Origin of the sequence: Brevundimonas sp., from assembly GCF_032055285.1 — a bacterium.
Classification (GTDB): domain Bacteria; phylum Pseudomonadota; class Alphaproteobacteria; order Caulobacterales; family Caulobacteraceae; genus Brevundimonas.
Window position 1 is genome coordinate 1 of sequence record NZ_DAMBRE010000011.1, and the last position, 55,460, is coordinate 55,460.

At 66.2% G+C, this 55,460-nt stretch carries 57 protein-coding genes and 1 tRNA gene; 35 read left to right on the plus strand and 23 right to left on the minus strand.

Annotation, left to right across the window (positions count from 1 at the left end):
• From RTY13_RS16380 to htpX, 3 genes are all read right to left on the minus strand, one after another.
• Window positions 1-1,123: methyl-accepting chemotaxis protein (locus RTY13_RS16380; RefSeq protein ID WP_312785079.1), on the minus strand; the 1,123-nt coding region annotated here is incomplete at its 3' end.
• Between the two features lie 149 nt (window positions 1,124-1,272).
• A complete protein-coding gene (trmB, locus tag RTY13_RS16385) occupies window positions 1,273-2,007 on the minus strand; it encodes a tRNA (guanosine(46)-N7)-methyltransferase TrmB (RefSeq protein ID WP_312785081.1) in 735 nt (244 codons plus the stop codon).
• 42 nt (window positions 2,008-2,049) lie between these two features.
• Window positions 2,050-3,012, minus strand: a complete 963-nt coding sequence (gene htpX, locus RTY13_RS16390; RefSeq protein WP_312785083.1) for a zinc metalloprotease HtpX — start codon at window positions 3,010-3,012, stop codon at window positions 2,050-2,052.
• A gap of 85 nt (window positions 3,013-3,097) precedes the next feature.
• Between htpX and RTY13_RS16395 the strand changes: the two genes are divergently transcribed.
• On the plus strand, window positions 3,098-3,346 hold the full coding sequence (locus tag RTY13_RS16395) for a DUF1674 domain-containing protein (protein WP_312785085.1): 249 nt from the start codon (window positions 3,098-3,100) through the stop codon (window positions 3,344-3,346).
• Between the two features lie 93 nt (window positions 3,347-3,439).
• Window positions 3,440-4,225, plus strand: coding sequence for a hypothetical protein (locus RTY13_RS16400; RefSeq protein ID WP_312785087.1), 786 nt, complete (start codon window positions 3,440-3,442; stop codon window positions 4,223-4,225).
• A gap of 69 nt (window positions 4,226-4,294) precedes the next feature.
• On the opposite strand, the gene pyrF is transcribed toward RTY13_RS16400, so the two are convergent.
• The gene (gene pyrF / locus RTY13_RS16405) at window positions 4,295-5,017 is read right to left on the minus strand and encodes an orotidine-5'-phosphate decarboxylase (RefSeq protein WP_312785089.1); all 723 of its coding nucleotides are present in this window, start codon (window positions 5,015-5,017) and stop codon (window positions 4,295-4,297) included.
• 99 nt (window positions 5,018-5,116) lie between these two features.
• On the opposite strand from pyrF, the gene RTY13_RS16410 reads away from it, so the two are divergent.
• Complete coding sequence (locus tag RTY13_RS16410; protein WP_312785091.1) at window positions 5,117-5,815, plus strand: MarC family protein; 699 nt, start codon at window positions 5,117-5,119, stop codon at window positions 5,813-5,815.
• Between the two features lie 122 nt (window positions 5,816-5,937).
• Here the strand turns inward: RTY13_RS16410 and RTY13_RS16415 are convergent, their stop codons facing one another.
• From RTY13_RS16415 to RTY13_RS16435, 5 genes are all read right to left on the minus strand, one after another.
• Entirely contained in the window at window positions 5,938-6,744 is an 807-nt protein-coding gene (locus RTY13_RS16415) for an SDR family oxidoreductase (protein ID WP_312785093.1), read from the minus strand.
• Between the two features lie 10 nt (window positions 6,745-6,754).
• On the minus strand, window positions 6,755-7,225 hold the full coding sequence (locus RTY13_RS16420; protein WP_312785095.1) for an Rrf2 family transcriptional regulator: 471 nt from the start codon (window positions 7,223-7,225) through the stop codon (window positions 6,755-6,757).
• Between the two features lie 91 nt (window positions 7,226-7,316).
• Window positions 7,317-8,390, minus strand: a complete 1,074-nt coding sequence (locus RTY13_RS16425; protein ID WP_312785097.1) for a phosphotransferase family protein — start codon at window positions 8,388-8,390, stop codon at window positions 7,317-7,319.
• A 40-nt stretch (window positions 8,391-8,430) separates the two neighbouring features.
• Window positions 8,431-9,924, minus strand: a complete 1,494-nt coding sequence (gene glpK / locus RTY13_RS16430; protein ID WP_312785098.1) for a glycerol kinase GlpK — start codon at window positions 9,922-9,924, stop codon at window positions 8,431-8,433.
• Window positions 9,921-10,229, minus strand: a complete 309-nt coding sequence (locus RTY13_RS16435; RefSeq protein WP_312785100.1) for a hypothetical protein — start codon at window positions 10,227-10,229, stop codon at window positions 9,921-9,923. Before RTY13_RS16435 ends, glpK begins: the two co-directional genes overlap by 4 nt.
• Before the next feature lie 63 nt (window positions 10,230-10,292).
• Between RTY13_RS16435 and RTY13_RS16440 the strand changes: the two genes are divergently transcribed.
• The 3 genes from RTY13_RS16440 (at window position 10,293) to RTY13_RS16450 (ending at window position 13,546) form a co-directional block, all read left to right on the plus strand.
• Window positions 10,293-11,267: a threonine/serine dehydratase gene (locus RTY13_RS16440; protein WP_312785102.1), complete on the plus strand. Its 975-nt coding sequence runs from the start codon at window positions 10,293-10,295 to the stop codon at window positions 11,265-11,267.
• Window positions 11,268-11,325: 58 nt separating this feature from the next.
• Window positions 11,326-11,781: a MaoC family dehydratase gene (locus RTY13_RS16445; protein ID WP_312785104.1), complete on the plus strand. Its 456-nt coding sequence runs from the start codon at window positions 11,326-11,328 to the stop codon at window positions 11,779-11,781.
• A gap of 91 nt (window positions 11,782-11,872) precedes the next feature.
• Window positions 11,873-13,546 (plus strand): sensor histidine kinase, encoded by a 1,674-nt coding sequence (locus tag RTY13_RS16450; RefSeq protein ID WP_312785106.1) that lies wholly within the window; start codon window positions 11,873-11,875, stop codon window positions 13,544-13,546.
• On the opposite strand, the gene RTY13_RS16455 is transcribed toward RTY13_RS16450, so the two are convergent.
• Both RTY13_RS16455 and RTY13_RS16460 read right to left on the minus strand, forming a co-directional pair.
• On the minus strand, window positions 13,543-14,475 hold the full coding sequence (locus tag RTY13_RS16455) for a Gfo/Idh/MocA family oxidoreductase (protein ID WP_312785108.1): 933 nt from the start codon (window positions 14,473-14,475) through the stop codon (window positions 13,543-13,545). The genes RTY13_RS16450 and RTY13_RS16455 overlap by 4 nt on opposite strands.
• Before the next feature lie 5 nt (window positions 14,476-14,480).
• Window positions 14,481-15,641 carry a DegT/DnrJ/EryC1/StrS aminotransferase family protein gene (locus RTY13_RS16460; RefSeq protein WP_312785110.1) on the minus strand — a complete coding sequence of 387 codons (1,161 nt, stop codon included), beginning with the start codon at window positions 15,639-15,641 and terminating at the stop codon, window positions 14,481-14,483.
• A 199-nt stretch (window positions 15,642-15,840) separates the two neighbouring features.
• Between RTY13_RS16460 and RTY13_RS16465 the strand changes: the two genes are divergently transcribed.
• The 3 genes from RTY13_RS16465 to RTY13_RS16475 all read left to right on the plus strand — a co-directional run bounded on the left by RTY13_RS16465 (window position 15,841) and on the right by RTY13_RS16475 (window position 18,443).
• Window positions 15,841-16,959: an AGE family epimerase/isomerase gene (locus RTY13_RS16465; RefSeq protein WP_312785112.1), complete on the plus strand. Its 1,119-nt coding sequence runs from the start codon at window positions 15,841-15,843 to the stop codon at window positions 16,957-16,959.
• 8 nt (window positions 16,960-16,967) lie between these two features.
• Window positions 16,968-17,477: an HAD family hydrolase gene (locus RTY13_RS16470; protein WP_312785113.1), complete on the plus strand. Its 510-nt coding sequence runs from the start codon at window positions 16,968-16,970 to the stop codon at window positions 17,475-17,477.
• A 69-nt stretch (window positions 17,478-17,546) separates the two neighbouring features.
• Window positions 17,547-18,443, plus strand: coding sequence for an alpha/beta hydrolase (locus RTY13_RS16475; RefSeq protein ID WP_312785114.1), 897 nt, complete (start codon window positions 17,547-17,549; stop codon window positions 18,441-18,443).
• Between the two features lie 168 nt (window positions 18,444-18,611).
• On the opposite strand, the gene RTY13_RS16480 is transcribed toward RTY13_RS16475, so the two are convergent.
• From RTY13_RS16480 to RTY13_RS16490, 3 genes are all read right to left on the minus strand, one after another.
• Window positions 18,612-18,836 carry an alkylphosphonate utilization protein gene (locus RTY13_RS16480; protein ID WP_039245979.1) on the minus strand — a complete coding sequence of 75 codons (225 nt, stop codon included), beginning with the start codon at window positions 18,834-18,836 and terminating at the stop codon, window positions 18,612-18,614.
• A gap of 67 nt (window positions 18,837-18,903) precedes the next feature.
• On the minus strand, window positions 18,904-19,506 hold the full coding sequence (locus RTY13_RS16485) for a DUF4168 domain-containing protein (protein ID WP_312785116.1): 603 nt from the start codon (window positions 19,504-19,506) through the stop codon (window positions 18,904-18,906).
• 151 nt (window positions 19,507-19,657) lie between these two features.
• Window positions 19,658-21,700 (minus strand): NAD(+) synthase, encoded by a 2,043-nt coding sequence (locus RTY13_RS16490; RefSeq protein ID WP_312785118.1) that lies wholly within the window; start codon window positions 21,698-21,700, stop codon window positions 19,658-19,660.
• A gap of 187 nt (window positions 21,701-21,887) precedes the next feature.
• On the opposite strand from RTY13_RS16490, the gene ftsY reads away from it, so the two are divergent.
• The 3 genes from ftsY to RTY13_RS16505 all read left to right on the plus strand — a co-directional run bounded on the left by ftsY (window position 21,888) and on the right by RTY13_RS16505 (window position 24,453).
• Window positions 21,888-22,823 carry a signal recognition particle-docking protein FtsY gene (gene ftsY / locus RTY13_RS16495; protein WP_312785120.1) on the plus strand — a complete coding sequence of 312 codons (936 nt, stop codon included), beginning with the start codon at window positions 21,888-21,890 and terminating at the stop codon, window positions 22,821-22,823.
• 4 nt (window positions 22,824-22,827) lie between these two features.
• On the plus strand, window positions 22,828-23,472 hold the full coding sequence (locus RTY13_RS16500; RefSeq protein WP_312785122.1) for a septation protein IspZ: 645 nt from the start codon (window positions 22,828-22,830) through the stop codon (window positions 23,470-23,472).
• 333 nt (window positions 23,473-23,805) lie between these two features.
• Complete coding sequence (locus RTY13_RS16505) at window positions 23,806-24,453, plus strand: MarR family transcriptional regulator (protein ID WP_312785124.1); 648 nt, start codon at window positions 23,806-23,808, stop codon at window positions 24,451-24,453.
• Here the strand turns inward: RTY13_RS16505 and RTY13_RS16510 are convergent.
• From RTY13_RS16510 to RTY13_RS16530, 5 genes are all read right to left on the minus strand, one after another.
• Entirely contained in the window at window positions 24,450-24,689 is a 240-nt protein-coding gene (locus RTY13_RS16510; protein ID WP_312785126.1) for a hypothetical protein, read from the minus strand. The two genes, RTY13_RS16505 and RTY13_RS16510, sit on opposite strands and share 4 nt — an antisense overlap.
• A 71-nt stretch (window positions 24,690-24,760) precedes the next feature.
• Window positions 24,761-25,321 carry a DsbE family thiol:disulfide interchange protein gene (locus RTY13_RS16515; RefSeq protein ID WP_312785128.1) on the minus strand — a complete coding sequence of 187 codons (561 nt, stop codon included), beginning with the start codon at window positions 25,319-25,321 and terminating at the stop codon, window positions 24,761-24,763.
• Window positions 25,318-25,470: a heme exporter protein CcmD gene (gene ccmD / locus RTY13_RS16520; protein WP_312785130.1), complete on the minus strand. Its 153-nt coding sequence runs from the start codon at window positions 25,468-25,470 to the stop codon at window positions 25,318-25,320. Before ccmD ends, RTY13_RS16515 begins: the two co-directional genes overlap by 4 nt.
• Window positions 25,471-25,480: 10 nt before the next feature.
• Complete coding sequence (locus RTY13_RS16525) at window positions 25,481-26,200, minus strand: heme ABC transporter permease (RefSeq protein WP_312785132.1); 720 nt, start codon at window positions 26,198-26,200, stop codon at window positions 25,481-25,483.
• Window positions 26,201-26,266: 66 nt separating this feature from the next.
• Window positions 26,267-27,292 carry an adenosine kinase gene (locus RTY13_RS16530; RefSeq protein ID WP_312785134.1) on the minus strand — a complete coding sequence of 342 codons (1,026 nt, stop codon included), beginning with the start codon at window positions 27,290-27,292 and terminating at the stop codon, window positions 26,267-26,269.
• A 96-nt stretch (window positions 27,293-27,388) separates the two neighbouring features.
• On the opposite strand from RTY13_RS16530, the gene RTY13_RS16535 reads away from it, so the two are divergent.
• On the plus strand, window positions 27,389-28,279 hold the full coding sequence (locus RTY13_RS16535) for a transporter (protein ID WP_312785135.1): 891 nt from the start codon (window positions 27,389-27,391) through the stop codon (window positions 28,277-28,279).
• 169 nt (window positions 28,280-28,448) lie between these two features.
• On the opposite strand, the gene nth is transcribed toward RTY13_RS16535, so the two are convergent.
• On the minus strand, window positions 28,449-29,216 hold the full coding sequence (gene nth, locus RTY13_RS16540) for an endonuclease III (protein WP_312785136.1): 768 nt from the start codon (window positions 29,214-29,216) through the stop codon (window positions 28,449-28,451).
• Between the two features lie 103 nt (window positions 29,217-29,319).
• Here nth and RTY13_RS16545 point away from each other — a divergent pair, with 103 nt between their 5' ends.
• The 7 genes from RTY13_RS16545 (at window position 29,320) to RTY13_RS16575 (ending at window position 35,719) form a co-directional block, all read left to right on the plus strand.
• A complete protein-coding gene (locus RTY13_RS16545; RefSeq protein ID WP_312785137.1) occupies window positions 29,320-30,717 on the plus strand; it encodes an amidohydrolase family protein in 1,398 nt (465 codons plus the stop codon).
• 107 nt (window positions 30,718-30,824) lie between these two features.
• Window positions 30,825-31,937, plus strand: a complete 1,113-nt coding sequence (locus tag RTY13_RS16550; protein ID WP_312785138.1) for an HlyD family secretion protein — start codon at window positions 30,825-30,827, stop codon at window positions 31,935-31,937.
• On the plus strand, window positions 31,934-33,526 hold the full coding sequence (locus RTY13_RS16555; RefSeq protein ID WP_312785140.1) for a DHA2 family efflux MFS transporter permease subunit: 1,593 nt from the start codon (window positions 31,934-31,936) through the stop codon (window positions 33,524-33,526). Before RTY13_RS16550 ends, RTY13_RS16555 begins: the two co-directional genes overlap by 4 nt.
• Window positions 33,526-34,125: a TetR/AcrR family transcriptional regulator gene (locus tag RTY13_RS16560; protein ID WP_312785141.1), complete on the plus strand. Its 600-nt coding sequence runs from the start codon at window positions 33,526-33,528 to the stop codon at window positions 34,123-34,125. The genes RTY13_RS16555 and RTY13_RS16560 overlap by 1 nt, the downstream gene beginning before the upstream one ends.
• A 77-nt stretch (window positions 34,126-34,202) precedes the next feature.
• Window positions 34,203-34,964, plus strand: a complete 762-nt coding sequence (locus RTY13_RS16565) for a creatininase family protein (RefSeq protein ID WP_312785142.1) — start codon at window positions 34,203-34,205, stop codon at window positions 34,962-34,964.
• Window positions 34,965-35,020: 56 nt separating this feature from the next.
• Window positions 35,021-35,482, plus strand: coding sequence for a phasin family protein (locus tag RTY13_RS16570; RefSeq protein WP_312785143.1), 462 nt, complete (start codon window positions 35,021-35,023; stop codon window positions 35,480-35,482).
• 78 nt (window positions 35,483-35,560) lie between these two features.
• Complete coding sequence (locus RTY13_RS16575) at window positions 35,561-35,719, plus strand: hypothetical protein (protein WP_207824187.1); 159 nt, start codon at window positions 35,561-35,563, stop codon at window positions 35,717-35,719.
• A 7-nt stretch (window positions 35,720-35,726) separates the two neighbouring features.
• Here RTY13_RS16575 and RTY13_RS16580 read toward each other — a convergent pair whose 3' ends face one another.
• The 3 genes from RTY13_RS16580 to tsaD form a co-directional block, all read right to left on the minus strand.
• Window positions 35,727-36,107 (minus strand): Rieske (2Fe-2S) protein, encoded by a 381-nt coding sequence (locus RTY13_RS16580; protein ID WP_312785145.1) that lies wholly within the window; start codon window positions 36,105-36,107, stop codon window positions 35,727-35,729.
• A 142-nt stretch (window positions 36,108-36,249) separates the two neighbouring features.
• Window positions 36,250-37,248: an NAD(P)H-dependent glycerol-3-phosphate dehydrogenase gene (locus RTY13_RS16585; RefSeq protein WP_312785146.1), complete on the minus strand. Its 999-nt coding sequence runs from the start codon at window positions 37,246-37,248 to the stop codon at window positions 36,250-36,252.
• A gap of 41 nt (window positions 37,249-37,289) precedes the next feature.
• A complete protein-coding gene (tsaD, locus tag RTY13_RS16590; protein ID WP_312785191.1) occupies window positions 37,290-38,489 on the minus strand; it encodes a tRNA (adenosine(37)-N6)-threonylcarbamoyltransferase complex transferase subunit TsaD in 1,200 nt (399 codons plus the stop codon).
• 53 nt (window positions 38,490-38,542) lie between these two features.
• On the opposite strand from tsaD, the gene hemC reads away from it, so the two are divergent.
• The 15 genes from hemC (at window position 38,543) to RTY13_RS16665 (ending at window position 55,288) form a co-directional block, all read left to right on the plus strand.
• Window positions 38,543-39,496, plus strand: a complete 954-nt coding sequence (gene hemC, locus RTY13_RS16595; RefSeq protein WP_312785147.1) for a hydroxymethylbilane synthase — start codon at window positions 38,543-38,545, stop codon at window positions 39,494-39,496.
• Between the two features lie 3 nt (window positions 39,497-39,499).
• Window positions 39,500-40,207 carry a uroporphyrinogen-III synthase gene (locus RTY13_RS16600; protein ID WP_312785148.1) on the plus strand — a complete coding sequence of 236 codons (708 nt, stop codon included), beginning with the start codon at window positions 39,500-39,502 and terminating at the stop codon, window positions 40,205-40,207.
• Window positions 40,208-40,255: 48 nt separating this feature from the next.
• Window positions 40,256-40,331: transfer RNA gene (locus RTY13_RS16605), tRNA-Thr, on the plus strand.
• Between the two features lie 566 nt (window positions 40,332-40,897).
• The gene (locus tag RTY13_RS16610) at window positions 40,898-42,445 is read left to right on the plus strand and encodes a type I restriction-modification system subunit M (protein WP_312785150.1); all 1,548 of its coding nucleotides are present in this window, start codon (window positions 40,898-40,900) and stop codon (window positions 42,443-42,445) included.
• Complete coding sequence (locus tag RTY13_RS16615; RefSeq protein ID WP_312785152.1) at window positions 42,442-43,671, plus strand: restriction endonuclease subunit S; 1,230 nt, start codon at window positions 42,442-42,444, stop codon at window positions 43,669-43,671. The genes RTY13_RS16610 and RTY13_RS16615 overlap by 4 nt, the downstream gene beginning before the upstream one ends.
• On the plus strand, window positions 43,672-44,832 hold the full coding sequence (locus RTY13_RS16620) for an anticodon nuclease (protein WP_312785154.1): 1,161 nt from the start codon (window positions 43,672-43,674) through the stop codon (window positions 44,830-44,832).
• Window positions 44,825-47,926 (plus strand): type I restriction endonuclease subunit R, encoded by a 3,102-nt coding sequence (locus tag RTY13_RS16625; protein ID WP_312785156.1) that lies wholly within the window; start codon window positions 44,825-44,827, stop codon window positions 47,924-47,926. The genes RTY13_RS16620 and RTY13_RS16625 overlap by 8 nt, the downstream gene beginning before the upstream one ends.
• A 172-nt stretch (window positions 47,927-48,098) precedes the next feature.
• Window positions 48,099-48,956, plus strand: coding sequence for a restriction endonuclease (locus tag RTY13_RS16630; RefSeq protein WP_312785158.1), 858 nt, complete (start codon window positions 48,099-48,101; stop codon window positions 48,954-48,956).
• Window positions 48,957-49,031: 75 nt separating this feature from the next.
• Window positions 49,032-49,562 (plus strand): hypothetical protein, encoded by a 531-nt coding sequence (locus RTY13_RS16635; RefSeq protein WP_312785160.1) that lies wholly within the window; start codon window positions 49,032-49,034, stop codon window positions 49,560-49,562.
• A gap of 297 nt (window positions 49,563-49,859) precedes the next feature.
• Complete coding sequence (locus RTY13_RS16640) at window positions 49,860-50,255, plus strand: hypothetical protein (RefSeq protein WP_312785162.1); 396 nt, start codon at window positions 49,860-49,862, stop codon at window positions 50,253-50,255.
• Between the two features lie 93 nt (window positions 50,256-50,348).
• A complete protein-coding gene (locus RTY13_RS16645; protein ID WP_312785164.1) occupies window positions 50,349-50,738 on the plus strand; it encodes a hypothetical protein in 390 nt (129 codons plus the stop codon).
• Window positions 50,735-51,016: a hypothetical protein gene (locus RTY13_RS16650; protein ID WP_312785166.1), complete on the plus strand. Its 282-nt coding sequence runs from the start codon at window positions 50,735-50,737 to the stop codon at window positions 51,014-51,016. Before RTY13_RS16645 ends, RTY13_RS16650 begins: the two co-directional genes overlap by 4 nt.
• Before the next feature lie 175 nt (window positions 51,017-51,191).
• Window positions 51,192-51,977: a site-specific integrase gene (locus tag RTY13_RS16655; RefSeq protein ID WP_312785168.1), complete on the plus strand. Its 786-nt coding sequence runs from the start codon at window positions 51,192-51,194 to the stop codon at window positions 51,975-51,977.
• A 132-nt stretch (window positions 51,978-52,109) separates the two neighbouring features.
• Window positions 52,110-54,263, plus strand: coding sequence for a DUF262 domain-containing HNH endonuclease family protein (locus RTY13_RS16660; protein WP_312785170.1), 2,154 nt, complete (start codon window positions 52,110-52,112; stop codon window positions 54,261-54,263).
• Window positions 54,264-54,274: 11 nt separating this feature from the next.
• Entirely contained in the window at window positions 54,275-55,288 is a 1,014-nt protein-coding gene (locus tag RTY13_RS16665) for a hypothetical protein (protein ID WP_312785172.1), read from the plus strand.
• Window positions 55,289-55,460: the final 172 nt, after the last annotated feature.

Below are 55,460 nucleotides of genomic sequence, written 5' to 3' on the forward strand. Positions count from 1 at the left end.
CGGCCTGCTGCTCGGTGCGGCGCGACAGGTCGTCCGAGGCCTGCGAAATCTCGCTCGAACCCGAACGGATGGCGGCGACGTTGTCGACAACCACGGCCACGGCCTGCTCCAGCTGGGCGATGGCGGTGTTGAAGTCGGTCTTGAGCTGCTCGGAGCGCTGCGCCACCTGGGCCGTCATCCGGTGGGTCAGGTCGCCGTTGGCCATGGCCTGCAGGCCCTGGCCCAGAGCCGTGACGGCGACGCGATCCTCCTCGGCGACGCGGGCCTTTTCGGCCTCGACGCGGACCCGTTCCTCCTCGGCCTCCTGTCGAGCGACGGCGGCCTCGGCTTCCAGACGCTCGTTGGCGATGGCCGCGTCACGGAAGACTTCCAGAGCCCCGGCCATGCGGCCGATCTCGTCGTGACGGGCCAGACCCGGAATTGCGGTCGCCTTGTCGCCATCGGCCAGACGTTTCATGCGGTCGGCCAGGGCCACGACCGGACCCGCGACCGAACGGCCCAGCATCCAGCCGGCCACGCCCATGGCCAGGGCCACCGCCAATGCCATGCCGCCCAGGGTCAGGGCCGCACGCGCCACGGCGGCGACGATCTGGTCCGTATAGACGCCCGAACCGACCACCCAGCCCCAGGGCTTGAAGACCTTGACGTAGGAAATCTTGGACGCCGGCTCGTCCTGACCCGGCTTGGCCCAGCGATAGTTGAGGAAGCCCGCGCCGTCGCGGCGCGCGATCTCGGTCATCTCACGGAACATGAAGATGCCGTCGGCGTCGGTCTTGGCGCTCAGGTCCTGACCTTCAAGCTCCGGCGTGAACGGGTGCATGACCATGCGCGGCTGCATGTCGTTGACCCAGAAGTAGTCGTCCTGTCCGTAGCGCAGGGCGCGCAGGGTCGACAGGGCCGCCGCCTGGGCCTGGGGCCGCGTCATGACGCCCAGCTGTTCCTGGGCCTGATAGTGGGACACGACGCTGTGCGCGACCTCGACCGTCTTCTGGGTCCGGTCGGCGATTTCAGCGCGCATCACGCTGTCGAGCTTCATCAAGGAGAGGCCCGTCACCAAAAGCAGGCCGGCCACCGCCAGCACCGACAACAGGTTCACCCTGCCGCCGATCGTCAAACTACGCATTCGTCATATCCCCTGACTGTCAGGGTCAACATGAAGAACGCCGGTAAACGCCCCGGAAAATCCGCTCTGCGTAGAAACCCCTGCGTAACCGCCCTTACGACCTAGGTCGTAGTCGGGCTCAAACCCCGATCAGGCCGCGCGCTCCGAACCTAGGCCTGACGCTGGAATTCCAGGAAGATCGGCGTGGTGTCGCCCAGCTTCTTTTCCTCATAGCGGGTGACGACGTGATCGGCGGGAACGGCGAACCAGTCGGCGCCCTCAGCCTCGATCCGCGTCAGGCCCGGCGTGCGCGCCAGCCGCTCCAGCGCCCATTCGGCATAGTCCAGCCAGTCGGTGACGAAGCGCACCTTGCCGCCGGGTTTCAACAGGCGGGCGACCTCGACCGCCGTCTCGTCCTGCAACAGACGGCGCTTGTTATGGCGCGCCTTGTGCCAGGGGTCGGGGAAAAGGATCATCACCCGGTCCAGCGAGGCGTCCGGCAGGGCCGACATCACGGCGCGGGCGTCGTCGGCGTGCAGACGCACGTTCTTCAGACCGCCCTCCTCCACATGACGCAGGGCCGAGGCCACGCCGTTGAGGAAGGGCTCGCAGCCGATCATCAGGGCGTCGGGGTGGCGCGCCGCCTGTTCGGCCAGATGCTCGCCGCCGCCGAAGCCGATCTCCAGCCAGGCTTCTTTCGCTTCGGGCATCAGGGCGACCGGGTCGATCGGGCCCTTGCTCGGGTCCGGCACGGCGATCTGCGGCATCAGGGTGTCGAACAGGGCCGCCTGACGCGCCTTGATCGGCCGCGACTTGATGCGCCCGAACGAGCGCAGCGGGCCGTGGGCCTGGGCCCACTCGGGACGGTCTTGATCAAAGGCGGGGGCGTCGGGCTTGTCGGTCATGGCGCGCGCTCTACCCCCTTAAGGCCGCGCACGCAAAACAGATCAGCCCCAGGGACCGCGCGGCGCGCTCGACGTCGAGGGGGTGGTCGGCACGCTGGTCGAGGGGCGCTCCGCAGCCAAGGGCGCCGCCGCCGGACGTCGGCCCATGCCCATCTTCGTCCCCAGCTCCATCAGGGCGCGCACGCGGTTGCCGGTCGCCGGGTGGGTCGAGAACAGGTTGTCGGCGCCCTTTCCGTTCAATGGATTGATGATGAACATATGGGCCGTGGCCGGGTTGCGCTCGGCCGGGACGTTCACCGCGCCCCGGGCATAGGCCTCGATCTTCTGCAGGGCCGAGGCCAGGGCCTGGGGGTCGTCGGCGATCTCGGCGCCGACGCGGTCGGCTTCGTATTCGCGGGCGCGGCTGATGGCCATCTGCACCAGACCCGCCGCCATCGGGGCCAACAGCATCAGGGCGAGGGTCCCGATCAGGCCGCCGGGCCGCTCGCGATCATCACCGCCGCCGAAGAAGAGGGCGAAGTTGGCCAGCATGGCGATGGCGCCCGCCACCGTGGCCGTCACCGTCATGGTCAGGGTGTCGCGGTTCTTCACATGGGCCAGTTCGTGGGCCATCACCCCGCGCACCTCCTCGCGCGTCAGCATGTCCAGCAGGCCGCTGGTGGCGGCCACGGCGGCGTTCTGCGGATTGCGGCCGGTGGCGAAGGCGTTGGGCTGGTCGTTGGGTATGATGGTGATGGTCGGCAGGGGCAGGCCCGCATCCGTCGCCATCTGCTTGACGTCGGCGACATAGGCCCGGACCACGGCGTTGGGATGACGCTCGTCCACCACCTGGGCCCGATACATCTTCAGCACGATCTTGTCGGCGTTCCAGTAGCTGAACAGGTTCATCCCCGCCGCTGCGACCAGGGCGATGACCATGCCGGGGCCTTTGCCGATCAGATAGCCCAGCCCCATGAACAGGGCGGTCATCACGGCCAGCAGGGCGAAGGTCTTGAGATGGTTCATCGGGTCCGGGCGTCGTCAGGGGTGGCGTCGAAAGCCTGAACCTCTATTTGAGGCCCTGTATCCCCGCCCTCAAGGCAGACCCCCTGTGACCGAACAGCCCACCCCGCCCGCCGCCGACGACGTTGAAGCAGCTCCCGCCCTCAACGCGGACGTGCCCCACGCCACGCCGGAACGGCCTTTGAGCGCGGTTGCGCGTCGCGCCCTGCTGGAAGCGGCCGAACGTCGCAAGGCCGCCGAAGCCCAGGTTCTGGACGCCGAACACGGCGGTCCGCGCGGTCCCGAGCCCACCCGCTACGGCGACTGGGAGAAGAAGGGTCTGGCGATCGACTTCTGATCGCGGGCATCCTCTCGCTCGCGCGAGGGGAGAATATTGAACGCTTCCGCCCAAACCGCATTAACCTTTGCGGCTGAAACAAGGAGCGTGGCCATGAAGGCTGTTCTGTACATCGCCGTCGGCGCGGCCCTGCTCGTCGCCGGGACCGCCGAGGCCCAGCAACGGCAGGTTCGCTATAACGCCGCGTCAGGCTACGCGCCCCAGGTCTACGGCCAGCGCGGCCCCATCGTCGAAAGCCGGGTCCAGACCTATTACAGCGACACTGGCTGGCAGGGCGGCTATGCCCCCGTCGAGGCCTATGGCTATGGTTACGGCTACGGCGGCGCGGGTTACCGTCCCCCGGTCGTCGTCGCCCCGCAACAGCAGCCGATCCGTCACGGCGGCTATGGCTATGGCTATGGCGGCGCAACCCGCTCCATGCCCTTCGGCTATACCGTCGACGGCTATGGCCGCTACCCGTGGGCGCGCGGCTATGGATACGGCCAGTATCAACAGGGCTATTACCATGGCGGCTATGATCAGGGCTGCCGCTGCGGCCCGCCGCCGCAGCCGGTCTACGTCAGCCAGCCCCCGGTCTATGTCTCGCAACCGCCCGTCTATGTGGAATCGCCGCCGGTCTATGTGCAGCCGGCCCCGGTCTATGTCGAACCGGCCCGCGTCCAGGTCGCCCCGCCACCGGTCTATGTGGCCCCGCCCCAAGTCGAGGTCGCCCGGCCTCAGGTCTATGTCGAGCCGCCCCGCGTCGAGGCCGCGCCCCCGGTCGTGAACTTCGAACAGGGCTACTACGCCGTGCCGCCGCCTCCGCCGCCTCCTCCGTACCGGTCGCCGACCGAGCGGCCCTACACGCCCTACGCCCAGGAGCCGGGTGAGCGGGGCTGATCACGACAAAGGGCGGCCCCCGCAAGGAGACCGCCCTTTTTGTTTCACGTGGATCAATAGGTTGCGCGATCAGATCAGGGCGATCTCCGCTGTGATCGCTTGCGCCGCCGCGCGCGGATCGACGCCGGCGGTGATCGGGCGTCCGACCACCAGATGGGTTGCGCCGGCTTCCAGGGCGCTGGCCGGGGTCGCCGCCCGCGCCTGATCGTCCAGGGCCGCGCCCGTCGGCCGCACGCCCGGCGTCACGATCAGGAAGTCCTCACGTCCCGCCGCAAGCGCAATTTCACGCACGCGCGCCGCCTCATGCGGGCTGGAGACCACGCCGTGGATTCCCGCCTCCAGCGCCTGACGCACCCGCAGTTCAACCAGATCGGCCGCCGACAGGCTGTGATCGTCCGCCTTCAGGTCCTCCTCGGTCAGGCTGGTCAGGACCGTGACGCCCAGGATCTTCAGGTCCGAGCCCGCCGCGCCGCGCGCCGCCGCCGCCATGACCTGAGGCCGGGCGTGGACGGTCAGCAGGTCGCAACCCGCATGGGCCAGCACCGCCGTCGCCTTCTCCACCGTCGCGCCGATGTCGTGCAGCTTCCAGTCGAGGAAGACCTGGGCGCCCGCCGCCTTCAACTCGCGCGCCAGGCCCATGCCGTCCGAGGCGAACAGTTGCAGCCCGACCTTGTAGAAGCCGACCGCGTCGCCGATCCGCTCGACCAGGGCCCGGGCCTCGTCGGTCGTCGGCACGTCCAGGGCGCAGATGACGCGCGGGTCGAAGGGGCGATTAGGGCGGTCTGCGGACATTTCCGGCTCTCGGCGGGTTGCAGGCGCGCGCGGATGCCCCGATAGGTGGGACCAAGGGTCGCGGGGTCGCGCGGCGGGATTTAAGGGCGGGGGCAAGCAATGAACGCGGTCGATCTGGGGGTCAACCTGTTCGTGGCGCTGTTCGCGCTGCTGGACCCTATCGGCAATGTGCCGATCTTCGCCGCCGCCACCGCCGGGGCCTCGCTGCGCCAGCGCATCACCGTCTCGGCCATGATCTGCGCCTTCGCGGCGGTCTTCCTCGGCTTCTTCTTCTTCACGGGCCTGGGCCTGCTGCAGTTCTTCGGCATCTCCCTGGCCGCCTTCCGCATCGCCGGCGGCATCCTGCTGCTGCTGCTCGGCCTCGACATGGCGCGCGAGGACTTCCTCAAGATCTTCGCCGACGCCGACGCCGTGACCGACGCCAAGGACGTGCGCGGCTACGCCAAGCGCCGCTTCAAGCGCCTGATCGTGCCCTTCGCCATTCCGCTGATGATCGGTCCGGGCGCCATCTCGGCCATCATCATCAACGCCGGCGAGGCCCAGAAGCTGGGCGCGACAGGCACCGCCGCCTCCCTCACCGCCATGGTGGCCGCCTGCGTCGTCACCTTCGTCTGCTTCGCCTGCACCGGCCCGATCAGCCGCATCCTCGGCGACGTCGGCATGGCCATCGTGGTGCGGGTCCTGGGCCTGATCCTGTGCGCCCTGGCCATCCAGTTCATCCTCGCCGGACTGGGCGAGGCCATCCCCGGCATGTTCAGCAGCCTGGTCACCGCCCCCTACCCCGCCGGCGGCCACTGATCTCAACCGTCATCCCGGCCGTAGCGAAGCGAAGAGCCGGGACCGCCCAAGACTCAATGGTCAGCGTTTCTGGCGGTCTCGGATAGCGGCTTCGCCGCTTCCGGGATGACGGCGGTTGATTGCTAAAGTCTGTCCAGCCGTTTGGCGTGGCCGCCGACCATCTTCAGCGCCAGGGCGTCGGGCAGCATCCCGCCCAGGGCCGCCAGCACATTGTTGGCGAACCCCGGCGTCACACGCGGGCGGTTGGCCTCGACCGCCTCCCAGCCGATGCGGGCCACGCGGTCGGCCTCCATCCACATCCACTTGGGATAGGCGCTCGACACCTGCTCGCGCGAGCCGTTGACGTCGTGGAACTCGGTATAGGTGTAGCCGGGGCACAGGGCGGTGACGTGAACCCCCGTCCCCTGCATCTCCAGCCACAGGCCCTGAGACGCCTTGATCAGGAAGCTCTTGATCGGGCCGTACAGGGTGTCGCCCCCGGTCGCCGGCATCTGTCCGGCCAGCGAAGCCACGTTCAGCACCCGGCCCCAGCCGCGTTCGACCATGCCGGGCAGCAGCAGCCGCGACAGTTCGACCGGCGCGGTCAGCATGACGCGGATCATGGCGGCGTGGTCGTCAGGTTCGGTGGCCAGAAAGCCCGTGGTGCGGCTGAAGCCGGCGTTGTTGATCAGGCCGTCGACGCGCAGCCCCCGCGTCTTCATCGCCTCGACCAGGGCCGCAGGCGCGCCCGGCTCGGCCAGATCCGCGACAACGACGCTGGCCGTCACGCCGTGCTTCGCCGCCAGATCATCCGCCAGAGCCTGCAACGGTCCTTCGCGCCGCGCGGTCAGGATCAGGTCATGACCCCGCCCGGCGCACTCGCGCGCCAAGGCCGCGCCGATGCCGGCGCTGGCCCCCGTAATCAGGATGGTTCTGCGCGTCTCCCCCAAGCGACGCGCGTCAGGCGGCGACGGGGCAGGAGCCGTGCGGCGCGAAATCGCGCAAGGAAGCCGGGTCAGCCTCCAGCAGGTCGGCGATGGTGATCTTGGACAGGGCCGCGCCCGCGGCCTGATCCGCGGCGGTCAGGGCCTTGGCCACCTGACGCGGAATGTGCTCGCCGACCGGGCAGCCCTTGGCCCCGGCGGGGGTCGAGCCCAGATGGGCGCAGCCGTTCACCGCCTTCAGCACCTCGTCCAGACGGATGGTCTCGGGCTGGCGCAGCAGCCAGGATCCGCCCGAGGCGCCGGGGCGCGTGGCGATCAGTCCCGCCTTGGCCAGCAGGGCCGTCACCCGGCGGATGACCACCGGATTGGTCGGCACCGAGGCGGCCAAAACGGCGCTGGGCGCGGCGTCGGCGGCCGAATAGGCGCCCTTGTGGGCCAGGTAGGCCAGGGCGTGGGCGGCGACGGGGAATTTTTGGCTGTCAGACATCTTGATCAATGCTCCAGACCGGAAGGTAGGGCTTCCGGCGCCGTTTCACAAATCCAACCGCAACAAAAACTGTTTTAATTATCGCCAAGCTTCACGCCCCGGCCTTGCAGGCGAAGCTCCAGGCCGCGTCCGACAGGGGCTCGACCTGGGCCGCCATGGTCCTGGCGTGGGCGCTGGCGGCGGTGCCGTCGCGCACTCGACCGGCGATGCCCTGACAGATGGCCGCCAGCCGGAACAGGTTGTAGGCGAACAGCCAGTCCAGGTTCTGGAGCGCCGCCGTCCCGGTCTTCTCGGCATAGCGTTCGACCGTCTCTTCGACCGAGGGAATGCCCAGGGCCTTCAGGTCCGCGCCCGCCAGACCATTCCTCAAGCTGGCCGGAATGACCCAGGCGATCAGCAGATAGGAGAAGTCGGCCATGGGATCGCCGAGGGTCGACAGTTCCCAGTCCAGCACCGCCCTGACCTTGGCTGCATCAGGGTCGAGGATCATGTTGTCGAGGCGGAAGTCGCCGTGGACGATCCGCGTCGGGCCTTCCGGCGGCAGGCTGTCGGGCAGGAAGGCGATCAGCCGATCCATGGCCGGTACGGGGTCAATTTCCGAGGCCCGATACTGCTTGGTCCAGCGCCCGACCTGGCGCGCGAAGTAGTTGCCCGGCCTGCCGTAGCCTCCCAGACCGATGGCGGCGGGGTCGAAGGCGTGCAGGGCCGCCAGCGTATCCGTCTGCGCCTCATAGATGGCCCGGCGCTCGGCCGGGGCCAGCCCCGGCAGCTTCAGGTCCCAGAAGACCCGCCCCTCGACCTTGTCCATGACATAGAAGACCGAGCCGATAACGGCTTCGTCCGTGCACAGAGCATGGGGCCGCGCGACCGGAAAGCCTTGCTGGTGCAGGGCCGAGATGACGGTGAACTCGCGGTCCACGGCGTGGGCGCTGGCCAGCAAGGTCCCCGGCGGCTTTCTGCGCAGGACATAGGTCCGGCCCGGCGTGGTCAGCTCATAGGTCGGGTTCGACTGCCCGCCCTTGAACTGGCGAAGGGTCAGAGGCCCGGCGTAACCCTCGACATTGGCGCTCAGCCAGGCGTCCAGCGCCGCCTCGTCCAGACGATAGCGCTCGTCCACCTCGCGCGTGCCGGAAAAGGCGGATTGCGCGTCCAGCTGATCGGTCATGGTCCTCTCCCCTCGCCCGCGCTCTTTGGCGTGCGTGCGATCACTCGGCGGCGATGATGGCGGCCTTCACCGCCCCGCGCCAGCCCTTCAGCAGCCGCGTCCGCTCCGCCTCGCCCATGCGCGGGCGCCAGACGGCGGGGGCCTCGGCGGGCGCGGTCCAAAGCTCCGGGGTCAACCCGACGCCGAAGGCCGCCAGCCGCGCCGCCCCCATGGCCGTCATCTCCTGGAAGGCCGGACGCTCGACCTCGACCTCGCAGATGTCGGCGACGAACTGCATGGCGAAGGCGTTGGCGGTGACCCCGCCGTCGACCTTGAGCCGCGTCAGCGACGGCGCGCCGTCCTTGACCAAGGCGTCCAGCAGGTCGCAGGTCTGATAGGCCAGGCTCTCCAGCGCCGCCCGCACGAAGTGGGCCGGGCCGCTGTCGCGGGTCAGGCCGATGACCGTCCCCCTCGCCTCGGGCTGCCACCAGGGCGCGCCCAGACCGGTGAAGCCGGGCACCAGATAGACCCCGCCGTTGTCCTTCAGCGTCTGTGCCATGGCCTCGGACTGACGCGAATCCGAGATGACCTTCAACCCGTCGCGCAGCCACTGGATCGCCGACCCCGCCGAGAAGATGGAGCCTTCCAGCCCATAGGCGACCTGACCGTCCGCCGCATAGCCCAGCGTCCCCAGCAGCCGCGAGGTCGAGGCCACCGGCTGATCCCCGACATTGGCGACCAGAAAGGCCCCGGTGCCGTAGGTGATCTTGGCGTCTCCCGCCGCCAGCGCCCCATGGCCGACCAGGGCCGCCTGCTGGTCCCCCGCCGCGCCATGAATGGGCAGAGCCCGCCCGAACAGGCTGGCGTCGCAATCGCCCAGATGATCGGCGCAGCCCCGGATTTCCGGCAGGGCCTGCATCGGCACCTTGAAAAGGTTGCAAAGATCATCGCGCCACTGCAGCGTCCGCAAGTCCATCAGACTGGAGCGGCTGGCGTTGGTGGCGTCGGTGACGTGACTTTGCCCGCCCGTCAGCTTCCAGATCATCCAGGCGTCGATGGTGCCCAGCTTAACCTCGCCCCTCTCGGCCCGCTCCCGCGCCCCCGGCACGGCGTCCAGCAGCCAGGCGTATTTCGAGGCCGAGAAATAGGGGTCGAGGATCAGGCCCGTCGCCGCCTGCACCTCGGCCTCATGGCCCTCCGCCGCCAGCCGCGCGGTCACATCCGCCGTGCGCCGGTCCTGCCAGACGATGGCGCGGTGCAGGGGCTCGCCGGTCGCCGCGTCCCAGATGACCGAGGTCTCCCGCTGGTTGGTGATGCCCACGGCGGCGAAGCGTTCCACGCCGCCCGCCTTCCTCACCACCTCGCGACAGGTCTGCAGGGTCGCGCGCCAGATCTCGGCCGCGTCATGCTCGACCCAGCCCGACTGCGGAAAGTGCTGCGCCAACTCGATCTGGCTCACGGCGACCGAATGGAAGGCGCCCTCGGGCGTAACCTCAAAGGCGATGGCCCGCGTCGAGGTCGTGCCCTGGTCGATGGCGAGGATGAGACGGGTCATGGCGCGCGGCTTCTCCAGGTTTCGACCAAGGCGAGTGCTGAGTTCAGAAGGCTGTCAAACTCGGCCACACCTCCACGCCAGGTCTGCTCGAATTCCTGATTGTCGTTGGTGTCTACCGAACGGGCGGTCACGACAACCGCGTCGGCGGCGGGCGGATCAATCACAATCTGAAAGCAGTCAAAAGTCGCGCGGCCGCCGATATAGAAAAATCTGGCCGGCGCCTCCGCCCACTCCTTGACCACGGTCCAGCCATTCTCGGCGGCCCGGCGGTCCAGTTGCGCGTCTATGATCGAATAGGGGTCCATGACGGCGATCCTGCGGGGTGCAGGCCGTATCGACAAGCGAGCAGATGGGGGTATTGGCATCCTATGCACACGCCCAGCTTCCAAGGCGTCCTCGACGCCGCCCGCCAGATCGCCCCCGCCGCCGTGCGCACGCCGCTGATCGAGCATCCGGCCCTGAACGCGGCCATCGGCGGCCGCGTCCTGATGAAGGCCGAGACGCTTCAGGTGGCTGGCGCCTTCAAGTTTCGCGGGGCCTACAACCGCATCAGCCGTCTGACGGACGACGAACGCAAACGGGGCGTCGTGGCCTATTCCTCGGGCAACCACGCGCAGGGCGTGGCGGCGGCGGCGCAGGCGGTCGGGACCCGCGCCCTGATCGTCATGCCGTCGGACAGCCCCACGGTGAAGGTCGAGGGCGTGCGCGCCTTCGGCGGCGAGGTGCGCTTCTACGACCGCTGGAGCGAGAGCCGCGAGGCCATCGGCGCCGAGATCGCGGCCGAGCGCGGCTCCATCCTGGTCCCCCCCTTCGACGATCCCTTCATCATCGAGGGCCAGGGCACGGTCGGCCTGGAGATGCTGGAACAGGCGGGCGTACCGATGAACCAGTTGCTGTGCGGCGCCTCGGGCGGCGGCCTGATCGCCGGGCTCAACCTGGTCATGGCCGAACAGAGCCCCGCCACCCGCGTCATCGTGGTCGAGCCCGAGGCCTTCGACGACACCCGCCGATCGCTGGCAGCGGGCGAACGCACCCCTCACCCACAGGGCGCTCCCTCCATCTGCGACGCCCTGATGGCGCCCATGCCCGGCGAACTGACCTGGCCGATCAACCAGCGCCTGGCGGGCGCCGCCGTCGTCACCGACGCCGAGGTCGCCGAGGCCATGCGCTTCGCCTTCCGCTGGCTGAAGCTGGTGATCGAGCCGGGCGGCGCCGTGTCCCTGGCGGCCCTGCTATCCGGCAAGGTTGCGGCCCAGGGCCTGACCACCGGCCTGGTCCTGTCGGGCGGCAACGTCGACCCCGGCCTGTTCGCCGAGATCATCGAGGGGCGGTTCGAGGGCTGACCCGCCCCTTGCGCCCGCCCGCGACGCAGGCAAGGCTGCGTCAAACGGAGGGGCCCCGATGACGAAGCCGAGCGAACTGCCATCCCTGATCGGACAGGAGGTCGGCCTCAGCCGCTGGATAGAGGTCGATCAGGCCCGCATCGACGCCTTCGCCAGGATCACCGAGGACGAGCAGTTCATCCACGTCGACCCGGAACGGGCGAAAGCGACCCCCTTCGGCGGAACCATCGCCCACGGTTTCCTGACCCTCAGTCTGGCCTCGGCCATGAGCTATGACGCCGTCGCCCCGCTGGACGGCGTGGTCATGGCGGTCAACTACGGCTTCGATAAACTGCGCTTTCTCGCACCGGTTCCGGCCGGATCGAGGGTGCGCGGCCGCTTCAGACTGCTGTCCGCCGAAGACAAGGGAGGCGGCCGCTGGCTGCTTAAGCACGAACTCACCGTCGAGATCGAGGGCGGCGACAAACCCGCCCTGATCGCCGAATGGCTGGGGATGCAGATGGTGAAGGCCTGAGTCTCACCCGTTTCCGGCGCTGGACAAGGACGGGATAACGGCGCTCCAGTAACCATAGTCCGCGCACGGTCAGATCGAGGGAGGCTGGACAGTGCACCTTCACGGCGTTTCCGTCTTCGACGGCCTGTCCTTTCTGGTGGCGGTCTTGGCCGCATGGACGGCGCTGGACCTGTTCCGGCAGGTACGCAGCCGTCAGGGTGCGACACGGCTGGTCTGGCTGGCGATCGCGGCGACCGCCATGGGCGGCGGCATATGGTCGATGCACTTCATCGCCATGCTCGGCTCTGAATCCGGTCTCGCGGTTCGCTATGACCCGACGCTCACCATCGCCTCCTTCCTGTTGGCGGTCATCGGCTCCAGCCTCGCCTTTCTGATCGCCGCCGGCCGGCCTGGTCGTCGCCGCATGGTCCTGGCCGGCGTGGTCATGGGCGCCAGCATCTGCGCCATGCACTATGTCGGCATGGCGGCGCTGAGAACCGCGGCGACCCTGGCCTACGCCCCCGGCCTGGTCGCCCTGTCCGCGGCCATCGCCCTGCTCGCCTCGATCGCCGCCCTGTTCGCCGTCGAGCAGGACCGCTCGCGCCTGTGGCGGCTGGCGGCGGCCCTGATCCTGGGCCTGGCCGTGGTCGGGATGCACCACGTCGCCATGTCGGCCCTGACCGTGTCCCCCGTTCAGGCGACGGCGCAGCTCCAGCCCCTCGGCGCGTCCCCCCTGATTCTGGCTGTCGGGGTCGCGGCCGTGACCATCGTCATCCTCTTCCTGGCCCTGACCGCCTCCATGATCGGCCAGCGCGACAAGCTCATCTCCATCATCGACGCGGGCGGGGTCGGCTATTGGGAGTTGACCCTTCCGGCGCAGACCCTCTGGCTGTCGGGTCGCGCGCGCAAATACCTCGGCCTGGCGCGTGGCGAGCCTTTCGAGACCGCCGACCTTCCCCGCATACTCAAACCCGAGGACATGATCAAAAGAGCCGAGGCCCTGCGGCGCGCCCTGGCTGGCGAGGGCGATTACGCAGCCGAGTATCAGATGCGCGACAGCGGCCGCTGGCTTCAGGTGCGTGGCCGACTGATCCGCTCGCGGTCGGGCAAGCCGATCAAGCTGGCGGGCGTCATCACCGACGTCACCGACCGGCATCAGGCCTTCGCCGCCCTGGCCACCAGCGAGCATCGCCAGCGCCTGCTGATCAATGAGCTGAACCACCGGGTGAAGAACACCCTGGCCACCATCCAGTCCATCGCCGCCCTGACGGCGCGTCGCTCCAGCAGCGTCGAGGACTTCATGCGCCTGTTCGAGGCGCGGCTGATCGCCCTGTCGGACACCCACAACCTCTTGACCGCCAACGGCTGGGAGCGCGCCCGCCTGCGCGATCTGATCCTGCTGGAGTTCCGTCCCTATGCCGAGGACCGGCTGCGGATGCAGGGACCGGAGGTGACGCTGGAGGCCGAACAGGCCCTGTCCATGGGCCTGATCTTGCACGAACTGGTCACCAACGCCGCCAAATACGGCGCCCTCAGTTGCCCTGAAGGCGCGCCCGGTTGGGTCGATGTCGCCTGGAGCGAGGCTGACGCCGACGGCCTGATCACCCTGGACTGGATCGAGCAAGGCGGCCCAAGCGTCGCCCCGCCCACGCGCTCAGGCTTCGGCTCGCGTCTCATCGACGTCAGTATTCGCAACACCCTCGCCGGATCGGCGGCCATGGACTATGCCGATGGCCGCCTGCATTGCCGCCTGAGGTTCCGACCGGGCGGCTCGCCTAAGACCTAGCGCTCGCCCAGGCAGCGCAGGGCGACTTCCAGATTGCGCAGGCCGTCCTCGCCCGAGACCGCCGCCGTCTCGCCGGTGCGGATGGCGTGGACGAAGGCCTCGTGTTCCTTCTTCAGCGGTTCCGCCGGCCAGGAGTTGAGCATCCGCGTCGAATAGGAACCGTCCGGCTGCTGGCCGAAATACTCGGTCACCTGACGAGTGATCAGGTCGGCGACGATGAAGCGGTTCTTGGTGGCCACCTGCAGGGTGCGGGTCTTGTAGGGCGTGACCCAGTTGGTGGTGATGTGGGCGATCACGTCATTGGCCATGCGGAACTGCAACAGGGCCGAGTCCTCGCGCGAGGCGTGGGTGTGACCCAGCAGCGACTGGACCTCGACGACTTCGGAACCCGTCAGATGGCGAATGATGTCGATGTCGTGCACCGCCAGGTCGATGACCACCCCGACCTCGCCCATGCGCGGCGGGAAGGGGCCGACGCGGGTGATCTGGATGGAGATGATCTCGTCGCCGTCGATGGCGCGCTTGACCGTGTCCACCGCCGGGTTGAAGCGCTCGACATGGCCGACCATCAGGACGCGGTTATTGGCCTTGGCCGCGTCGATCATGGCCTGGGCGTCAGCCACGGTGGCGGCGATGGGCTTCTCGACCAGGACATGGACGCCCGCGTTCAGAAGGGCTGTGCCCAGTTCGGCGTGGAAGCGGTTCGGCGTGGCGATGACGGCGGCGTCCAGACCGGCGGCGACAAAGGCCTGAGCCGTCGTCACGGCGGTCGCGCCATAGGCTTCGGCCACGCCCTCGGCGGTCACGGCGTCGGGATCGAAGACGGTCGTCAGTTCGACATCGCGCAGTTCGGACAGGACGCGGGCGTGGTTGCGGCCCATGACGCCGGCGCCGGCGACGCCGATCTTGAGGGGGGTCTGCTGGGTCATGAGGATCAGGCCTTGAAGCTGGCGACGGCGGCGATGATGCGATCCTGCGTCGCCTCGTCCAGGTCCGAATGCATCGGCAGGCTGATGACCCGTTCCATCAGACGCTCGGTCACCGGCAGGCCCTGCGGTCCGCGCGGATACATGTCGTAGGCCGGCTGCAGGTGCAGCGGGATCGGGTAATAGACCGCCGTGGGGATGCCCTCGGCCTTGAGGTGCGCGGCCAGGCCGTCGCGGTCCTCGTGCTCGATCGTATATTGCGCCCAGTTCGAGATATTGCCCGCCGGCACGTCCGGCACGGCGGCGACGTGGGGGCGCAGGCCTTCGTTGTAGCGGGCGGCGATGCGGTTTCGCCACTCGATCTCCTGACCGAAGACCTTCAACTTCTCGATCAGGACGGCGGCCTGGATGGTGTCCAGACGGCTGTTCAGGCCGATGCGCATGTTCAGGTATTTGGGGTCGTGGTCGAAGGTCTTGTCCTTCAGATCGACCGCCACCGCCTTGCCGTGGACGCGGATGGAATCGATCAGCTGGGCCAGTTCGTCGTCATTCGTCAGCACCGCCCCGCCGTCGCCGTAGCAGCCCAGCGGCTTGGCCGGGAAGAAGCTGGTGGTGGTGATGTCGGCCCACTTCAGCGGGTGTTCGCCGTTGATGGTGCAGCCGAACCCTTGCGCCGAGTCCGAGATCAGCTTCAGGCCGTATTTGTCGCAGATCGCCTTGATGGCCGGATAGTCGGCGGGCTGGCCGAACAGGTCGACGGCGATGACCACGCGCGGCGTCAGCCGGCCTTCCTTCAGCGTCGCCTCGACGGCGGCCTCCAGATGGGCGGGGCTCATGTTGTAGGTCTTCTCGTCCACGTCGATGAAGACCGGCTCGGCGTCGAACCACGGCACCACTTCAGCGGTGGCGGCGAAGGTGAAGCTGGGCACGAAGACGGCGTTGCCGCGACCGATGCCCCAGGCCATCAGCGGCAGTGCCAGGGCGTCGGTGCCGTTGGCGCAGCCCAGGGCGTGCTTGGCCTGACCAAAGGCGGCAAGGTCGGCCTCGAACTGGCGCGCCTGCGGGCCCATGACCCAGGCGCCGCCGACGACGGCGTCGGCGACGGCGGCCTCGATCTTGCCGCCGAGGCGAAGGCGCTGGGCCTGAAGGTCGATGAAGGGAATGGTCATGTGGGGTCGCTCTCTCGGTGGGGGCCGCGCAGGCGGAACTCGGTTCGGCGCGCGGGCGCGAAGGCGGATCAACTATCTTGAGCGCCTCCTACCAAAGCCCGGGGCCTCTCGACAAACCCATGAGGGTCACTTCGCGTTGCCGGTTGCAACGAAAGCCCGGCTTGGCAAAGCCCGCAAGCCTGCCTAAGCCCGACGGATCATGACGCTTTCGACGACGCAGAATCGGGTCCGCGACTGGCTGTTCGGCCAGGCTCTGCCGTTGTGGGCCGAGGCCGGGATCGACGCCGGGGGCCGCTTCTTCGAAAAGCTGGACTTCGACGGCCGCCCGATCACCGGCGTTCCGCGCCGCACGCGGGTCCAGGCGCGTCAGGTCTATGTCTTCGCCGAAGCCGCCGCCCTCGGCTGGCCAGAAAAGGAAAATGGCGGCGAGGCGGTCGCCCGGCGTGGACTGGACGCCCTGATCGCCGCCTGTCGCCGGGACGACGGCCTGTGGGTCCGCGCCCTCGACGACGCAGGCGCCGTCATCGACCCCACGCCCGATCTCTACGACCTGGCCTTCGTCCTGTTCGCCCTGGCCGCCGCCCATCGGGTCTTGAAGGACGAGCGCGCCCGACCGCTGGCGCTGGAAACCCTCGCCGCCATTGAGGCCCGGATGGCCGACCCGGCCCACGGCGGCTGGCAGGAGGCCCTGCCCCCGGTCCTGCCGCGCCGCCAGAACCCGCACATGCACATGCTGGAGGCCCTGCTGGCCTGGCAGACGATCGCTCCCGACCCGGCCTTCGAGGCGGCGGTGCGGAGCGTGCTCGACCTGTTCAACCGGCGCTTCTTCGACCGCGAACACCTGATGCTGGGCGAGTTCTTCACCGCCGACTGGTCCATCGCGCCCGGCGGCGCGGGACAGGTCGTCGAGCCGGGCCATCACATGGAGTGGATCTGGCTGCTGGATCAGGCCCGCCGTCTCGGCTTCGACGGCCACGAGCGACCGGCCCAGGCCCTCTTCGCCTCGGCCCTGACCAACGGCTTTAACCCCCAGGGACTGATGGTCCGCGAGATCGACCGCATCGGCGTGGTTCGCGACGGCGGCTGTCGCCTGTGGGGCCAGACCGAGGCCATCCGCACCCTGCTGCTGCGCGGCCGCACCGACCAGGCCCTGACCCTGACCGAGACCCTGTTCGCCACCCACCTGGCCGCCCCGACGCCCGGCCTGTGGATCGACAGCTACGACGCCGAAGGTCGTCCTCAGGACGTCTCGGTTCCTGCCTCGACCCTCTACCACCTGATGACCGCCTTCTCGGCCCTGCTGACGGAGCCCGCATGAGCCGCCCCATGAAGCGACCTGGCGCCTTTCTCGACCGCGACGGCGTCCTGATCGTCGATTGCGGCTATCCGCACCGCCCGGACCAGCTGGTCCTCATCCCCGGCGCCGCCGAGGCGGTGAAGCGGCTGAACGACGCCGGCTATGTCGTCGTCATCGTCACCAACCAGTCGGGCGTGGCGCGCGGCCTGTTCAGCGAAGAGACCATGCACGGCTTCAACGCCCTGCTGGTCGAGCGTCTGGCCGAGAGCGGCGCCCGCATCGACGCCGTCTACGCCGCCCCGCACCACGCCGAGGCCGTGGACGCGCGCTATCGCCATCCCGACCATCCCGACCGCAAGCCCAATCCGGGCATGCTGCTGAAAGCCATCGCCGAGCACGACCTCGACCCGGCCCGTTCGCTGATGATCGGCGACCAGCCATCCGACATGGAGGCGGCGCGACGCGCGGGCGTGGCCGGGCATCGCTTTGTTGAAGGCGGCGACCTCGATCAATTCGTCGTGGGGCTGCTGACAGCCTGATCGCAATTCTTCACTTGGTGAATTAACCTTGCCGCCAAGGTTAATAAGAAACTGCCGGAGAAGACGCCCATGCCCGCCCAGACCTCGCCCTTCGCCGATCGATACGTCGAACGCCGCTGGACCTCGCCTGACGGCCTGAGCCTGTTCGCCCGCGACTACGCCCCGGCGGCGGGCGAGGCGAAGCTGCCGGTCATCGCCATCCATGGCCTGACCCGCAACAGCGCCGATTTCGGCGCCATCGCCGGATTGATCGCCCAGACCGGCCGCCGGGTGTTGGCCGTCGACGTGCGCGGACGCGGCCTGTCGGATCGCGCGCCCGACCCCATGACCTACACGCCCGACGTGTATGCGGGGGACGTCATCGACCTGATGGAGCAAGCGGGCGTCGGCCGGGCGGTCTTCCTCGGCACCTCCATGGGCGGGCTGATCACCATGGCCCTGACAGCGATCAGGCCCCGGGCCGTCGCCGCCGCCGTTCTCAACGACATCGGCCCCGAGGTCGCGGCCGAGGGCCTGGCCCGCATCGCGGCCTATACCGGCCGAAAGGTCGAGATCATCACCTGGGCGGACGCCGCCGCCTACGCCCGCGACATCAACGCCGTCGCCTTCCCCCACTACGGCGACGCCGACTGGGAGGCCTTCGCCCGCCGCATCTTCCGTCAGGACGCCGACGGCCGGCCCGCGCTGAACTACGACCCCGACATCTCGGTCCCGATCAAGGCGGCGGGGGCTTCGGCCCTGGTCCCCGACCTGTGGCCGGCCTTCACGGCCCTGACCGATGGTCGCCCGACCCTGCTGGTGCGCGGCGGAACCTCGGACCTGCTCAGCGCGGACATCGCCGTTCGAATGCGCGAGGCGGCGCCCGGCATGGCCTATGTCGAGGTTCCGGGGATCGGCCACGCCCCCATGCTGGACGAGCCCGAAGCCCGCGCCGGCATCCTGACCTTCCTGGCGGGCGTCGGCTGACAAGCCGCGTCATCCCGGCCGAAGCACAGCGCAGAGCCGGAACCGCCGCACACGTCGCCGTTTGAATGTCGCGCCTGTCGCGGTCCCGGATAGCGGCTCACGCCGCTTCCGGGATGACGGTCTGTGGGCAAGCGGGCCTCAAGTAGCGCGAAGCGCGGTAGGCCCAGACTATGCCTTCTTGACGAACTCGGTCCGCAGCACCAGGCCGCGCACCTTCTCGACATTGGCCTCGATCTCGTCGGGGTCGCCGGTCAGGCGGATGTTCTTGACCAGGGTCCCGCGCTTCAGCGTCACCCCGCCCGAGCCCTTGACCTTCAGGTCCTTGATCAGGGTCACGCTGTCGCCGTCGGCCAGCAGATTGCCGTTGGAGTCCTTGGTCACGTCGTCGGTCATGGTCGATCCTGCCTGATGTAGAGAAAGGGGGCCGTCGCATCCGCGACAGCCCCCGCCTCCTCAGGGCCTATTCGGCCACACGCGCCTGGGCAAGGGCGATCCGCGCCTGAAGATGCGCATCCTGGCCCGTGGCGGCGGAAATGGCGTTGAAGCGCTCGATCTCCAGACCGGCGTCCGTGATGGCCGAGGCCATCTGCGCCTGCTGCTCGGCGTTCGGCTGGGCGCCGTTCAGGGCGCGGGCGATGCCCGAGATTTCGCCCATGGCGGCGGCGAACTGACCGGCCTCGGCGTCGGTGACGCTCGCCCCGACCGAGCCGGGCGCGGACGGCGTCGTCCCCGCCACGGCGGCGCGGGCCTGCAGCACGGGATCGCCCGAGACAGCGGCCGAAATGGCGTTGAAGCGTTCGACGGCCAGGCCCGAGTTCTGCACGGCGGCGGCCATCTGGGCCTGCTGGTCTTCGGTCGGGGTTCCGTTCTGGACGGTCGCGGCCACGCTCTGGACCGTCTTCATGGCGGCGGCGAACTGGGCCAGTTCGGCATCGGTGGGTTCACCCGCCGGCGCCTGTGCGGCGGCGGGCGGGGGGGGCGCGGCGTCCTGCGCCAGGGCAGGCGCGGCGGTCAGAAACAGGGCCAGAATGGCGGTCGGGGCGGCGGCCGTTGCAAAACGCATGGCTTATCCTTCTGCAGTCCCGAACGCTCAGCCCAAGGCTGACCCGGACAGGTCCGGGCTCTCCCGCACGACCGGGTTGTGTCAGGCTCACAGAGGGCGGGGAGGCCCGAACGCTAACCCGCGTCATGCGGGCGCGTAAACCCCAGGCCCGTCAATCGGGCGTATGGGCGTCCAGTTCATCCAGCCACACCCGCGCCGAGGAATCCGACGGCGCCCGCCAGTCGCCGCGCGGCGACAGCGACCCGCCCGTGACCACCTTCGGCCCGTTCGGCACGGCCGAGCGCTTGAACTGGCTGGTCTGGAAGAAGCGGATCAGGAACTTCCGCAACCAGCCCTTGATGGTCGGCAGGTCATAGGCGACCCGCTCGGCCTCCGGCAGACCCGCTGGCCAATGGCCGGTCGATGCGTCCCCCCAGGCCTGATGCGCCAGGAAGGCGACCTTGGACGGCTTCAGGCCGAACCGGCTGATGTAGAACAAGAAGAAGTCGTTCAGGGCATAGGGGCCGACAATGCTCTGCGTCGACTGGATCGCCCCGTCAGCGCCCGCCGGCACCAGCTCGGGCGATATCTCGGTGGCGAGAATCGCGTGAAGCGTCGGAACCGCCGCCTCGCCCACCAGACCGCGCTCGGCCACCCAGCGGATCAGGTGCTGGATCAGGGTCTTCGCCACCCCGCCGTTGACATTGTAGTGGCTCATGTGGTCGCCGACGCCGTAGGTGCACCAGCCCAGGGCCAGTTCCGACAGGTCGCCGGTGCCCAGCACAAAGCCGTGGTTCTGATTGGCCAGCCGGAACAGGTAGTCGGTGCGCAGCCCCGCCTGGACGTTCTCGAAGGTGATGTCGTGGACCGGCTGGCCATTCGAGAATGGGTGGCCGATGTCGCGCAGCATCTGTTCAGCGGCGGGGCGGATATTGATCTCGGCCCCGGTGACGCCCAGCGCATCCATCAGCGCCCAGGCGTTGGATTTCGTCCCTTCCGACGTCGCGAACCCCGGCATGGTGAAGGCCAGAATGCCGGCGCGCGGCAGCGCCAGCCGATCAAAGGCGCGGCAGGCCACCAGCAGGGCCTGGGTCGAATCCAGCCCGCCCGAGACGCCGATCACCAGGGTCTTCGCCCCCGTCGCCGTCATGCGCCGCATCAGGCCCTGGACCTGGATGTTGAAGGCCTCGAAGCAGTCCTGATCCAGTCGCGCGGCGTCGTCCGGCACGAAGGGGAAGCGGTCCAGCGGGCGGATCAGGGCGCCCGTCGCCCCCTCCCCCGCCTCGAACGGAACCACCGTCGCGGCCTCGCCTTCCAGTCGGGCGCAGTCGGCGAAGGTGCCGTTGCGCAGGCGGTCCAGACCGATGCGGTCCACGTCCACGTCGGCGACGGTCAGATGGCTGTGCAAAGCGAAGCGTTCGCCCTCGGCCAGCCGCGCGCCCAGTTCGTGAATGGTCGCCTGACCGTCCCACGCCAGATCGGTCGTGCTTTCGCCCCAGCCCGAGGCGGCGAAGACATAGGCCGACAGGGTGCGCGCCGACTGACTGGCGCACAGCAGGGCCCGCTCATCGGCCTTGCCGATGACGATGTTGGAGGCCGACAGGTTGCACAGGATGCGCGCCCCCGCGAGTGCCGCCCGCGTCGACGGCGGCTGCGGCGCCCAGAAGTCCTCGCAGATCTCGACGGCGAAGACGAAGCCCGGCCGGTTCGTCGCCTCGAACACCAGACCCGGCGCGAAATCGACGCTCTCACCGTTCAGGACGACGGCATCCTCGGATCGGCTGGCGGCGGGCGCGAACCAGCGCTTCTCGTAATATTCCCGGTAGTTGGGCAGATAGGTCTTGGGCACGACGCCCAGCACCTCGCCCCCGCCCAGCACGACGGCGCAGTTGAACAGGGCGTCGCCGTTGCGAACCGGCGCGCCGATGACGGCGATCACGCCCGCCTCGTCCGCGACCTCGGCCAGTTCGGCGATGCGGCGCTCGACCTCTTCCAGCAGGGCCGCCTGCATGTGCAGGTCGTCGATGGCGTAGGCGCTCAGCGACAGTTCGGGAAAGACCAGCAGGTCCACCCCCGCCTCGCCCGCCTGGCGGATCAGGGCTGCGTGCTCCTCGGCGTTGGCGACCGGGTCGGCGACATGGACCACCGGGGTCGCGGCGGAGACGCGCACGAAGCCGTGGCTGCGCGGGGCGTGGAAGGAATGCGTCTTCGCCATCGATCTTTCCGCTCATCCCGGCGGACGCCGGGATCCAGTGAGAGCCGCAGGCACAAACCCTACGGCCTTGCTGATCAATATAGGGTTGCGCCCCCGAAGCCAAAGCACTGGGTCCCCGCCTCCGCGGGGATGAGCGGGGCGTTGGAAGTTCGTGACCTGCGAACCGCTGTCGGCTAAGGCTCGCAGCATGAGCGATACGCCCAAAAAAGGCTGGTTCCAGCGACTGAGCGCGGGTCTGTCCCGGTCTTCGAAACAGATGACCGAACAAGTCGTCTCGACCTTCGTGAAGGAGCCTCTGTCCGAAGAGGCGCTGGAGCGTCTGGAAGAGCACCTGATCGAGAGCGACCTGGGCCCCGCCGCCTCGGCCCGCATCGTCGAGCGCTTCCGCGAGCTGCGCTTCGGCAAGTCGTCCGACGAGCGCGAGATCAAGGAAGCCCTGGCCGAGGCCGTGGCCGCCGAGCTGACGCCGCGCCAGGCCAGCTTTGATCCCCTCAGCGGGCCCAAGCCCTATGTCGTCCTTTTCGTCGGGGTGAACGGCTCGGGCAAGACCACGACCCTGGGCAAGATCGCGTCCGATCTGACGGCCAAGGGCGCCCGGGTGATGATCGTCGCCGGCGACACCTTCCGCGCCGCCGCCCGCGAACAGCTGAAGGTCTGGGCCGAGCGCGCCGGGGCTGATTTCGAGAGCCGCCGCGACGGCGCCGACGCCGCAGGCCTCGCCTTTGACGCCTATACCAAGGCCAAGGCCGAGGGCTATGACGTGGTCCTGATCGACACCGCCGGGCGGTTGCAGAACAAGTCCACCCTGATGGACGAACTGCTGAAGATCGTCCGCGTGCTGAAAAAGGTCGACGCCGACGCCCCGCACGAGACCCTGCTGGTGCTGGACGCCACCGTGGGCCGCAACGCCCTGGAGCAGGAAAAGATCTTCGGCCGCACCGCCTATGTCTCGGGCGTGGTGATGACCAAGCTGGACGGCACGGCGCGCGGCGGGGTCCTGGTCCCCGTGGCCCAGGCCTCGGACGCACCGATCAAGCTGATCGGCGTCGGCGAGGGCGTCGACGACCTGCAACCCTTCGACGCGCGCGCGTTTTCCCGGTCTCTGGTCGGGCTCGAGGACTGAGTGGATGAGTGAAGCCGTCGAAACCAAACGTCCGCAGTGGATTCGCCAGGTCGTCGATTTCGGCGCCCTGATCGCCTTCATGGCCGCCTATTTCATCACCCGCGACATGATCAAGGCGACCTGGGTCCTGGTCATCGCCTCGGCCATCGCCCTGGCGGTCGGCTTCGTTCTGGAGCGCCGCCTGGCGCCCATGCCCCTGATCACCGGCGGCTTCGCCCTGGTCTTCGGCGCCCTGACCATCCTCACCGACGACGACCTGTTCGTGAAGCTGAAGCTGACGGTGCAGAACGGCCTGCTGGCCGCCGTGCTTCTCGGCTCGCTGCCGCTGAACAAGTCCCCGTTCAAGGCCCTGCTCGGCTCGGCCATCAAGGTGACGGACGCCGCCTGGCGCACCCTGACCCTGCGCTACGGCCTCTATTTCCTGGCCGTCGCCATCGCCAACGAGGTCTTCCGCAGCCCTGCCGCCGTCACCGCCATCTGGTCGGCGCTGAACCTGGGGACGCCCGACCCCAACGGCGTCTGGACCGCCTTCCGCGGCGTCCTGTGGATCGCCGCCTCCATCTTCGGCCTGTGCCAGGTGCCTCTGATCATGAAGAACATGATCAAGGACGAAGAGCCCGGACCCATCTCGCCCGACACGGGGCTCTGACCCCTCCCCGTCATCCCGGCCAAGCCCGCAGGGGCGCCGAGCCGGGACCGCCGCAGACGCAACCTTGAGCTATAGGCGGCGTTCCTCTGCGGTCCCGGATAGCGGCTGCGCCGCTTCCGGGATGACGAGGACCCTACGGGGCCTCAAGTAGTGCGAAGCAGGATAGGCCGACAAGAACGGCCTCAAGCAGCCCGCAAGCGCGGTAGGCCAACAAAATGTCTTCAAACCGTCAGGCTTTCCGTCGTCAAAGCGTAAAGCGCGGCTGTTAGCTGTCGCGCCATGTCCGGCCCTCCCCACGCGGCCGGAACGAGGCCCAGGCGGGAAACGAGGACGATGGTCAAGTCAGGCAAGCAGGCGAAGATCAAGGGCGGGCTGGCGGAGTCGCCCAGCCACCTGATGCACCGGGTTCTGCAGTTGGCCCTCGACATCTACGCCGAGGAAGCCGGTCCCGACGGCCTGACCCAGCGTCAGTTCGCGGTGCTGGAGGCGGTCTCGGTGCGTTCGGGCCTGACCCAGACCGATCTGGTCAAGGCCACCGGCATCGACCGCTCGACCTTGGCCGACCTGGTCGCCCGCATGACCAGCAAGGGCCTGCTGGAGCGCGAACGTTCGGCGCTGGACGCCCGCGCCAAGGCGGTGCGCCTGTCCGAGGCCGGTCAGGCCGCGCTGGAGACCGCCCGCCCCCGCGTCGAGGCCGCCGACAAGCGCATCCTGGCCCTGCTGCCCAAGGCCCGCCGCGAGGGCTTCCTCGACCTGCTGACCAGCCTGACCGAGGCCGCTGACGCCGCCCCGGAACAGGCCAAGGCCGAAGCCAAGATCGCCAAGAAGGCGGCCAAGGAGGCGCGCAAGGCCGAGAAGGCCGCCAAGAAGGCGCTGGACGGCGCCAAGCCGAAAAAGAAGAAGAAGGCCGTTGAAGTCGTCGCCGAGACGGGCGCCGTCGAAGCGGTGATCATCCCGCTGAAGGACGTGGCGAAAGCCTAGACCCGGATATCCAGCAGAGAGCCCGGCCGCTGATAGCGTGCGGTCGACGGGGCTTCCTGCGTCAGGACCGACCGCACCGGCGTGTCCGCGCGCGTCTCGACCGGCGCCGCGGCCGGCGTCGGCGCGCTCATGCCCATGGCCGCGCGGAAGAAGGCGGACTGGGAGGTTCTCAGCGCATGGGCCGCGCCGCCTGCGGGAGGCGGGAAGGCCGGACGGTCTGAAGGAATCGCGGACATGGGCCGACGATCCGCCCAAAGGCTCTAGATATGGTTAATGCGCGATTCACCCTGTTTCGCGCGGTGCAGTTCTAGCGCGGCGGCGCCTTCAGGGCGTCCACCAGCTTCTGCAGATCGGCGTCGGTCAGCACCGGCCCCGAGGACTTGGCGACGATCGTGCCATAGGCGTCCACCGCGAAGCTCTCCGGCACGCCCGAAACGCCAAGGTCCAGCCCCGCCCGCCCCTCGCGGTCCACCAGGACCAGGGCGTAGGGGTCGCCCAGTTCATCGAGGAAGGCGCGCGTGGCGACCGGCTCGTCCTTGTATGCAACGCCGATCACATTGATCCCCTGGGCCTTCAGCTGCATCAGTTGCGGGTGCTCCAGACGGCAGGGCGCGCACCAGCTGGCGAACAGGTTGACGATCATCGGCTTGCCGACCCCCGCCGTCTTCAGGTCCAGACGCTGGTCCGTCTCAACCTCGCCCTGCAGGATGGGCAGGACGGTCTCGGGAATGGGCTGACCGACCAGGGCGTCGGGCTTGTATTCGCGCCCCTCGCCCGGCGCACCGGACAGATGGCCCAACTGGACCATCATGAAGATGCCCAGCGCCGCCAGGGCCGCGATAGGGATCAGGGCGAACCAGCGGTTCATTTGCGCGCTTCTTCCAAACGAGCCAGTTCGCGCTTCCAGCGCCGGGCCGCGATCAGGGCGCGCAGGGAAATGGCGGCAAGCGCGACCGCGCTGATCGCCCAGGACGACCAGACGAAGACGCCGTAGGGGCTCATGTCGAGATCCAGCATCGACGTCTCCTCAGGCTTCTTGGGCTGCGCGGGCGCGCAAGGAAAGCACACGACGACGGCGCACCTCGGTGCGGATCGAGGTCAGCCAGATCGCCCCGAACAGCATGCCGTAGGCCGCCATCATGGTCAGCAGAGGCGCAAGGTAGGCCGGGTCCAGACTGGTCCCGCCCGCGCGCAGCAGCGAGGCCGGCTGATGCAGGGTGTTCCACCAGTCGACCGAGAACTTGACGATGGGCAGGTTGATCAGCCCGACCAGACCCAGGACCGCGGCGGCGCGGCCAGCCTTGGCCTCGTCGTCGATCGAGGCACGCAGGGCCATGTAGCCGAGGTAGAAGAGGAAGAGCACCAGGACGCTGGTCAGCCGCGCGTCCCACACCCACCAGGTCCCCCACATGGGCTGGCCCCACAGCGCGCCGGTGATCAGGGCCAGACCCGTCAGCACCGCGCCCGGCAATGCGGCGGCGCGGGCGGCGGCATCCGCCAGCGGATGGCGAAACACCAGGGCGAAGAAACTCGACACGCCCAGCGCCGCATAGGCGCCCAAGCCCAGCGTCGCTGCGGGGACATGGATGAACATGATCCGCACCGTGTCGCCCTGCTGATAGTCGGCGGGCGCGGTGAAGCTGAACCAGGTCCCGGCCGCCAGCAGAACGACCGCCAGCCCCCACAGAACCGGGGTGACCGGGCGGGTGAAGCGCATGAAGCGATCGGGATTGGCGAGGCCGAACATGGTCCGCCGATTACGCGGCGCGACGGGGAACGGCAAGCGCCCCCCTCGCGTGACCTCCGGTCGCGATCAGAGCTTGAGCCCGTGCTCGGCGGCCAGAGCCTCCAGCTTGACCATGGGGCGCGGGCCCCAGTGGGCGATGACTTCCGAGGCGGCCAACGATCCCAGGGCGCCGGCCTCGGCCAGCGACAGGCCGCGCGCCAGGCCCAGCAGGACGCCGGCGGCGTACTGGTCGCCCGCACCCGTGGTGTCGACCACCTTGTCGACGGGGAAGGCGGCGATCTCGACCCGTTCGTCGCCGCGGAAGATGACCGAGCCCTTTTCACCGCGCGTCACGGCGGCGACCTCGACGATGCGGCCCAGGTGGGCGGCGGCGTGGTCGAAGTCCTCGGTCTCGAACAGGGCGTGCAGTTCGCCTTCATTGGCCAGGACGATATCCGCCGAGGCCTCGATGAAGGCCAGCAGTTCGGCGCGCCAGCGGTGCACGACAAAGCTGTCCGACAGGGTGATGGCGACCTTGCGGCCCGCAGCATGAGCCGCAGCGGCGGCGGCCTCGAAGGCGGCGCGAGCTGGGGCCGGGTCGAACAGATAGCCTTCCAGATAGACGATCTCGCTGGCGCCGATCAGGTCGGCGTCGATGTCGGCCGTGGTCAGCTGGTTGGCGGCGCCGAGGAAGGTGCACATGGTGCGCTGGCCGTCGGGGGTGACGTTGATCAGGCAGCGGCCGGTGCCGAAGCCGGCGCCTGCGCCGTCTTCCAGAACCGGGGTGTCGAAGTGGACGTGGGCGGCGCGGATGTCGTGGGTGAAGACCTCGCCCAGGGTGTCCCTGGCCACCTTGCCGATATAGGCCGCGCGACCGCCGAACGAGCCGACGCCCGCCACCGTGTTGCCGGCCGACCCGCCCGAAGCCTCGACCCCCGCTTCCATGGCGTCATAGAGGGCCGCGCTCTGGGCCTCGTCCACCAGTTGCATCGAACCGGGCGTCAGGCCCTGGGCTTCGAGGAAGGCAGGCTCGCACGGGCTCAGCACGTCGACGATGGCGTTGCCGACGGCGCAGACGTCGAAGCGGGCGGTGGAGGTGGCGGTCTGGGTCATGCGCGCCCCATAGCGGCACAAGAGCTTCGACGCCAGCGCCGGGCTTTTCGACGCCGACGAAAACAGCCTATGCAGGTCGCTCTGAGGAGTTGCCGCATGACCGAAGTCGCCGTCCTGACCCCCGATCCCGCCGACCCCTCCTACGCCGGGCAATGGCCGGGCGTGCTGGACCGGCTGAGCGAGGCCCTGGCTGCGGCGGGGATCACGGCCCGCCCGACGCCCTGGACCGATCATGTGGAAAGCGCCCACGGCCTGATGGACTATCCGCTGGTCCTGCCTCTGATCGTCTGGGGCTACCACCGCGACCACGATCGCTGGATGCAGGCCTGCGCGACCTGGGCCGAGGCGGGCGCGCCCCTGGCCAATCCCGCCGAGGTCCTGCGCTGGAACTCCGACAAACGCTATCTGGCGAGGCTGGCGGAAAAGGGCGTGGCCATCCCGCCGACCATCTGGACCGAACACGCCAGCCCCGCCGTGGTCGAGGCCGCCTTCGCCGCCACCGGCGCCGAGCAGCTGATCGTCAAGCCGACCGTGTCCGGCGGCGCCTGGCGCACGCTCAAGGTCGCGGCCGGCGACCTGCTGGAAGAGGTGTTGTCCGACGCCCCGGTTGGCGGGGCCATGATCCAGCCCTTCCTGCCGACCATCGCCACGGCAGGCGAGACCTCCCTCCTCTTCTTCGGCGGCGAACTGAGCCATGTGGTCAACAAGCGCCCGGCCCACGCCGACGAATTCCGCATCCAGGTCCAGTACGGCGGCCAGTATCAGCGTCTGGATCAGGCCCCCGAGGGCGCCCTGGCTCTGGCGGAACGGACGCTGGCGGCCATCGACGAACCCCTGCTCTACGCCCGCATCGACATGGTGCCCGACGCCGACGGCCAATGGCTGCTGATGGAGGCCGAGCTGATCGAGCCGGACTTCTATCTGGGCTCCGCCCCCGAAGCCGGCGCCCGCTTCGGGCGGGCGGTTGCGGAGCGGCTGGGGCTGTAGCTCTCTTCTTCCGTCATCCTCCGGCGCCCGCAGGGCGACCGGGGGACCCAGAGGCGCCGAAGGCGATCTTCCTTCTCACGCAGCGCCCGCAACAGGGTCGCGCTCTCGCGCGCCACTGGGTCCCCCGGTCTGCGCGGCTACGCCGCTTGCCGGAGGATGACGAAAGAGATCAGAGGCCCACAAAGCTCGACCGCGACGGGCACAGGTCGGCGATCACGCAGGCCCCGCACTTGGGCCGCTGCGCCAGGCAGGTGTAGCGGCCGTGCAGGATCAGCCAGTGGTGGGCCTTGGGCAGCCAGGCCTCGGGCACGACCTTGTGCAGTTGCTGCTCCACCTTGTCCGGCGTCGCGGCGTTGGCCAGCCCCAGCCGATGCGAGACGCGATAGACGTGGGTGTCCACCGCAATCGCCGGCTCGATGCCCAGTTCGTTCAGCACCACGCTGGCGGTCTTGCGGCCCACGCCCGGCAGGGCCTGCAGGTCGGCGCGGTTCAGCGGCACCTCGCCGCCGTGCTGCTCGACCAGCATCCGCGCCGCCGCGATGACGTTCTTCGCCTTGGTGCGATAGAGGCCGATCGAGGCGATCAGCGGGATCAGCCCCTCTTCGCCCAGGGCCAGCATCTTCTGCGGGGTGTCGGCGACGGCGAACAGGGCCTTGGTCGCCTTGTTGACCCCCACGTCGGTCGCCTGGGCCGACAGGGCCACGGCCACCACCAGGGTGTAGGGATTGACGAAATCCAGCTCGGTCTTGGGGTCCGGCATGACGCCTGCCAGACGACTGAAAATTTCCTCCACCCGGTCTTCATCCGGCGGCCAGCCGATCACGGCCCCGACCGGCGCCTTCTTGGGCGCACGCGACCGTTTGCCCGGCGGCGGCGTGAGGGCGGCGCGGACGGCCTTGGACGGGGCCTTGGACGGGGCGCGTGGACGAACGGTCATGCCCTCGCTTCGCCTCCCCCGCGCGCGGCGTCAACGTCTTGCGGCTTGCCCCCCGCCGTTTCATGACCCAAACCGGCGAGCAGGACTCGGGGGAGACACGGACATGACGACCATCAGGACCTGGCGGGCCGGCGCCGCCCTGGCCGCCTTTGCAGCCATGCTGACGGCGAGCGCGGCGACCGCCCATGATCCCTTCGCCGCCTGGCATGGCGCCGCAGCGCCGTCCTCGGGCGCGCCCGCTGAACCGAAGATCGTCGCCTATCGCGGAGCCGCCCTGTTCGACGGGACCGGCGCGCCCTCACGCGCAGGCCTGACGATCATCACCCGAGGCGAGCGGATTGTCGCCGTCCAGCCGGACAGCGCCCCCCTGCCCGACGGCGCCGAGACGGTCGACGTCGCGGGCCTCTACGTCCTGCCTGGCCTGATCGACACCCACGTCCATGTCGCCACCCCGCCCGACGCCGAGGCGGCGCGGGCGCAGATGCGGCGCTGGCTCTATTCCGGGGTCACCGCCGTGCGCGGCATGGCCGACGACCTGCGCTCGGTCGGCGAGCTGGCGCGTCAGGCTCGGGTCGGCGAAGTCCCCTCGCCCGACATCTACTACGCCGCCCTGATGGCGGGCGAAGGCTTCTTCAAGGACCCGCGCACCCAGGCGGTCAGCGCCGGGGCCGTCGCGGGCCGGACGCCGTGGATGCAGGCCATCACCGCCGACACCGACCTGCCTCTGGCCGTGGCCATGGCGCGCGGCACGTCCGCGACCGGCATCAAGATCTACGCCGACCTGCCCGGCGACCTGGTGGCCCGGATCACCGCCGAGGCCCATCGCCAGGGCGTGCCGGTCTGGACCCACGCCATGGTCTATCCGGCCACCCCGCAGGAGGTCATCGCCGCCGCACCCGACGTCATGTCCCACGCCTGCATCCTGGCGCATCAGGCTCAGGCTCCGGCGGATCGCCCCGTCAGCTACGCCAGCCGCACCCCGATCGACCGCGCCCCCTTCCTCAAGGGCGACAACCTCGTGGTTCAAAACCTGTTGGAGCAGATGCGCGATCGAGGCATCGTTCTGGACGCCACCGTCCGGGTCTATGCTGAACAGGATCGCGCGGCCGCGGCGCCGGGCGCTCGCCAGCCCATCTGTTCCGGCCCCATGGTCTTCGCCCTGACCCGTCAGGCCTATCGCGCCGGGGTGGCCATCTCGGCCGGCACAGACGGCGAGACGCCCGACAGCGACCCCTGGCCCGCCCTGATCGAGGAGATGGAGCTGTTGCAGAACGCCGTCGGCATGACCCCGGCCGACGTCCTCGTCGCCGCCACCCGGACCGCCGCCCGCACCGTCAACCAGTCCGAGGACATGGGCACGATCGAAGCGGGCAAGCTGGCCAACCTCGTTTTCGTCGCCGCCGATCCCGAGGCGGACGTCGCCAACCTTCGCAGGCTCCAGTTCACGGTGAAACGCGGTGAAGCCTTCCAGCGGGCGGCCTTCCAAGCCTCAACGGACTAGCCGCGCGGCGCCGAGGCCACGCCTGCGACGAAATCGCGCAGGCGCCTCTTGTATTTTGGACGGCTCTGTCCATTTTACGCGCCAAAATCGAAGCGAGCTGTCTCCCCATGGCCCTCCCCGCCCCTCTGAAAAAACGCCTGCCCCTCATCGTCGGCGGCGTCGTCGGCCTCGCCCTGATCGGGGGCGGCGTGGTCTGGTGGCAGGGCAAGCAGCGCTGGGAAGGCACCGACAACGCCTTCGTCCAGGCCGACACCGTCTCCGTCAGCCCGCGCATCAGCGGCTCCGTCATCGAGGTCCTGGTCAGGGACAACCAGCGCGTCGAAGCCGGTCAGGTCCTGGCCCGTCTGGACGACGCCGACGCCAAGGCCGCCCTCGCCCAGGCCCAGGCCAATCTGGCGGCCCTGACCGCCGCCGTGGCCAATGTCGACGCCCGCGCCGAGCAGGAACAGGCCAATATCGCCGCCCGCGCCGCCGCCGTGACCCAGGCCCAGGCCCAGGCCGGTCTGGCCCGCGCCGAGGTCGATCGCTACGGCAAGCTGGCCGCCGAGGGCTGGGTGTCGCAACAGCGCATCGAGACCCAGCGCGCCACCGCCGAAACCGCCCGCGCCTCGGTCGCCCAGGCCCAGGCCGCCCTGACCGCCGAACAACGCACCGCCGCCGTTCTCGGCTCGACCCGCAGCCAGAGCGTCGCCGCCGTCGAGCAGGCCCGCGCCCTGGTCGAACAGGCCCAGCTGACCCTGGACCGCACCGTCATCCGCGCCCCCGTCGCCGGCGTCGTCGGCGCCCGCGGCGTGCGCGTCGGCCAGGTGGTGCAGGCGGGCGGACAGATGATGTCCATCGTGCCGGTGCAGGACACCTATGTGGTCGCCAACTTCAAGGAGACCCAGGTCGGCCGCATGCGCCTGGGCCAGTCGGTCGAGATCAAGGCCGACGCCTTCCCTGGTCAGGCTCTGGAAGGCCGCATCGACAGCTTCGCCCCTGCCACCGGCTCGGAGTTCGCCCTGATCCCGGTCGAAAACGCCACCGGCAACTTCACCAAGATCACCCAGCGCGTCCCGGTCCGCATCGTCGTCGACCGCGGCGCTTCGGGCGAGACCGTCACCCTGCGCCCCGGCCTGTCGGTCGAGGTCAAGGTGGACCTCAAGAGCCAGGGCGGCGCCGCCTTCGCCGACGCCCATCTGGGCCAGGTTGAAACCGCGTCCCTGGACACGGCCCGGTGACCGACGCCGCCGTTCCGGCGGGCGCTCCAGCCGACGCGACCGCCCGGCCGGAGATCAACTGGCCTGTCCTGCTGCTCGGCTTCGCCGGCATGGTCATCGGCCAGTTCATGGCCATCCTGGACATCCAGATCGTCGCCGCCTCCCTGCCGCAGATCCAGGCCGGGGTCGGCGCCTCGGCTGACGAGATCAGCTGGATCCAGACCGCCTATCTGATCCCTGAGGTCGTGATGATCCCCCTGTCGGGATACCTGTCGCGCCTGTGGGGCACGCAGAAGCTGTTCCTGGCCTCCTGCGTCGGCTTCCTGATCATGAGCGTGGCCGTCGGCCTGTCGTCGTCAGTCGAGATGATGATCTTCTTCCGCGCCCTGCAGGGCTTCCTCGGCGGGGCCATGATCCCGACCGTCTTCGCCGTGGCCTTCACCGCCTTCCCGCCCGAGAAGCGCGTCACCGCCAGCGTCATCATGGGTCTGATCGTGACCCTGGCCCCCACGGTCGGTCCGACCCTGGGCGGTCACCTGACGGAATGGCTCAGCTGGCGCTGGCTCTTCTTCATCAACATCTTCCCCGGCGTGATCGTCCTCTTCCTGGTCGGCCGCTACGCCCATTTCGACAAGGGCGACGCCTCGCTCGCCAAGGGCTTCGACTGGTGGGGCCTGGGCCTGATGGCCGCCTTCCTGATGAGCCTGCAATTCGTGCTGGAAGAAGGCGCCAAGAACGACTGGTTCGCCGACGACCACATCCTGCTGCTCAGCCTGGTGGCCGTGATTTGCGGCCCGGCCTTCATCTGGCGCTCGCTGGTCTATTACAACCCGATCGTCGAGCTGCGCGCCTTCGCCAACCGCAACTTCGTCGTCGGGGTCATCATGACCTTCATCGTCGGCGCGGCCCTGTTCGGCGGCACCTTCCTGCTGCCCCTCTTCCTCGGCCGGGTGCGCGACTACTCGGCGGCCGAGGTCGGCACCACCATGGTGGTCTCAGGCCTGGCCATGTTCGCCACGGCGCCCTTCGCCGGGCGTCTGGTGCGGCTGCTCGATCCGCGCATCCTGATGTTCGTCGGCTTCATCCTGTGCGCCTGGGGCATGTGGGACGCGCGCCTGGTCACGGGCGAGTGGGGCTTCTGGGAGTTCGCCGGGGTTCAGGCCGTGCGCGGCTGCGGCGTCATGATCGCCATGATCGCCTCGCAGCAGGTGACCATGTCCACCCTGCCGCCGCACATGGTCAAGAACGCCTCGGGGCTGGTGAACCTGTCGCGCAATGTCGGCGGCGCCTTCGGCCTGGCCATCCTCAACACCTCCCTGACCCAGAACTCCGCCCTGCACATGGTCGAGCTGACCAGCGCCATCAACCAGTCGGACACGGCGGTGCGCAACATGATCGCCGGCATGGCCCAGCGCTTCTCGACCTCCATCGACCCGCAGGCTGCGGCGATGAAGGCCTTCTACGGCATGCTGCAGAAGCAGGCGACGACCCTGGCCTTCGGCGACGCCTTCGCCCTGCTGGCGGTGGCCTGCGCCTGCGCCGCCTTCGTCACCCTGCTGTCCAAGCCCGGCAAGCCCGATCCCACGGCCGGCCCGTCCGAGGTCCACTGATGCCCCGCGCCCCCGGTCAGGTCGACGAACACAAGAGCGAAGCCATTCTTCAGGCCGCCTCGGACCTGTTCGTGGAAAAGGGCGCGGGCGCCTCGATGGCCGAGATCGCTCGCCGCGCGGGCGTGTCGAAGCAGACCCTCTACAACCGCTTTCCGACCAAGCTCGACATCGCCCGCGCCCTGGCGGCCCAGCGCTCGGACGCCGTCACCGCCCCCCTGACGTCCGGGGCCGCGCCCGAAGACGTCCTGACCGCCATCGCCGAGACCCTGATCAGCAAGATCTGCCGCGAGGGCAAGGGCGCCTCCCTGCGCGGGGTGGCCCTGATGTCGCCCGAGGCGCCCGAACTGGCCCGCGCCATCTATGACGCCGGTCCGGGCGAGAGCGTGCGCCGCATCGCCGCCTGGCTGAGCGAACAGGATCGCCTCGGCCTGCTGTCCGTGCCCGACCCCGCCGCCGCCGCCGAGATGTTCTCCGGCATGGTTCTGGGCCACGGCCACCTGCGCGCGGTCCTCGGCCTGCCTCACCTCGAGGACGACGACGCCCCGGCCCGCGCCCGCGAAACGGCCCGCCGCTTCATCCGCGCCTTCGCGCCCAGTTAGACGCGCTCGCGTTTGGCCCTTTGGCCGGATCGGCGTAAAGCGCAGGCGTCTTTCTGCCCCCCCTCGCGGAGTTCCCCATGCTGATCCACCTGTCGTCCTGGCCCGAAATCGACGCGCGCCTGAAGGACGGCGCCGCCCTGTCCAAGACGGTCATCGTGCCGATCGGCTCGAACGAGCAGCATGGCCCGACCGGCCTTTTGGGCACCGACTGGCTCTGCCCGGAAATCATCGCCCACGCCGCCGAGAAGGGCGACGAGCGCCTGATCATCGCCCCGACCTTCAACATCGGCATGGCCCAGCATCACCTGGCCTTCCCCGGCACCATCTCCCTGCGCCCCTCGACCTTCATGGCCGCGATCACCGACTGGGTGTCGTCCCTGGCCCGTCACGGCTTCGAGCGCATCTATTTCCTCAACGGCCACGGCGGCAACATCGCCACCATCGAGGCCACCTTCTCGGAAATCTACGCCGAGTGGTCCTTCGTCGAGGAGCAGCCGCCCTTCGTGCTCAAGCTGCGCAACTGGTGGGACCTGCCCGGCGTGCACAAGCTGTGCGAGGAGATCTTCCCGGTCGGCCACGGCGCCCACGCCACTCCGTCCGAGATCGCGGTGACCCAGGCCGCCTATCCCGACCATATCAAGACCGCCGCCTACAGCCCCAAGATCGCTCCCATGGGTCCGATCCGCGACGCGCTCGACTACCGCGCCCGCTTCCCCGACGGCCGCATCGGCTCGGACCCGGCCCAGGCCAGCCCCGAGAAGGGCCAGACCATCATCGACGCCGCCATCCCGGCCCTGATCCAGGACGTCTCGGCCTTCGCTGCCGAAGTCCTGCCCTGAAGCAGAAGGGGCCTGATCCGCTTGCCCCGCGAGCGGAACAGGCCCAGGCTCACTGCATGAACCCCATTGCTCGCGCCGCCCGCACCGCCCGCGCCGGACAGGAGACCGCCGAGGCCTCGGCCCAGGTCATCGCCCGGCGTCTGGCCATCATGGGCGAAGCCCTGGCCGACCCCCTGCGCGCCGATCACGCCGAACTGGGTCGCATGGGGACGGAAAAGGTCGAGGCCCTGACCGCTTCGGCCGGGGCTGTGGCGTCCGGCGCCCTCGATCTGGCCGATCAGGGCCGCCGCATCGCCGACCGCGAAGGGCTGGAAGCCTCGGCCCACCTGGCGCGGCTCGCAAAGGCGGACAGTCTGGCAGGGGCGGCGGCGCTGCAGGCCGCCTGGGGCGTGGGCCTCTGGTCCCGCGCCCTGTCCGACAGCTGGGACCTGGGAAACACCATGCTGAAGCTGCAGGCCCAGGCCTTGTCGCCCATCCACGCCGCCGCCGTGGCCAACGCCAGACGCCTGAAGAAGTAGCCTGCTCGCGCGGCCGTGATGGAACGCGGCCCCCCTTGCCGGATTGCCCTGTCTCCACCTGCACGAAGGAGGCCCGGCATGGCCGAGAAAGATCCCAAGACGCCCTACCCCGGCATGATGGGCGACGGCACCGAGGAGCAGAACCTCAACCAGCCCGGCGACCCGTCCAAGCGCATCACCGAGGAAGAAGTCGACGAGGCCTTCACAAAGGACCCGAAGATCGTCCCGAAGGAATAGCCCGACCTCAAGCCGTCCGGATGATCCCGCCCCTGGCCTCCACCGGCCAGGGCGTCAGCTTGCCCCCCGCGCAGGGGCCGCCGACGCAGGCGCCGGACAGGGGCTCGAAGATGGCTCCGTGCCAGCCACACATGATCAGCGACCCGTCCGGCGTCAGATAGCGGTCCAGCTCCATGGCGATGGGGAAGCCCGCGTGCGGGCAGCGGTCGACCCAGCCGGCCACCGCCCCGTCCTTCTTGACCACGAAGCCGTGGAAGAAGGCCTCGCCGATCTGCAGCACGAAACCGCGCGAGCCGGGGTCGGCGATGTCGTCTTCCGCGCACAGGGGCACGTTCGGCGGCGTCTTCCAGACGCGCTTGCGCTCGTCAGTAGCGGGTTGGTCGGTCATCCCCGCCCCCGCTCATCCCCGCGGAGGCGGGGACCCAGTGCTTTGGCCCCAAGGCGTGCGAGTTGAATAGTCATGGGCATAGGTCCGCGAAACGGCTCGAACTGGGTCCCCGCCTCCGCGGGGATGAGCGGAAGAAACGTGACTATTCGCGTTCGGGCTTGAGCGGCCGGGTCAGCAGGGCCTCGATGGCCGCGTCCACCGTGGTCTCGCCCGCCAGGACGGCGGCGACGGCCTCGCAGATGGGGGTCTCGACCCCCAGCTTGCGGGTCAGCTCGCGCACGGCGGGCGCGCTCTCATAGCCCTCGGCCACCGAGCGCTTGCCGGCCAGGGCCTGTTCCACGCTCATGCCCTGACCCAGGGCCAGGCCCAGGCTCATGTTGCGCGACTGCGGGCTGGAGCAGGTCAGCACCAGATCGCCCAGACCGCACAGGCCGGCCACCGTCTCGGCCTTGCCGCCCAAGGCCTGGGCCACGCGGACGATCTCGGCGAAGCCGCGCGTGATGACCGCGGCGTGGGCGCTGCGGCCCAGTTCGCGGCCCTCGACGATGCCGCAGGCGATGGCCAGGACGTTCTTCAAGGCCCCGCCCGTCTCGGCCCCGATCAGGTCGTCGGCGTAGTAGGGACGGAAGACCGGCCCCGACAGGGCGCCCGCCAGGGCCTCGGCCATGGCCGCGTCGGCGCAGGCCAGGGTCACGGCGCTGGGCAGGCCTCGCGCCACCTCGGCGGCGAAGCTGGGACCCGACAGCACGGCCGCCGTCGCCGACGGAATCGTCTCGGCCAGCACATCGGTCATCAGCTTCAGCGAGCCGCGCTCGATGCCCTTGGCGCACAGGACGATGGGCTGACCCGGCCGGGCGTAGGGCGCAAAGGCGGCCAGGGTCGCACGCATGTGCTGGGCCGGCGGCACCGCCAGGATCAGATCGCAATCGGCCAGATCCGCCAGACTTGAAGTCACGTTGATGGCCGAATCCAGCTCGATCCCCGGCAGGAAGGCGTCGTTGACCCGCCGCGTGCGGATGCTCTCGATGACCTCGGGCTCGCGCGCCTGCAGGACGACGGCCAGGCCCGCCGCCGCCGCGCTCTGCGCCAGGGCCGTGCCCCATGCGCCGCCGCCAATCACGCCTGCCGTATGAAATTCCATGTCTTCTCCGGTCCCCCGACCACCGCCCGAACCCAGGGCGATCAAGCCTTGGCGCCCTTGCGGCCCGTTTTCTTGTGCACAGGATCGGCGTTCGCGCGCGCCTCGTCCAGAGGCCATCGCGGCCGGGCGGCGACATCAATGTCCGAGGTCAGACCTTTTTCCAGCCGTTCGGCCCCCGCCAGGGCGATCATGGCGGCGTTGTCGGTGCAATAGACCATGGGCGGCGCCAGGAAGCTGAAGCCGTGCTTCGTCGCCAGATCCTCCAGCGTGCGCCGGATCGTCTTGTTGGCCGCCACACCCCCAGCCACCACGAAATGACGCTCATTCTTGGGCCCTACCGCCTCGCGCGCGGCGCTCGGCTGCTTGAGGGCGCCCCCCGCTGGCTCAAGCTCCGGGTGCTGCTCGGCATAGGCCGTCATGGCCCGCTCGGTGCGCTCGGCCAGCTGGCGCGCGATCGCCTTCTGCACCGCGTCGGCCAGATCGGCCTTGTCCTGTTCGCTCTCGCAGGTCTGGGCTAGTCGCGAGGCGGCCGTCTTCAGGCCCGAGAAAGAGAAATCGCAGTCCTTGCGGCCCAGCAAGGCCCGCGGCAGGTCGAAGCGCGAACCGTCGCCGGACGCGGCCAGCTTCTCCAGCGCCGGCCCGCCGGGATAGCCCAGCCCCATGGCCTTGGCGATCTTGTCGAAGGCCTCGCCGGCCGCGTCGTCGATGGTCGTGCCCAGCCGGCTCATGTCGCCGATGCCGCGCACCTCCAGCAGCTGGCAGTGCCCGCCCGAGACCAGCAGCAGCAGGAAGGGATAGCTCGTCTCCGCCCCCAGCCGCGCCGAGACCGCGTGGCCCTCCAGATGGTTGACCGCGATCAGCGGCAGGTCGCGCGCCAGGGCCACGGCCTTGCCGTAGCTCAGTCCCACCATGACCCCGCCGACCAGGCCCGGCCCGGCGGTGGCCGCCACTCCGTCGAGGGCGGCGTAGTCGATCCCGGCCTCAGCCATGGCCCGGCGCGCCACGCCGTCGATCATCTCGACATGGCTGCGGGCGGCGATTTCCGGCACCACGCCGCCGAAGGCCGCGTGCTCGTCGATCTGGCTGTGAATGACGCTGGACAGAACCTCGGCCCCGGCTGCGGTCAGGCGCACCACCGAGGCGGCGGTCTCGTCGCAGCTGGTCTCCAGACCCAGGACGGTCAATCCGTCCGACCCGCGTTCGGTTGCCCCGTCCGTCGCCCTGCTATAGTCCGCGTCCATCTTCATCGGGCGGAGTTAGCGACCCGCCCCCTCTTTCGCAACGGCGTCTCGACGTGACTGAACCCCTCCTCCGCATCGGCACCCGCCGTTCCAGGCTGGCCCTGGCCCAGTCCGGCATGATGCAGCGCGCCATCGGCCGCGCCCTGGGCGTCGCCGAGGACCAGATCGAGACCCTCGTTCCCCTGGTCGAGATCGTCACCACCGGCGACCGGATTCAGGACCGCCGCCTGCTGGAAGTCGGCGGCAAGGCCCTGTTCACCAAGGAGATCGAGGAGGCCCTGCTGGACGGCCGCGTCGACGTCGCCATCCACTCGATGAAGGACGTCCCCGCCGAACAGCCCGCGGGCCTGGCCATCGCCGCCGTGCCGATGCGCGAAGACGCCCGCGACGGCTTCATCAGCGAGCATTTCGCCAGCTTCGCCGAACTGCCGCACGCCGCCCGTCTCGGCACCGCTTCGCTGCGTCGCCAGGCCCAGGCCCTGGCCCTGCGCCCCGACCTGCAGATCGAGATGCTGCGCGGCAATGTCGACACCCGGCTCAAGCGGCTCAAGGACGGCGACTTCGACGCCATCCTGCTGGCCTGCTCGGGCCTGAACCGTCTCGGCTTCGCGGGCGTCATCCGCGAGCGCCTGTCGCTCGACGACTTCCTGCCCGCGCCCGGTCAGGGCGCTCTGGCCATCCAGACCCGCGAGAACGACGCCGGCGCCGACTGGACCCGCGCCCTCAACCACGATCTGACCGCGCTTTGCGTCGCCGCCGAGCGCGGGGCCATGGCGGCGCTGGAAGGCTCCTGCCGCACCGCCATCGGCGCCTACGCCCTGATCGAAGGCGAGACCTTGCGCCTGACCACGGAAATGCTCAGCCCCGACGGCTCGGCCCGCTGGCGCCGCGTGGGCGAAATCTCGGGCGTTTCGGCTGCGACCGCCCTCGGCCACGCCCGCGCCCTGGGCCTGCGCCTCGGCGCCGAAGTCCAGGCCGAGGCCGGCGACCAGAAGATCGACCTGTAGGCCATGCGGCCGATCCGCCGCGTCTGGATCACCCGCGCCCAGCCCGGCGCCGCGCGCACCGCCGCGCGGCTGACGGCGCTCGGCTACGACCCCGTCGTCGCGCCCCTGCTGGCCATCCGCCCCCTGCCCGACGCCCTTAAGACTGCGCCGAACTTCGCCACGGTCGCCGCCCTGGCCTTCACCAGTCCCAACGGCGTCGCCGCCTTCGCCGCCCTGACTCTGGACTTGCGCGACCTTCCCGTGTTCGCGGTCGGCGACGCCACCGCCGAGGCCGCCCGCGACGCGGGCTTCACCGACGCCCGCTCCGCCGCCGGCGACATCCACGCCCTGGCCGCCCTCATCAAGGCCAGCCCGATCCAGGGCCTGATCCTCGCCCCCGGCGCCCGCGAGCCCGCCGGCGACCTGCCCGCCCTCCTGCCCGAACACGCCGTCCGACGCCTGCCGGTCTACACCGCTGAGGAAACCGACGCCGCCCCCCCCGCCGATTTCGACGCCGTCCTGCTGCATTCGCCCCGCGCCGCCCGCGCGCTTGCTGCGGCTCTGGCGGCCGTCCTGACGCCCGACGTCGCCGCAAACCGCGTTGCGGTCTGCATTTCCGCCGCCGCCGCCGCCCCTCTGGCCGCCCTCAGCTTTGCCGAAATCCGCACCGCCGAGGCCCCGGATGAAAACTCCGTGCTGACAGCGCTTGGCAAGTCCGCCGGACCCGTATAAAGACCCGACCTCGCGCGGCCACCGACACTCGTCAGGCCGCCGACCGGAGCCGCTTTAGCTCAGCCGGTAGAGCACATCATTCGTAATGATGGGGTCAGGTGTTCGAGTCACCTAAGCGGCACCACCACTTCCAACAGGATCGGACGACGGAAGCGGGCGGAAGCGCGCAAATCCCAGTCTATACCGAGTTTCCACGCCAGAGTGCCTCCAGCCTTAGTGGGTCATTCGTAATGAGGGGGTCGCGTGTTCGAGTCACGCAAGCGGCACCACTTTTCCAGAGTAGCGCTAGCTTTGACGCCCGGCCGGGATAAGCCGGAAGGCGCTTCCGCTTGGGTGTTCCGTGGGTATGTGGTGGGAAGGGAGCTTACCAGAGGTCGCCTTCGCGACGATGGGGTCAGGTGTTCGAGTCACCTAAGCGGCACCACCACTCCAGAGCCACTCTAACTAGGTACCGTCCGGCCAGCCTGGCGCGAGCCCTTTCCGCGTGGGAGTTCACTGGGTACCCAGTGGGAAATGACTTCAAAGGGCGGTATGCGAAATGGGGGCTAGCTAAGCCGCTGTTGATTCCCGAACCCAGCTGTCGACAGGAGGCCGGCGGGTCACAAGGTTGAGGGCGGCTGGCGATCCCGGCAAGTTGTTATTGAGGGCTGGCTCAAGCGCGAGGCCAATCCGACGAAGGATGGAAAAGAGATGACGGGCCAGGAACAACGCGCCGCGCTTCAACGGAAAATCTGGGACATCGCGAACGATGTGCGCGGCTCGGTCGATGGTTGGGACTTCAAGCAGTACGTCCTGGGTACGCTCTTCTACCGCTTCATCAGCGAAAATTTCGCCGCCTATATCGAGGCGGATGACGATAGCATCAACTATGCTGCTCTGCCGGACGATGTCGTCACCGATGACATCAAGGATGATGCCATCAAGACCAAAGGCTATTTCATCTATCCCAGCCAGCTGTTCGCCAATGTGGCGAAAGACGCCAATACGAATGACAGCCTGAACACCGATCTGGCTCAGGTTTTCGCGGCGATCGAGTCGTCGGCCAATGGCTACCCTTCCGAGCAGGACATCAGGGGGCTCTTCACCGACTTCGATACGACCAGCACGCGGCTTGGCAACACGGTCACGGAGAAAAACAGCCGCCTCGCCAAAGTGCTGAAACGCGTTGCGGAGCTGGATTTTGGAGGCTTCCACAACAGTCAGATTGATCTGTTCGGCGATGCCTACGAATTCCTGATCTCAAACTACGCCGCCAACGCGGGCAAATCCGGTGGTGAGTTCTTCACCCCGCAACACGTCTCCAAACTCATCGCGCAGCTCGCGATGCATGGGCAGGAGAAAGTCAACAAGATCTACGACCCGGCCTGCGGCTCCGGCTCGCTGCTGCTGCAAGCCAAGAAGCAATTCGAAGAGCACATCATCGAAGATGGCTTCTTCGGGCAGGAGATCAACCACACGACCTACAACCTCGCCCGCATGAACATGTTCCTGCACAATATCAATTACGACAAGTTCAATATACAGCGCGGCGATACGCTCACCCATCCGCATTTCCAGGACGACAAGCCCTTTGATGCCATCGTCTCCAACCCACCCTATTCGGTGAAGTGGATCGGCTCGGACGATCCGACCCTGATCAACGATGACCGCTTTGCTCCGGCGGGAGTGCTGGCACCCAAATCAAAGGCCGATTTCGCCTTTGTGCTCCATGCGCTCAGCTATCTCTCGGCCAAGGGCCGTGCGGCGATCGTATGCTTCCCGGGTATCTTCTATCGCGACGGCGCGGAGAAGAAGATCCGGCAATATCTGGTCGACAACAACTATGTCGAGGCCGTGATCGCGCTCGCCTCCAACCTTTTCTACGGAACGACCATCGCGGTGACGATCCTGGTCCTCGCCAAGAACAAGACCGACACGGCCATTCAATTCATCGATGCCACAGGAGAGGAGTTTTTCAAGAAGGCCACCAACACCAATCTGATGACGGACGATCACATCGGGCGGGTGATGGAGATTTTTGATCGTAAGGGGGACGTAGACCATGTTGCGGCTTCGGTGCCCTATGAGACCGTCGTGGAGCGGGGCTACAACCTCTCGGTCAGTTCCTACGTCGAGCCGCGCGACACGCGCGTGGTTTTCAACATCGATGAGCTGAATGCCGAGATCAGCGCCACGGTTGAGAAGATCGACCGGCTGCGCGCTGACATCGACGCCATCATCGCGGAGATCGACGTATGAGCGCGGCAGGCTTTTTGGAGAAACTGTTGGATGGGGCGGAGGTGGCGTGGGTGCCTTTGGGGGACGTCACTCAATATGAACAGCCGACTAGATATATTGTGAAATCGGCAAATTACAGTGATGCCCACAAAACGCCGGTTCTGACAGCTGGAAAGTCTTTCATTCTGGGCTATACAGATGAAGAGCAAGGAATTTGTGAAGGCTCGCGATCGGCCGTCATTATTTTTGATGATTTCACGACTGCCAACAAATGGGCCGACTTCGATTTCAAAGTTAAGTCGTCGGCGATGAAGATAATCACCTCAAGTGACGATGCCAGGTTCATTCTGAGATACGTGTTTCACTGGCTAAACACGCTGCCTAGCGGTTTGGTCGAGGGAGACCATAAACGGCAGTGGATAAGCAACTACTGCAACAAGACAATCCCCATCCCGTGCCCGGATGATCCGGAGAAGTCGCTGGCGATACAGGGGGAGATTGTTCGGATACTCGACAGCTTCACCGAGCTTACCGCCGAGCTTACCGCCGAGCTTACCGCCCGCAAAAAACAGTACACCCACTACCGCGACCGGCTTCTCAGCTTTGAAGGTGGGGATGTCGAATGGAAACCATTGGACGAGATTGGTGAGTTCATCCGTGGGAAGCGCTTTACGAAAGCCGATTATGTCGATCAAGGCATTGACGTAATTCACTACGGTGAAATCTACACGCGTTACGGCGTCTATGCCTCGCAAGCGCTTTCGAAAGTCAGCAGCGCTATGGCTGGTTCTCTGCGTTATGCGCAACCTAACGATGTTATCCTTACCGACGTCGGCGAGACTGTCGATGAAGTTGGCAAGGCAATGGCATGGTTAGGGAAAAAGCAGGTAGCAATACATGACCATTGCTACGCATTTCGGCATGGGATGAACCCTAAGTTCGTCGCCTACTGCATGCAAACCTCAGATTTCATTGCCAAGAAGTACAAGTATGTAGCTCAGACAAAGATAAACACGCTCCTTATAAAGCCTTTTGGGAAAGCGGAGATTCCTGTCCCGTACCCTAATGACACTCAGAAGTCTCTCGAAGAACAAGCCCGCATTGTCGAAATCCTCGACAAGTTCGACACGCTGACGACTTCGATCAGCGAAGGCCTACCCCGCGAGATCGAGCTGCGTGAAAAACAATACGCCTATTACCGCGATCAGCTGCTGAGCTTTCCCAAATCTGATGCAGAGGCGACATAAATGGGACAGACGCTGATCGAGATCGCCGAGACGCTGAGGGACGCCGACAAGAAGGTGCAGCTGATCTATGCGTTCAACGCCTCCGGCAAGACGCGACTGTCCCGCGCATTCAGAGAGCTAATCGACCCGAAGACCGAGGAACGGGACGACGCTTATCGCCCTAGGGTGCTCTACTATAACGCCTTCACCGAAGACCTCTTTTACTGGGACAATGATCTGACCGGCGATACCGAGCGGAAGCTCTGCATTCAGCCGAATGCGTTCACCAGGTCCGCCTTCGAAGATCTTGGACTCGACCTCAATGTGATCACCGTGTTTCAGCGTTACACCCAGCCGAACCTTACGCCCCGCTTCAATGAGGAATACAAAACCAGGGACAAGGATGACAAAGAGATCACCGTACCGGCATTTTCCGAAGTGATCTTCACACTGGGGCAAGATCCGGAGACCAACCCAGAACGTCTCAAAATATCGAAGGGTGAAGAAAGCAACTTCATCTGGAGCGTTTTCTATTGTCTGCTGGATCAGGTCATCAGCACCCGGAATGTCGCCGAAGTCGATGAGCGCGAGACGGATCAGTTCAACGATCTCGAATACATATTTATCGATGACCCGGTTAGCTCGCTCGACGAGAACCATCTCATTCAGCTTGCCGTCGATGTCGCCGAACTCATCAAGAGAAGTGAAAGCGTGAACGGCCTGAAGTTCATCATCACGACCCACAGCCCGCTGTTCTTTAACGTGCTGTTCAATGAGTTGGGGACAAAGACCTGCTACATGCTGAAAAGGCTGGAGGATGGAACCTTTGAGCTAGACGCGAAGAATGGCGATTCCAACCAGAGCTTTTCTTATCACCTCTACCTCAAGCGGACGCTGGAGGAGGCAATCGCGGCGGACAAGATCGAGCGCTATCATTTCACACTGCTGCGCAATCTCTATGAAAAGACATCGAACTTTCTGGGCTATCCGCGATGGTCAGAGCTGCTTCCGGGCGATCAGAAACTTTACATGAACCGCATCATTCAGTTTACGAGCCATAGCACGCTCTCCAGTGAGACCATCGCCGAACCCGCGCCGCAGGAAAAGCAGACGGTGAAGCTCCTACTAGATCATCTCCGCAACAATTACAGCTATTGGCAGGAGGAGACCCCGAATGCCTGATCAGATGACCCCGATCGCCGAGACCAATCGTTTTATCGTGCTCGATAAGTATGTGCGCGCCTGGAAGGCGGCGGACAGCTATCAGTCCGAATCCGATCTTGAGCGGGAGCTGATCCAGGACCTACGCAAACAGGGCTATGAATTTCGGGCCGATCTGAAGTCAAAAGACGCCGTGCTGGCCAATGTGCGTGTGCAGCTGCAGGCGCTCAATGATGTTCAGTTTACTGATAAGGAATGGGGGCGCTTCGTCGAAACCTATTTGGACAAGCCCAGCGACAGCGCGACGGACAAAGCCCGCAAGCTCCATGACGACTACATCTTCGATTTCGTCTTCGATGATGGCCGAATTCAGAACATCTATCTCGTCGACAAGGCAAACGTCTGCCGCAACAAAGTCCAGGTCATCAAGCAGTTCGAGCAGGCCGGAACGCATGCGAACCGCTATGACGTGACGATCCTCGTGAACGGTCTGCCGCTGGTACAGGTCGAGCTGAAAAAGCGCGGCGTTGCCATCCGCGAGGCGTTCAACCAGATCCACCGTTACAGCAAAGAGAGCTTCAACTCGGACAGTTCGCTCTTCAAATACCTCCAGATCTTTGTGATCTCTAACGGCACCGATACCCGCTACTTCGCTAACACGACCAAGCGCGACAAGAACAGCTTCGACTTCACTATGAACTGGGCGCAGGCCGATAACAGCCTGATCCGGGACCTGAAGGATTTCACGGCGACTTTCTTCGAGAAGCGCACCCTCTTGAAGGTGTTGCTTGACTATTCCGTCTTCGACGTCAGCGACACGCTTCTGGTGATGCGCCCCTATCAGATCGCGGCGACCGAACGCATTTTGCGCAAGACCAGAAGCTCGTTCGAAGGCAAGACGCTAAGCAAACCGGAAAGCGGCGGGTATATCTGGCATACGACGGGTTCAGGCAAGACGCTGACCAGCTTCAAGGCAGCGCGTCTCGCCACGCAGCTCGACTTCATCGACAAGGTCTTTTTCGTGGTCGACCGCAAGGACCTCGATTACCAGACGATGAAGGAGTATCAGCATTTCTCCCCGGATAGCGTCAATGGCTCAGACAGCACCGCCGGATTGAAGCAGAACCTCTCTAAGGACGACAACAAGATCATCGTCACGACGATCCAGAAGCTCAACAATCTGATGAAGAGCGAGGGCGACCTGCCGGTCTATACCCAGCGAGTCGTCTTCATTTTCGACGAATGCCATCGTAGCCAGTTCGGAGAGGCGCAAAAGAACCTCAAACGCAAGTTCAAGCAATTCTGTCAGTTTGGCTTCACCGGTACGCCGATCTTCCCGGAGAATGCTTCGGGTGCGGAGACGACGGCCAGCGTATTCGGGAGCGAACTTCACTCCTATGTGATCACCGACGCGATCCGCGACGAGAAGGTGCTGAAGTTCAAGGTCGACTACAACGATGTGCGCCCGAAGTTTAAGGCGATCGAGACCGAACAGGACGAGAAAAAACTAACTGCCGCTGAGAACCGGCGAGCCCTTCAGCACCCAGAGCGCATCGCTGGCATTTCGCGATACATCATCGATAATTTCCGTCGTAAAACGCATCGGCTTTATGGCGGCAATAATGGCTTCAACGCCCTATTCGCGGTGAGCAGCGTTGATGCGGCAAAGCTCTATTATGAGAAGCTGAAGGAGCTCCAGGCCGGCAGCGACAGACCGCTGAAGATCGCGACCATCTTTTCATTCGCCGCTAATGAAGAGCAGGACGCGATTGGCGACATTCCCGACGAGAGTTTTGAGATCTCTGCGCTCAATAGCAGCGCCAAGGAGTTTCTAAGCGCTGCCGTCGCCGACTATAACGCGCTTTTCCGGACGAATTTCAGCGTCGATAGCAAAGGCTTTGAGAACTACTATCGGGACTTGGCCAAGCGGGTAAAGGCTAAGGAAGTGGATCTTCTCATAGTGGTGGGTATGTTCCTCACCGGTTTCGACGCGCCAACGCTCAACACTATTTTCGTGGACAAGAACCTGCGTTTTCACGGCCTCATACAAGCCTATTCACGAACTAATCGCATTTATGATGCGACCAAAACCTTTGGCAACATCGTCACCTTCCGCGACCTTGAAGAGGCAACCGTCAAAGCGATCACGCTTTTTGGCAACGCCAACACGAAGAGCGTTGTTCTGGAGAAGGGCTACTCCGAGTACATGGAGGGCTTCATAGACCAGACAACGGGTGAGGCAAGGCGAGGCTTTGTCGAGGTGGTGCGGGAACTTGACGACCGTTTCCCCGACCCCGCCGCGATCGAAAAGGAAGCAGACAAAAAGGCCTTTGCAAAGCTGTTCGGCGAGTATCTGCGCATAGAGAACATCCTTCAGAACTACGATGAATTCGCAAGCCTGCGGCAACTTCAAGAGATCAGTGAAGGAGATGAGGCAGCGCTGACGGCGTATAAAGAGCTGCATCATTTGAGCGATGATGACGTGGCGGAGCTCAAGTCCGTCAAAATTCCAGCTGATCGGAAGGTCCAAGACTACCGGTCGACCTATAATGATATCCGGGATTGGCTGCGTCGCGAGAAGGCCGGCGAAGAGCAAGGCGAGTCAGTGGTCGACTGGGACGATGTGGTATTTGAGGTCGATCTGCTGAAGTCTCAGGAAATCAACCTAGATTATATACTTGAGCTTATCTTTGATCATAACAAGAAGACTAGAAGCAAAGCGGAGCTGGTTGGCGAAATCCGCCGTGTGATCCGAGGCAGTATCGGCAACCGCGCGAAGGAAAGCCTGATTGTCGACTTCATCAATCAAACGAACTTGGATGACCTTGGGGACAAAGCTGGCGTGATCGAAGCCTTCTTTACGTTCGCCCAATCTGAGCAAAGTCGCGAAGCAGAGGAACTCATTGCTGATGAGAAATTAAATCCCGATGCCGCCAAGCGCTATATCGCGACATCAATCAAGCGCGAGTATGCCAGCGAAAACGGTACGGAGCTGACTTCCATCTTGCCGAGAATGAGTCCGCTCAACCCGCAATATTTGACCAAGAAGCGAGACGTTTTTCAGCGGATTTCCACCTTCGTAGAAAAGTTTAAGGGCGTTGGCGGCGCGATTTAACGCACTGGCGTCGGCGCGGACTATGGCTTTCTGGCCTACAGCTAGCTTTATGAGAGGCAATCGCGGAGCTGCTGGCTCGTGTGATGACCTTAAGCGTCGAGACGGTGAAAATCACCAATGCGATGTCGGCGCTACCGGCCTCAGCAGGGGAAGAGAAGAAGGCCGACACATAATGGCGACTGCTGCCGACGTACCTACACACGAGCAATTTTGGTGGCCAATCGTTGAGCGGCTGAAGGCGCACGGTCGCTCGATGACAATTGCTGAGATGGTGGAGGACGTCTCGCAGTACATGGGACTCAATGAAGACGTTCTCGCGGTTCGCGTTGGGAAATACAATGAGCTCGCGGTCGCTCAGCGGATGGGCTTCGCCAGGAGTTGGCTGAAGCTCGCCGGTGCCGTGGAAAACAGCCAGCGCGGTGTCTGGACCCTAACGCCCAAGGGCGCGGAGATGACGCGCGAAGAGCTCGACGAAGAAGTTCGCCGGATCAATCGCGCCTATGTTCGGAAGGCGAAGGTGAGGGCTGGCGTGTCAGCAGAGCTTGATCCGGTCGCTGCCGAGGAAGCCGCCGGCGACTGGAAAGACCAGTTGATGGCCCAGCTGCTCGCGCTGGACCCCGCTGCCTTTGAACGCCTCTGCCAGAGGGTCCTCCGGGAGTACGACTTCATCAAGGTGGAAGTGACCGGCAAGTCCGGCGACGGTGGCATCGACGGCACCGGCGTGCTGCGGATCAACCTGCTATCTTTTCATGTTCTGTTCCAGTGCAAGCGGTACGCCGGTTCTGTCGGTGCGGGAGCGGTACGCGACTTCCGGGGAGCCATGGTCGGGCGCACCGACAAGGGGCTTATTATCACAACCGGGACCTTCACGGCCGACGCGCGACGCGAGGCTACCCGGGACGGGGCACCCGCGATCGATTCGGTCGACGGAGACGCCCTCTGCGACTTGCTCAAGGATCGGGGGCTCGGAGTGACAGTTCGGATGGTCGAAGAAGTCACGGTAAATGAGGCCGCGTTTTCGGACTTCTAGCTCAACCCTCGGCGTTCGTACGCGATCAAGCGAGATAATCTGGGTCGTTTGGCCTTGGTGCAGGGAGGGTGAAGAATGACCACCGCTACAATGAATGACTATCTCAGCCTCGCGGTAGGTGTTGCGGATAACGTCTCTGATAAATTCCAAGAGGCCGATTATTATCGAGCACTGACCTGGTCATTCGCCATGACCAATGCGGCCATTCTCCGACGGCTGGCCGCACACGAAAACACGACTGCGACATCGGTCTCAGAAACCTCGGCCGGGATGGGCTTGTCGACTGAATTTGCTCATGGGCTTATTGCTGTGATCGAAGCGGATTTCGGCCAAGGCGTCGATGAACAGCAGAGGGAGGGTGCCCTTGCATACTTTGAGGCCTTCCTTGAAAGCGCACTCATTGTCGTGGATGCGCCAGATCTGGCAGACGATCCCGACGATATCAGTCGCTTCCTATCCGTTGCCTCCCACACCATGGCCGTTGAGGAAGCGCGGACCATCGACGATCGAGTGGCCCTGAGCATCATAGCCGATCTCATTATGGCTAAGCTGAATTGGATGCGATCCAGGCCATCCTCTAGCTACGGCTTCGTCCAAACAGGTTGAGGGCCATCAGACGCCCACAGAGGCGCGCTGAGTGCAGCGTGACGCGCGTTCAAGCGCGCAGATGGCGGCATCTTATATGAAGAACACCAAACCCGCTCTGACCACGATCGGCTAGACTGGCTCTTCTTTCCCAGACCGGACGTGGCCGTATAGGACGCCTCACGAGACCCCGCCCCAAGAAAACCTAGGCCTTTTCGCCCGATCACTAGCGCCCCTCGCGGGCCCCACTGCCCCACCCACCCCAGCCCTCGTGACCAGCGTCGCGGGGGCTTTTTCATGCCCTGGAAGGAGCCGCCCTTGCTTTCACTGACCGACCGCGACGCGGTCACCGCCGCCCTGACGAACCCGGCCTTGGACGCCGACCTCCGCGCCCTGATCGGCCTCCGCGTCTGGCAGGTGGACACCGATCGCAGGCGTCCCCTGAAGGACGTTCTGCAAATCGTCGTGGTGCAGCCCGGTGATGATGCCGTGGTCATCCATGACGCCATCGGCTTTCCGATCTGCTGGGATCAGGCCGAGCAGCCCGGCTGGGAATGGATGAACGATCACGGCTCATGGTTCGAGCTGGCGTACGTCCTGACCGACGCCTTCGGAATGCTGGTCTTCGTGGCGGACCATCCCGACACCAACCACACCCTCCGCTTCAACTGCCTTGGCGTCGCCAACCGACCACCGGCCGCCGACAAGACCTGAACCACCCGCCGACAGGCGACCCCCAACCCATCCGACACGCGCTCTCTGGCACTCCGCCCGAGGGCTTTTTTTATGCCTGAAAGGCCTCACACCATGCTTTCACTCACCGATGTTTTCGAGGTCTCCAGCGCGCTGGGCGACACCGACCTAGACGTCGATCTACGCGCCCTACTCGGCTTCCGCGCTTGGCACATGTGTGTTGAGCACGAGGGCGAGATCGGCACCGACGTCCAGATCTTCGTCATCCAGGGCGGGGATTCGCCTGAGGTCATACAGAAGGCCTTGGGCTTCCCGATCGCAGGCGATCACCCTGACGAACCCGCCCTCTTCAGCATCGAGGATCATGGTCTGTGGTTCGAGCTCACCTATCTGCCCGACCACGGCCCCCACACCCGCGTCTTCGTGGAAAACGGTCCAGCCACGGAGCTCGGTGTACACTCGATGTGTCTCGGACACTTCTGGCCTGATGAGGATCGGGGATGAAGAAGGTCTTCGCTTTCCTGATCCTCTGCATGGCCTTGGCGCTGGCCCGCATCCTGCTGTTGGTGCTGGCTGCCGTCATGCTGCTGGCGCTGTTGCACGCCTTCGTCACCCGGCCTCGGGAGACGTTGGTGTTCCTCGGCACCCTAATCTTGTCGAGCCTCGCCGTGGCCCAGCCGCTCGCCTTCATCGGGGGCGTGGTTGTGGTGTTCGCGGCCGTCGTCCTGGCCAAGCGAAGACGCGGCACGGCACCACCTCGACAACTACGACGGCTGCGTTGATTGCCGGCAGATCGGAGGCGGCCCTGCCTATGCGGACGCCGCTTCCTTTCAGCCCAGACAGACGGCTCCCAGTGCGAAGAAGGCGGAGGCCAAATCGATCCCGCTGTACAGCGAGATTGCCGCAAGCCATCTCGCGTACGCCAAGCTCCATCTGAAGTCGTGGGCCAGCACCGAAATGACGCTGCGTGTCCATATCGTGCCGAAGTGGGGCAAAGTCCGGGTGACCGACATTACCCGGCAGGGTGTCGCCCAGTGGCTCGCCGACAAGCGCGCTTCGGGTCTGTCGCCAGCCAGTGTCGAGAAGCTCCGCGTACTGCTCGGGCGTTCCTTCGAACTGGCGGCCCAGGACGACGTGCCGGGGTGTCACAAGAACCCGACCCGTGGTCTGCCCCGGAAGCCGCTGAACAACGCGCGGGACCGATTCCTGACGGCGGAGGAGGCGGCCCGGTTGAAGGTGGCTGTGGCAGCGTCGAAGAACCCTCAACTGCAACATATCGTCGGTCTGCTGCTTCTGACCGGCGCTCGGATGCGTGAGCTTCTGGATGCCCGCTGGGAGCACGTCGATGTGGAGCGCCGGCAGTGGTACATCCCGACCAGCAAGACGGGGCGCTCACGTCACGTCCCGCTGTCCACCCCGGCGCTGGCGATCATCGCGGCCCTGCCCCGCTTCAAGGGCTGTCCGTGGCTGGTGCCCAACATCGACACCCGGAAGCCTTTCGTGTCGATCAAGCACGGCTGGCAGATGGCGATCAAAGCGGCGAACCTGCCGGGCCTGCGAATCCATGATCTGAGACATAGCGCAGCCAGTTTTATGGTGAATAGCGGCGTCGATCTATTCGCCGTCGGCAAGGTGCTGGGTCACGCCAGCTACCAATCGACCCAGCGCTATTCGCACCTTGCGCAGGACACCCTGCTGAAGGCCGTGGAGGCTGGCGCGGCGAAGCATACGACCACCGACTGACCACCGCCTACACCCTCGCCCTGCGCCCCGGCTTCTTGCTGGAGCGTGGGGCGAGGGCTTTTATTTTTTTGTTCGTCGGCTTGGGCAGATCGCCCCGCGCGTGCATACGACTGTTAGAATTTGGGGGGCAGCGTGCAGCCATTTACGCGATCAATCATCAACCTGTTTGACGGCAAGAAGCGGTACCTGATCCCGCTTTACCAGCGGCAATACGCTTGGAAGCCAGATCCTCAGCTCAAGCTTCTTTGGGAGGATATCGAGCGGGCGGTTGACCGGCTCAATAGCGATCGCTCGTCCCTTACACCCCACTTCATGGGCGCCATTGTGATCGCCCAGATTAAGACCTTCGGAAAGCAGGTCCAGGCGTACGAGGTGATCGACGGGCAGCAACGACTGACGACCTTTCAGCTCTTGCTATCTGCCCTGCGCGACGTCGCGGCGGCGCACGGCTCATCGTACGCGGAAGAAATCCAGAAATACCTGCTTAACGACGGCGTGATGGAGAACCCGGCGGCGGAGCGTTTCAAGCTCTGGCCGTCGCTCACAGATCGCCGCGCCTTTTTGCACATTGTCGATCCGGCAACCGATTTGGATGCGGTCACGCCAAAGCCGGTTGACGAGGATGGCTTCGTTCGGAGGGCCGCGTCCGCGCACGCCTACTTTAAAGATCGGATTGAAACTCATGTGGGATTGGCAGCCGGGTTTGATGAGCATCGCCTGGAGCTGCTGTTCGAGGCTCTAAAGGAGGGCCTCGCTATCGTTTCCATCGAACTGGAGGGAGGCGATGACCCGCAAACGATCTTCGAAACCCTGAACAGTCGCGGCGTGGATCTCACCCCCGGCGACCTGCTCAGGAACTACATCTTCCAACGAGCCAAGGGGCTTGGCCAATCGGACGCTTCGCTTGTTGTAGATAAGCTCTACGAAAAACACTGGCTTCCGCTTGATCGAGCATTCTGGAGCCAAGTGGAATCACGCGGGAGACAGTCACGGGCGCGCCTTGATTGGATGCTCACCGATCACCTCTCAATGCATGTCGGCGACTTGGTATCCGTCGAAAGTCTTTTCGAGAGCTACCGGCGATGGATCATCCAGAAATCACCTTTCGGCTCGGTCGCCGAAGAACTGCAATCGATCTCGACTACCGCTGAAATCGAACGGCGGCTTTTTGAGCAGGTCAAAGGCGATCCCCTTGGCGACTTTGGACGCTTCGCTCACGCTTTCGACGTTTCAACCGCGATGCCCTTGGTCGTGTATTTGTGTGCAAACGCCGAGAGCCCGGCTGAGCTTTCCCGGGGACTTGCCGTTCTGGAGAGCTACATTCTCCGGCGGGATATCTGTGGGCTGACGACCAAAAACTACAACCGCTTGTTCGTGGGGATCATCGACCGACTTCGTCTGACAGAAGGCAATCAGGTTGACGCTCTCGTCACCTACCTGTCCGGACGACAGTCCGAAACGGATCGCTGGCCAGACGACACCGAGTGGCAACAAGGTTGGCTAGGCCGCGACCAGTACAAAGGCCCGCGCCAGCCAAGGCTCCGCTACATCTTTGAAGCGCTGGAGCTCGGAAAGAGGTCGGCCCGAAACGAGGATATCGACATCAAGTCAACGCTGACGATCGAGCACATCATGCCGCAAGCGTGGCAGACATCTTGGCCTCTCATCGGGATCGAGCACCTAGATCAATTTGATCCGGAACGGCTCGCCCGCGAGGTGGCCAGACAGAGTGCTGTCAATAAGTTGGGTAATCTCACGCTACTCACCAGCGCGCTGAACTCGACTGTTTCGAATGGCCCCTTTGCGGTGAAGATGCCGGCTGTGCGGTCTCACTCCAGTTTGGCGCTGAACCGCGAGCTGGCTGCGTATGACGTGTGGAATGAGGACAGTATCGCGGCGAGAGGCTCCGACCTTTTCAGACAAGCCCGAGAAATATGGCTCGCCCCTGATCGTGAGGATGGTCTCAGCATCGTGTCGCCCGCTTGGGCAGATGTTTCCGCCTATCGGTCGGGCCTGCCCGTAAATGGCACGGCCTGCCGCTTTACGTATGCCGGCAAGCAGTACACGGGCGTGATTGAGAACGGTGCTCTGACCATCGACGGAATGGCTGGCCAGCACACATCTTTCTCTGCCGCCTCGCGAGCGGTGACGAACACCAGCCGTAATGGCTGGAATGACTGGCACTTGTTGCTTTCAGGCGATTGGGTGTTGGCAGACCACTGGCGGCGGAAGCCGAACGACGTCGCTACGCCTACAGAAGCCGCGCTGGCGCAGTTGGCTGAGTGAGGGATAGATCGATGCGATTGACTGTCGTTGAAGGCAAAACAGAGCGCGCCTCCTTGCAGCGTGGGCTGGAGGCGCAGGTTAAGAGCGCTCTCCAAAGCCAAGGGCAGCGCAACATTGGCTATCCAGGGGGAAACCAGAATGCCGAGCTGTTCAGCAATGGCGCTGGGCAGCTGTGGGCGGCATTCGCCAATCTGCCCGATGCAAGCATCCCGAGACGCTGGAACGCCTTCGGCGTCTACCACACCGAAAGTCGCTCTCAGCAGATCACCGTTGAGATCAACATCCCGACTGAAGAGGCGTCAGGACAGATCGCGGGGTTCTTCGCGAGGGATCCCGAAACTGGGCACGTCTATCTCATGCATGACGGTGGCATCGGCGGCGGCAAAGCGGGTGTGGGCAAAGAGGCCTTCCTGACCCGGTCCAAGATCACGCTGGAAGAAGCTCTCCGCTCTGATGGGCGTGTACGCGAGGGCATCATCATCGGACGCGTGGACACACCCGATTTGCCATCCAGAATTTGGAGCTTCGTTCAGCAGGTGAGCGATTTCAAAGCTGCTGTGCGCAGCGGAGAATTCGATACCGCCGCCGCTTTGGCCGATGTTGACGAGTGGGACGACTTCAAGGACGAACCCACGGGAAGGCGTCGAGGCACGCGCTCATCGGCAATCGATTACGTCACGTATCACGGCGATGTCGTACGCGCCCTCCGAGACAAACGGCAGGCAACCTGCGCCGATGACGAGCGCGTCCTGAACAGTCGTCTGATCGACCTCTATGTCAGATGCGGAGCGGCGCTGACGGAAGTGTACGAGGTCAAAACCAGCATCGATCGGCAATCGATCTACACCGCGATCGGGCAGTTGATGACCCACGGCCCCGCCGACGCGACGAGCATCAAGCGCGTCCTTGCTCTTCCCCCTGGACAACTTGCAGCGGACCTCGAACACAGCCTAGACGCCCTAAACATCACCGTTCAACGCTTTGACGTGATCGGCGGAAAGTCCCCACGCGTGAAGCTCCTTTAAGGGGCGCACTGTAGGTCTGGCCGGGGTCGGAATTTTCGACTTTCCCTAGCTAACGCGCGCTAACTAGGAAACGCCTCAGGGTCGCACTCGGCCGAGTTTGGGAGGTGGCTGGGAAAGCCGGAAAAGACCCAGTCCAAGCCGATCAGGAAGCCATGCCGGCGCTGGGTTTCGC

Bases quoted from the DNA above. Each gene is read 5' to 3' on its own strand.
- trmB (WP_312785081.1), bottom strand. From the start codon at position 2,007: ATGACCGACAAGCCCGACGCCCCCGCCTTTGATCAAGACCGTCCCGAG.
- htpX (WP_312785083.1), bottom strand. From the start codon at position 3,012: ATGAACCATCTCAAGACCTTCGCCCTGCTGGCCGTGATGACCGCCCTG.
- RTY13_RS16400 (WP_312785087.1), top strand. From the start codon at position 3,440: ATGAAGGCTGTTCTGTACATCGCCGTCGGCGCGGCCCTGCTCGTCGCC.
- pyrF (WP_312785089.1), bottom strand. From the start codon at position 5,017: ATGTCCGCAGACCGCCCTAATCGCCCCTTCGACCCGCGCGTCATCTGC.
- RTY13_RS16410 (WP_312785091.1), top strand. From the start codon at position 5,117: ATGAACGCGGTCGATCTGGGGGTCAACCTGTTCGTGGCGCTGTTCGCG.
- RTY13_RS16420 (WP_312785095.1), bottom strand. From the start codon at position 7,225: ATGTCTGACAGCCAAAAATTCCCCGTCGCCGCCCACGCCCTGGCCTAC.
- RTY13_RS16425 (WP_312785097.1), bottom strand. From the start codon at position 8,390: ATGACCGATCAGCTGGACGCGCAATCCGCCTTTTCCGGCACGCGCGAG.
- glpK (WP_312785098.1), bottom strand. From the start codon at position 9,924: ATGACCCGTCTCATCCTCGCCATCGACCAGGGCACGACCTCGACGCGG.
- RTY13_RS16435 (WP_312785100.1), bottom strand. From the start codon at position 10,229: ATGGACCCCTATTCGATCATAGACGCGCAACTGGACCGCCGGGCCGCC.
- RTY13_RS16440 (WP_312785102.1), top strand. From the start codon at position 10,293: ATGCACACGCCCAGCTTCCAAGGCGTCCTCGACGCCGCCCGCCAGATC.
- RTY13_RS16445 (WP_312785104.1), top strand. From the start codon at position 11,326: ATGACGAAGCCGAGCGAACTGCCATCCCTGATCGGACAGGAGGTCGGC.
- RTY13_RS16455 (WP_312785108.1), bottom strand. From the start codon at position 14,475: ATGACCCAGCAGACCCCCCTCAAGATCGGCGTCGCCGGCGCCGGCGTC.
- RTY13_RS16460 (WP_312785110.1), bottom strand. From the start codon at position 15,641: ATGACCATTCCCTTCATCGACCTTCAGGCCCAGCGCCTTCGCCTCGGC.
- RTY13_RS16465 (WP_312785112.1), top strand. From the start codon at position 15,841: ATGACGCTTTCGACGACGCAGAATCGGGTCCGCGACTGGCTGTTCGGC.
- RTY13_RS16470 (WP_312785113.1), top strand. From the start codon at position 16,968: ATGAAGCGACCTGGCGCCTTTCTCGACCGCGACGGCGTCCTGATCGTC.
- RTY13_RS16475 (WP_312785114.1), top strand. From the start codon at position 17,547: ATGCCCGCCCAGACCTCGCCCTTCGCCGATCGATACGTCGAACGCCGC.
- RTY13_RS16480 (WP_039245979.1), bottom strand. From the start codon at position 18,836: ATGACCGACGACGTGACCAAGGACTCCAACGGCAATCTGCTGGCCGAC.
- RTY13_RS16485 (WP_312785116.1), bottom strand. From the start codon at position 19,506: ATGCGTTTTGCAACGGCCGCCGCCCCGACCGCCATTCTGGCCCTGTTT.
- RTY13_RS16490 (WP_312785118.1), bottom strand. From the start codon at position 21,700: ATGGCGAAGACGCATTCCTTCCACGCCCCGCGCAGCCACGGCTTCGTG.
- ftsY (WP_312785120.1), top strand. From the start codon at position 21,888: ATGAGCGATACGCCCAAAAAAGGCTGGTTCCAGCGACTGAGCGCGGGT.
- RTY13_RS16500 (WP_312785122.1), top strand. From the start codon at position 22,828: ATGAGTGAAGCCGTCGAAACCAAACGTCCGCAGTGGATTCGCCAGGTC.
- RTY13_RS16505 (WP_312785124.1), top strand. From the start codon at position 23,806: ATGGTCAAGTCAGGCAAGCAGGCGAAGATCAAGGGCGGGCTGGCGGAG.
- RTY13_RS16510 (WP_312785126.1), bottom strand. From the start codon at position 24,689: ATGTCCGCGATTCCTTCAGACCGTCCGGCCTTCCCGCCTCCCGCAGGC.
- RTY13_RS16515 (WP_312785128.1), bottom strand. From the start codon at position 25,321: ATGAACCGCTGGTTCGCCCTGATCCCTATCGCGGCCCTGGCGGCGCTG.
- ccmD (WP_312785130.1), bottom strand. From the start codon at position 25,470: ATGCTGGATCTCGACATGAGCCCCTACGGCGTCTTCGTCTGGTCGTCC.
- RTY13_RS16525 (WP_312785132.1), bottom strand. From the start codon at position 26,200: ATGTTCGGCCTCGCCAATCCCGATCGCTTCATGCGCTTCACCCGCCCG.
- RTY13_RS16530 (WP_312785134.1), bottom strand. From the start codon at position 27,292: ATGACCCAGACCGCCACCTCCACCGCCCGCTTCGACGTCTGCGCCGTC.
- RTY13_RS16535 (WP_312785135.1), top strand. From the start codon at position 27,389: ATGACCGAAGTCGCCGTCCTGACCCCCGATCCCGCCGACCCCTCCTAC.
- nth (WP_312785136.1), bottom strand. From the start codon at position 29,216: ATGACCGTTCGTCCACGCGCCCCGTCCAAGGCCCCGTCCAAGGCCGTC.
- RTY13_RS16545 (WP_312785137.1), top strand. From the start codon at position 29,320: ATGACGACCATCAGGACCTGGCGGGCCGGCGCCGCCCTGGCCGCCTTT.
- RTY13_RS16550 (WP_312785138.1), top strand. From the start codon at position 30,825: ATGGCCCTCCCCGCCCCTCTGAAAAAACGCCTGCCCCTCATCGTCGGC.
- RTY13_RS16560 (WP_312785141.1), top strand. From the start codon at position 33,526: ATGCCCCGCGCCCCCGGTCAGGTCGACGAACACAAGAGCGAAGCCATT.
- RTY13_RS16565 (WP_312785142.1), top strand. From the start codon at position 34,203: ATGCTGATCCACCTGTCGTCCTGGCCCGAAATCGACGCGCGCCTGAAG.
- RTY13_RS16570 (WP_312785143.1), top strand. From the start codon at position 35,021: ATGAACCCCATTGCTCGCGCCGCCCGCACCGCCCGCGCCGGACAGGAG.
- RTY13_RS16575 (WP_207824187.1), top strand. From the start codon at position 35,561: ATGGCCGAGAAAGATCCCAAGACGCCCTACCCCGGCATGATGGGCGAC.
- RTY13_RS16580 (WP_312785145.1), bottom strand. From the start codon at position 36,107: ATGACCGACCAACCCGCTACTGACGAGCGCAAGCGCGTCTGGAAGACG.
- RTY13_RS16585 (WP_312785146.1), bottom strand. From the start codon at position 37,248: ATGGAATTTCATACGGCAGGCGTGATTGGCGGCGGCGCATGGGGCACG.
- tsaD (WP_312785191.1), bottom strand. From the start codon at position 38,489: ATGGACGCGGACTATAGCAGGGCGACGGACGGGGCAACCGAACGCGGG.
- RTY13_RS16600 (WP_312785148.1), top strand. From the start codon at position 39,500: ATGCGGCCGATCCGCCGCGTCTGGATCACCCGCGCCCAGCCCGGCGCC.
- RTY13_RS16610 (WP_312785150.1), top strand. From the start codon at position 40,898: ATGACGGGCCAGGAACAACGCGCCGCGCTTCAACGGAAAATCTGGGAC.
- RTY13_RS16615 (WP_312785152.1), top strand. From the start codon at position 42,442: ATGAGCGCGGCAGGCTTTTTGGAGAAACTGTTGGATGGGGCGGAGGTG.
- RTY13_RS16620 (WP_312785154.1), top strand. From the start codon at position 43,672: ATGGGACAGACGCTGATCGAGATCGCCGAGACGCTGAGGGACGCCGAC.
- RTY13_RS16625 (WP_312785156.1), top strand. From the start codon at position 44,825: ATGCCTGATCAGATGACCCCGATCGCCGAGACCAATCGTTTTATCGTG.
- RTY13_RS16630 (WP_312785158.1), top strand. From the start codon at position 48,099: ATGGCGACTGCTGCCGACGTACCTACACACGAGCAATTTTGGTGGCCA.
- RTY13_RS16635 (WP_312785160.1), top strand. From the start codon at position 49,032: ATGACCACCGCTACAATGAATGACTATCTCAGCCTCGCGGTAGGTGTT.
- RTY13_RS16645 (WP_312785164.1), top strand. From the start codon at position 50,349: ATGCTTTCACTCACCGATGTTTTCGAGGTCTCCAGCGCGCTGGGCGAC.
- RTY13_RS16650 (WP_312785166.1), top strand. From the start codon at position 50,735: ATGAAGAAGGTCTTCGCTTTCCTGATCCTCTGCATGGCCTTGGCGCTG.
- RTY13_RS16655 (WP_312785168.1), top strand. From the start codon at position 51,192: ATGACGCTGCGTGTCCATATCGTGCCGAAGTGGGGCAAAGTCCGGGTG.
- RTY13_RS16665 (WP_312785172.1), top strand. From the start codon at position 54,275: ATGCGATTGACTGTCGTTGAAGGCAAAACAGAGCGCGCCTCCTTGCAG.